The organism is Streptomyces sp. NPDC005566, from assembly GCF_040605575.1.
Lineage (GTDB): Bacteria > Actinomycetota > Actinomycetes > Streptomycetales > Streptomycetaceae > Streptomyces.
In genome coordinates this window covers 18,202-75,872 of the sequence record NZ_JBEXDB010000015.1, presented here as the reverse complement: position 1 = coordinate 75,872, position 57,671 = coordinate 18,202, and the positions used below count along the sequence as shown (strand labels likewise).

Sequence of the window (57,671 nt, the reverse complement as noted above, 5' to 3'; positions counted from 1 at the left end):
ACGAGAGGTCGGGCCTGCCGCGAGAGGCCACGTACTTCGGGACGCTGTTGAAGAGTGCGGCGATCTCGTTGTCCTCGCCGCCCTCCTGGTGAGGCCAGTAGGCGGCGAAGATCTCGTACGTCCGCCAGCCGAGCAGGAGGGCGTCCGTGCCCTCGTACGCGGCACCGACCTGTGCCCCGGCGACCTCGTCCAGCAGGGGCGCCTGCCAGCCACCGAACGGGAACCCCACCGGGTCCTCGTCGGGGCCGCCGGGCGCCTGCCCGACGAGGTCGAGGGTCGCGAACAATTCGATGTGGATGGAGCCCATGACTTACTCCCGATGAATCGATTGTCTCCCCCAAGAGATAGACCCGCGGATGCCCACAGACTCATCGCCGCGACGGAACCCGGCTCCATCCACGGGTCGTGGGCAGCGTTCGTCCGCTGGTTCGGGCAGCAGTCGCGGATCTTGAGGCCCGTGAATGTTCACGAGACATGGCAGCGTGAGCGATGAGCGGTGCGTCGCTTGTCGTGCCCGTGGGGCGTCACTGCCCGCGCTTGGCTGGGTGATTTCGGCTCCGACGTTGGTCAGCATCTGGCCGAGGAGGCAGAGGGCTCGTGGACGCGTCGGCGCTCCACGCGCGGTTCTTCTCCAGTAGGCGTCGGTGAGCGCGAAGGTCTGCAGGCGCGGTGTCAGGGCGGGCAGGGTGCGGTCCGTCGGGAAGACGACGGCGAGGCCGGTGAGGGCGAGGCGAACCGCAGGGCTTTCGGCCGACCAGCGGGTCAGTAGATCTGGAGCGCGGCTCTGGACCGTGCTACGGGCCCGGGCCTCGCTGCCGGGATCGGCGTATGGCGGGGTGGCCGGCCAGGTCCCGGCGCGGTGACGCTCGGCGACAGTGGTAGCTCTGAAAGCAGTCCGACTCCTACAACGAGATCCTTTACCAGGACACCTGCCAGCCCACCACCGCTGACGGCCTCGTCCTGCTCGCGGCCCTCGCCCTCGATGACCGGATTCCCGCCCACGGGTCACACGACGCTGAACTGCCCAACTCCACGTGGGAAGAGATCAACCTGCGCCGACAGGACCGTGCGCAGGGTCGCTGAGGCGCATGCCGGGCGTTGCTGGCCATTGCCGACCCTCGGGCCTTGGAGCAGAGGGGAGGGTAGCCGGGTGCTCGCCACTGAGCGGGAACTTGCGCTGCCCCGAGACGACGTGGAGTGAGAGTCCGGCCGGGACCTGGCGCAGGGCGACGCACGGCGGTTTCTGCCGGGCGACGAGGGACTTCGCTACGGTGGCCCAGCACGATGTGCTGCGCCCGGGGTGACGGCATGACGCCGGTGCTTACGCGCACTCGGGTGCCGGACCGAGAGTGAGCTGGAGCCCGGCGTAACACGCAACAGCGCTACCCCGTCGGGAGAGGTGATGCGCCCCGGGCCATCCAAGCTGCTTGTCTGTTCCCGCTGACTCATTCAACCCAGACCATGCGGGTCGTACGGGTGCCTGAACGCCGTAGTCGCCTCGGAACGGCAGTTTGGTGTCACCGACTATCGCGACGTCGACGTTCTGCGCCGATGGCGTGAACAGCATCTTGCCTGGGGTCAATTCGACGTGCAGCTACCCTCCCGTAGGGAGGCCGGGAGGGGCGGCAGGCCCCGCCTTTGCCGAAGCGCGCGCAGGCGGGGCCGTTGCGGGAGCCCGATTCTCGGGGGGATGACCGGGTTCCGCGCGATCAGCATTGCATTGGAATCAGCCAGACGACAGAGGCATGACCGGAAACAGTTGATCGGGTTGAAGGAGGGCACAAACGGAGGTCCCACCACCGCGGACGGCCCGGGTTCGTGAGCTTCGGCGTGTCTGTTGGAGCGCCGAAACGAAGCTCCGCCCATAGCTCTCGCATCCCCCTGCCCCGCCCCCACGCCGCTCCGGCCCTGACGCCATCCGCCAAGTCGGGCGGCGCCGGCAGTGACTTCGTCTCCGCGACTCCAGCCTTTGACACCGAACCAACGGCGCTCGGCCCCGATGCGACCGGACAGCCGCTTGCACTCAGGGGGCCGATGAGGCGGTGCCAGCCAAAACGAGTGGGCCGAGATCGCCGGGTACCACTGCGAGATCGACACCGAGTTCGGCCGCCGACCGTTCCAGCGCCGCGGCCGGGCTGCCCGCAACAACCGGATCAGGGCATGGGCCGGACTCCACCGACCTCCATGCTCTGGCGTCGGTTTTCGGCAGGTGCACCGCCCCGGTGCTGGGCGAGGGAGGGCAGACTACGCACATGCAGCTCCCCGCCGATGCCGTAGCCACCGCTGTGTTGCTGGAGGTCGTAAGGATCTCCGGCCTCCCGACAAACCGGGGCGCCCCGTATCCCGGCAGGGCGGGCGCCCACTGGATCGGGAGCGAGGCAGCCGACGCCCTGGCCTTGATCGAGAGCTTGCCCGTCAGCGAGCAGCACCGTTGCGGCTTCTCGCCGGGCTGGAGCGTCCGGGCGTACGCGGACACTCTCGACCTGGCGCTTTTCGAGGCGGCGTTCTGCTTCAGCTGCCATGAAGTCCGTATGCATGGAACTGCCGTGCCACCCGCACTGACCACGCAGTATTTCGACGCGGGCGCCCCACAGGCACACGCTCTCCTTGCCCTTTTGCGCGAGGCAGCCCCGTAGCCGGTCGGGCCTGGTCACAAGACCTGAACGGTAACCCGCGAAGTACGGGCCCATCCGTCGAGCAGCAGCAAGCCCTGGCGATCGTGGTGACGGCCGGGCGGCGCGGGGACTTGCCGCCCCGACCTGCCTTGCGTCACGAAAGCCTGGGCCGACACCGGCTACCGCACCAAAGTCATCGGCCATGGCGCCCCCTGAGCATCGACGTCGAAGTCACCCGGCGGCGACCCAGGCCAAAAGGGCTTCAAGGTCATACCCCGGCGCTGGGTCGTCGCGCGGACCCTCGCCCGGTTGAGGAACCACCGCCGTCTAACGACGTTGTGCGCGATTGGGGTCGGGCGTCCGTAGCGGAGGATGGGCCTTATGCATGCGTTCTTCGATCAACCCGAAGTCCGTCGGGTACCGCGGGGCGAGTACCCCTTGTGGGACGAGGCTCTCGCGGTCCTCAACCAGGACTTGGCCGTGACTCTTCCTGAGCAGGGCCCTCTGCAACTGCTGGCCCAGCCTTCCTACGAGGCGGGCGAGCCGGAGTATGTCTACGTTGCCCTGGCCAACGGCGAGTGGCACGGCAGTCATTTGTACCCGAAGACGGCAGAAGACTCTGCTCATGCCTTGGCGATCGTCGCCGAGGCCGCGCAGGAAACCGTCGCTGAGCGCCTGTGGCAGGCGTGGCCCCTGTGCGTCGAACACAACCTGGGCATGCATACGCGCGACATGGAGGGGGTGCTCTCCTGGTGGTGCGCCGGGAGACGATCGGGGGGCGGACCGGGTCACATCTGTGTGGCCGTGGGAGCGCTCGACACCTTCTGAGCGCCGTGACGTAAAGGGGGCTGTGCGGGTTGGATGTCGATGTGAGGCAATACCTTGGTCGCAGGGCCTTGTCCCATCCAGTCTTCACCGGCCTTCAGTACGAGCAATGCTCAAGACCTGTGGATCAGTGTCGGGGAGACGCGCGAAGGGCGTACCTTCCCGAATGATCCTCTTGACGGTCATCGAGTAGGCCGACGTTGGTGCGTCGGTCGGGAAGGCACGCCTGTGCTCACCGTAGTGAATGACGACGCCTCCACGCGAGACGGCTCCTTGCTCGATGAGATCGTCCGTGAGGGCGCTCGGCGGATGCTGGCCGCCGCGTTGGAAGCGGAAGTCAACGAATACATAGTCGAGTTGGCTGACCAGCGCGATGGTGACGGTCGCCGCCTGGCCGTGCGTAACGGCTACCACCAGCCGCGGAAGGTCACCACGGTCGCCGGGGCGGTCGAGGTCAGGGCTCCGCGAGTGAACGACAAGCGCGTCGACGACGCCACCGGGGAGCGCAAGCGGTTCTCCTCGGCGATTCTGCCGCCGTGGTGCCGGAAGTCCCCGAAGATCAGCGAAGTCCTGCCGTTGCTCTACCTCCACGGACTGTCATCGGGGGACTTCGTGCCCGCGCTGGAGCAGTTCCTCGGCTCGTCGGCCGGCCTGTCGCCCGCGACGGTGACCCGGCTGACCGTGCAGTGGCAGGCCGACCACACCGCGTTCCAGGACCGTGACCTGTCCGCCACGGACTACGTCTACGTCTGGGCGGACGGTGTCCACCTGCGCATCCGCCTGGAGGAGGCGAAAGCCGCGGTGCTGGTCCTGATGGGCGTGCGCGCCGATGGCACGAAGGAACTGATCGCCATGGCCGACGGATACCGCGAGTCGTCCGAGGTGTGGGCGGGGCTGTTGCGGGATTGTGCTCGCCGGGGCATCCGGGCTCCGGTCCTGGCCGTCGGCGACGGCGCGCTCGGCTTCTGGAACGCGCTGAACGAGGTGTTTCCCGAAACCCGTCATCAGAGGTGCTGGGTCCACAAAACCGCCAACGTGCTCGACGCTCTTCCGAAGTCCGCCCAGCCCGCTGCCAAGCGGGCCCTGCAGGAGATCTACAACGCCGAGGACAAGGACCACGCGGCCAAAGCCGTCCGCGGCTTCGAGCGGGCATACGGGGCTAAGTACCCCAAAGTTGTCAAACGGATCACGGACGATGAGGACGAGCTGCTGGCGTTCTTCGACTTCCCAGCTGAGCACTGGATCCATCTGCGCACCACCAACCCGATCGAGTCGACCTTCGCCACCGTCCGGCTCCGCACCAAGGTCACCAAGGGGGCTGGCTCCCGCGCCGCGAGACTGGCCATGGTCTTCAAGCTCATCGAGTCCGCGCAAGCCCGCTGGCGGGCCGTGAACGCACCACACCTGGTCGCCCTGGTCCGCGCCGGGGCCCGCTTCGAACGTGGCCAGCTCGCGGAGTGACCGGAAGGGCTCGCCGCATGACCGACCAGCCCTTCGACGAGGATCCCCCCGATTACCTCCGCTACCTCAGTTGCCTGCAGGATCTGGAAGATGTCTCCGAGGCGGACGAGGCCGCCCTCGTGGCCACCGTCCTGGATGATCCGGACGTGTCGATGGTGGAGGCCGCGGTCAACCGCCACCTTGAACGTCGGGCAGCCCACCTGCTGACCGACCCAGCGTTCATCGCTTGGGCCCAAACCTTGTCCCTGGCAATAGGGGACCGGCCCTTCCTCGCCCGCCGGCTGCGCGAGTGGACCCTGCTCAGAACAATTGCGCTGGATGAGCCATGGACCGCCGAGGAACTCACCACCGCATCCGACTGGTTCCAGCGCACGGCCTCGGTCGTACGTATTATCACCTCACCTGAGGCTCTCAGCCTCCTCGCCGAACAGGGCCGAACCCGCCGGGTTCGGAACGCAGCGAGCCGCCGACTGATCGAGTTGGATCAACACCGACCTGACTCGATCCACAAGTCTTGACGATTTCTCCGATACCCCGCGGTCAAGGCTAAAGTCGATGCCGGCTACCGGGGACTGGCCAAGCAGTTCCCTGAACAGGTCCAGGCCCCGCCCCTGCAGCCGAAGGAAGACGCCTCGCCCGAAACCTTCACGGCGTGGGATGCCGCCCGCCACCAGCAGTCATCAGAACGAATCTGGGTGGGCACTGGGCCGCAAGCAGCGGGTGAGGTCGGCGGACGACACGCGTCGGCCGTCCGCCGCTCTCGGTAACGGCACTGCGGCCAGAGCTCGCCGCAGGCCAGGTCACATCGACCCGGCCTGCGGACAGAGCATCGTAGAGGCCGCCATGCCCGTGTCTGAGTTCAACGACCAATGACAGTTCCACGATCGCTAGGGGGCCTACGTGTTCCACGGCCCCGTCACCACCGCCGCTGCCAGGCTTTGGCTCCGGGGCTGAACCGCCCTGCGGTCTCAGTCCCCGAGGAACCACAGGTACAGACCCTGTCCGTCGAGAACTACTTGACCAAGTTCGATCAACTCGCGCGCGAACTCATCAGTCAGCACGCCCGCAGGCAGCCGTGGTACCTCCTCCACCAGGGTGGACACCTGCCGGTGGTTGAAAACGGTGTCCGCGTACGGCAACAGGTGTCCCAGCATCGGAAACACTGACTGGTCAAGACAAGCCAGCTCAGAACCCCAGACCACACCATGCTTCGCACGGGCCTCGATCGTGCCGTTCTCGCCTCGGACCTGGAGGTTAATCATGGTCAGAACCTATGGCCTCGTGATCCGCCGGATACGGCCTGATGCTTGTCCCGTAAAGATCTCCAGGTCGGCAGTTCGCTCTGTCCGCGCTCGCGAGAGAGCGGGATGATCAGGCCGATGCCTCGGAAGCCGCCGTCGGCGATGACAGTGGTGCGGCCGGCGTCCTGGGCTCGGACAGTGCCCAGCTTTGCAGTCGTTGCGGTTGCCGGGCAACGATCGGCCGATCAGGACGACACGTCGGGTGACGGCGTCGATAACGACATGGTGGTCGGTGGAGTAGCGGTAGTTGTCGACCGCTCGGTCACGGTGTGGTCGCGGCTGGGGACCAGAGTTCCTTCCAAGATGAGCACGGTGTCCTCGCGGAACCGTCTGCGAGGGCTTGAGCGCGAGCCGGGGGCCGAGGTGGCTGATGATGCGGTTGGCCGCGGACTTCGAGACGCCGAGACGCCGAACAGTGGGGCGAGCTGCCGCAGCGTCACGTCGGTACGCCAGGACGCCGTAGCAGTACCCGGTTCTCCAGCGGCAGGCTCCACGGCCGGCCTCTGCGCCCGCGTCAGCTCCTACACGCCGCAGCGTGTCACCAACGTGCCAAAACAGCGTGGACTCCGCCAAGGCTCCGACCCCGTAGTCACACCGGACACTGCAAGATCCCCTCACTGCCCGCAGTGCCGGCCTGCCGGCAGTCAGGAAGGACATCGCTGCCGTTCCAGGGCCCTGAGCAGGCATTCGCGGTCGTCTGCGCTGATCAGTCCTGCCGGAAGGGTCCCGTCTTCCAGCAATGCACGCAGTCCGGAAGCGTGTGCGGCGAAGGCGGCCCTGCACCATTCGCGTTCCGGGTGATCGGAGTCCTTCCCGAGCAGCAGCACCCGGCGTTCGTCGTCGGCGTCGACGGATGAAGACAGCTCCGCGGCGACGACCAGGAGGCCTACCAGGTCTGGCCGCACGGCGATATCGGGGACAGCTGCCAGACGGATCAGGAAGGGCAGGGCGGCCGGCATCACGGCGCTCATGTGGAAGACGCTGTTCATCAGAAGGTTCTCCAGCACGGGCAGGGCCTCAGGGCCGACTGCCTCGTCCAGGAGCCCGCGGAGCAGGGCCGGGACCCCCGCAGGGCACCCGGGAATTTGTGACCAGTCGAGATCGGCGCAGCCCTGCAGCGCGGGGTGGTCGCATGCAGACTGCTCCATCTGCGGATGTTCGCGGAGGAATCGGGCGACGGCAGCCTCTTTGACCGCCGTATCCATCACACACATCCTCAACCGCCCCTGCTCCCAAGACATCGCCCCGAACGGCGTCCGTGAAACTCTTCCCGGAGCGGGCGTCGAACGCAAGCACCAGATCAGTAGCCGCCACCTCCTGTCCTGAGGCAGTTGCGCCCCGGCCTGGCACCGGATTCCGGGACGGCCCATGAGGCGGACTCCCAGTAGGTCCACAGCAGAGTCCGACCAACCCACCCACCCACAGACATCACACACTCAGTCAGCCTCACTCAATATGCGTCCGAGCCCGGGAAAATGACATCACTGCAAGGGCCGCCAGCCGTCGGTTGCAGTTCCTTCGAGCTCCTCAACGGCGGAGCCGGTAGTAAGAAACTCCACGAGGGTGGACACCCCCGCACCGCTGACGTCTGGGCAAACCTCACAGGGCGAGACGCTGGGTAGCCCAGGTTCTGTCCCGTTGCGGAATCAGCGATGAATTTTCCCGGCCCGGATAGTCTCGTTTTCGTCATCGCCCATCACCGGAGGAACGCGTGAATCAGTTACTGAGAGTCCAGAACTTCAGCGTCTCAAGTGATGGAGTCGCCGCGGGAGAGAACCAGACCCTCGAAAGGCCGTTTGGCAATGGCGTCGAGCCCGAGAGGCTATTCGCCTGGGCGGGTGCCACGGCGAGCTGGCCCATGCGTACGGACCCAGGAGGGAGCCGCGGTCTGGATGATTACCTCACGCGGGACTACGACCGCAACATCGGTGCCGAGATCATGGGCCGCAACAAGTTCGGCCCCCAGCGCGGGCCCTGGCAGGATCATGAGTGGCAGGGCTGGTGGGGTGACAAGCCGCCGTTCCGGACCCCGGTGTTCGTCCTGACCCACCACAAGCGTCCTTCGATCACGCTTTCCGACACCACGTTCCACTTCGTCAGCGGCGACCCGGCCACGGTCCTCGAACAGGCCCGGGAGGCGGCGCGGGGCAAGGACGTCCGGCTCGGCGGCGGGGTGACCACCATCCGGCAGTTCCTCGATGCAGACCTTGTCGACACCATGCATGTGGCGGTCTCGCCGGTGAAGCTCGGGTCCGGATTGCGGCTCTGGGAGTCACCCGACGAGTTGCTCGACCGGTTCCACCTGGAGGTCGTTCCCAGCTCGAGCGGGGTGACGCACCACTTGTTCTGGCGGAGGTGACCGGTCCTCGGGGCCGGCCCCGGTCGGCTGTTCTACCTGCCGAGGCCGCCCTGAGGCGGGCCGCCGAGCTCAACTGCGCATGCTCGGCCGGCCGGTCTTGGCGGATTCCTCAAGCCGGGCTCGTGCCAGGGTGGAGGTGAGCCGACAAGGCCGGTGCCGATCTCGATGATCACGCTGTCGAACGCCCAGCGGTCGACGCTTGCCCCGTCCTTTACGTAGGGGGGAGGGCGATCCGCAGACCGTGGCACAAGCGAGCTGCCGTCGAAGTGCCCAGGCAGGTACACGCGAATAGGCTCAGCGCCTGTCGCACCATGACGATTCAGGGCAGCGCCTTCTTGGCCGGCGAAGCCAGGCCGCCGCCGTCCCATGTCTCCGGCTGAATGGTCGGCGCGGGAAGGCCGACGACGCGGGCGAGGGCGCCTGTGACGGGAGCGCACCGGCCAGGCAGGTGCCTGGAGGCCCAATCGGCTGCCAGCACCAGGAAGTCGGCCAGGTCGCGCTCGGCATCGGCAAGCAGGTTGCGGAGGTCGGCGACGGACAGCTCGATCACCGGACCGTCGCTCTGCTCGGCGTTGACAGTGAGCCGGACGGTGTTACCGAACCGCTCCGCAACAGGTGACACGGGGGAGTGGCCGAAACCGAGCAGGCTGCCGTCGTCGATGAACTGGTGCCAGTCACGCCAGTCCTCCAGTCCGTCACAGCAGCCGGGCAGGAAGGTGACGCCTGTGACGTTGTCGGCGACCCGCAGACCGCCGGCAGCGAAGAGGTTGTCGAACGTCAGCAATCCGTGGAGGAACGAGCCAAGTGCGTCGGCCGGACGAGGCGGGCGACTGCCGTCGGGGTCGATGTCATTGCACCTGGCGATGCGCATCACGGCCGACCCGACCTCAGCGGGTGAGAGCTCACCACTCAGAGGCAGAAAGCCAGACGACTCGACCTCGGCGACGGGCCAGAGGTCGAAGCCATCAGGTGCGTACATCTCCAGGACGGGCTGCATCACGATCACCCGGCGAAGTGTTCCGCATCGCCCGTCCGTATGGCCCCCGATGACGCCGAGCACCCTCCTCTCGGTCATGAGGGCTGAGCACTCTCGGTTGTACCGTCCTGAGCAGTACGGGTGCATGCCGACAGGCGGGGCCGCGGCGGACGATGTGTACGTCGATGCCAGGGTGGCGACGCGCCCGACGAGGTGCTGGCGGTAGCCGCCGTCGGGCCAGGTCGCGTGATCCAGCGCCGCCCGCTCCGCGATGACGTCCCGCTGCGCCTCGTGATCGGGGACGGGCTCGAGGGCGACGATGTGCGGCCCGGTCCAAGTGAAGACGATCGGAAGGCTGCGAGGTTGCCTCCTTGGGGGACGTAGCCCACGGCCAAGAGCTCCTGGCTGAACGGCCGTTCCGAACCGCGATGAGCTCGTTCGGCTACATGGTTCGATTTCTCCTTCTCAGCGCAGTTGCTCGGCCAGTCCGACGATGATGCCCTCCGGGCCGCGGATGTAGCAGAGCAGATAGATGTCCTCGAACCGGGCGATCTCGCCTACGAGTTCGGCGCCGTGAGGGCGCAGGCGAGCAACGGTGTCCTCGATGTCGTCGACGGCGAACATGACGCGGTGCGTGCCCAGGATGTTGTGCGGCTGGTTGCGGGGCCCGACGCTGATCGCCGCGGGGCTGCGGTACTTCGCCAGCTCGAGTCGGCTGTGGCCGTCCGGGGTCCGGACCATCGCGATGTCACAGCGGACGCCGTCGAGTCCGGTGCACCGGTCGGCGACGAGGCCCTCGACCTCCGCCCTGCCCTCCAGCTCCATACCGAGTTCCACGAAGAACGCGATGGCGGCATCCATGTCCTCGACGACGATGCCGACGTTGTCCATCCGCTGAATCGCCATGCCGGAAACTCCTTCTTCCTCGTGCGGCCGGTGGTGGCCGCTGATATCCCTGGGACGGAGCCGGTGGCACGCTCTCGACATCCTCAGAACGCCGCTTTCAAAGCTTCCTCGACGTTGCGCAGCGTGTGCGCTTGAGCTTTGCGCCCCACCGTCTCGGGTCACCCTTGCCGGGTGGCGTTCCCCGGGCCCTCGCCCTCGCCGTACCCGTCCAGGCCCCGCCGCGCGGCGCCGGCCCCGAGCCGGGGGCGACACTGACCCCGGCTCGGGCCCGAGCATCCGCGGACGGGAATGCGGACCAGCGCTGGACGGGGCTCCAGGAACAGGCTCCAGCACGTCACTGTCCAGCCGAACCTCGTCGGCCGAGGCGCGCGCCGACACACCGGTAGACCGTGGTCGGCACCGGCAATCAGTGCGCAACCTGCGTATTCGGGATGAACTCACCCGCGGCCTGTACCCGCGCTGAGTGAGCCCCGCCATGTCTACGCCCTCTGGTCGAGCTCCCACTTGAAGGCCGTGGCTCCGGCGTGGGTGGTCTCACCATGACGGCCTCACCGGCGCACAGAGTCGGACGGGAGGGGGCGAGAGACCTCGTCGGTTGCGTCCCGAGGATGGCGGCCAGCCACGTACGCCCACGGACCGCTCCCGGCCCCGTGCGAACTGACCTGGCCGGATCAGGCCTCCGGCGGACCCTCGGGGATCGGGTGCACTTCGACCGGGTCGCTGCCGGGCTTCCCGCCCGGGCCGGGGCACGCGGACGCCCGTGCGGCGATTTCCAGGGCACGGTCCTCGCTCTTGACGTCGACCACCCAGTACCCGGCCAGGATGTTCTGCTCCGTCTGAGCCGGTCCATCGGTCACTTGCGGGCGTCCGTCGCTTCCGGCCCTCACCGTTTTGACCAGTGAGGGACCGCCGAGACCCTGGCCGTCGACCCATTCACCAGCGGAATTGATGTCCTCGTTGAGGGCGTTCATGTGGGCGAACATGGCCTGCATGTCGGCCTCGGAGTGGGACGACATGATGGTGTCCCACTGGGCCGCAGGCACGTTCATCTGGATCATGTACTTCATGTTTCTCACTTTCCCGGGCGGGCTGCGAATTTCTCGGGCTTACGTAGAGGTAGACGGCCGGACAGCGCGGAACTCATCGGTGCACCCATCCTCACTATGCTCCGCCGGTACGTGCCCGCCGGGTAGAAACCCCCGACAATGCGGGAGAGAGGTGAAGACCCGTCTGTGAGGTCCTGCGCCCTGGCGGGGCCTTCGTCATTGCCGGGTGAGCCAGAGGCCGCGGGCTCGCGACGTCACCGGGCCTCCCTGGAGCAAGAGGCCTTGATGGGTATCCGTTCTCAACGCAGTCGGCGGGGGCCGCGAGACGAGCAGAGGCCGGAGAGTCCCATGTCGGCCGGCAACAGTTGGCCGGGCCCGCTTCTTTCTTGGCGGCGAAACGGCGGAGACTTGGGCCCCATCGAAGCGGAATAGACCAGAAGTTCACTCCTGAAGACCTGGAGTGGCTCTTCCCGGAGTTCGCTGTCCTCGGAGATCGTGGCAAGACTCCCGGGCGGGGCAGGCCGATGTCCTGGGACTATTCCCTCACGCCCCCCTCACCCCCGCACCCCGTCCTTCATACTCTCCTCCATAGACGCCCGCCCTTGGGGGAACCATGCGCACCACCACAGCTGCCGCGCTCAGCGCGATCGCACTCCTGGCCACGCTTACCGCATGCGGCGGTAGCACCGACGACACAGCCGAGAAGCCCAGCCCTGAGAAACGTACCGCTTCGGAGATCACACCCGAGCAGCGAGCCGCAGCCCGCAAGGCGGCCGGCCTGCCCGACGACCCGAATCCGGCGCAACGTCAGGTGTACCTCGAGGGCCTCAACGCCATCGACAAGGACATCGTTCACGGTAAGGACGACAAGGCCGTCAGCCGCGGCATCAACCAGTGCGGCACTGTGAAGAGCAGCCCGGACGACTATGTCAAGCTCGTCGCGTCCACGAACTCTCGGTTCACCTCACCCGATCACCCCGACGGCCACGGCACCATCACTGCCGAACGCATCTTGAAGGTCGTGCGCGAGAACATCTGCCCCACCTTCTGACCGCGCCGCCGCTGACCACGCATCCTTCGGGGCGCCCGGCCTCAGCTCAGCTACTACGAAGCCCCCGACCGCCACGGTCGGGGGTTTCGCCTTGTCGGCCCCAACGCCTCAATCAGTGCCCGATGATGTCCCCATCATCACGCAACGTCCTTGGGGGATCATGCGCACCCGCGCCACAGCCGTCGTCTCAGTCGTCCTACTCCTCGCTCTCACCGGTTGCGAAAACAACGACGACGCCGCCAAGCCGAAGACGGAACCCACCACTGCTGCCCCGACTCCCGAGTACGACGCAGCGGATTGCCGGGAACTCCTCAAGCGCAACTACGCGGCTGACGCGGACCGTGATGCCTCCGCCGATCCTGAGTGCGCGCACCTCCCGGACGAGCAGTACGGGGACCTCGTCGAGTCCGTCCTCGGGGGCCCCACGGAAGACTCTCGCAAGCAGGCCGAGAACAAGATCGTGTGGGACGGGGCGTGGGAGCAAACCACTGTCGACCAACGGGAGGCCGTCTGCGACCGTGTCGCCAACGAAGGCGCCGAGGCTGCGAGCCAGGACATGGCAGACACATCGGAGTGGAAGGCAGCCGACGTGCTCCAGTATTTCCTCGACGAGAAGTGCTGACCCGGCACCCGGGCGACGGTCGCCCCCGCGCGATGGTTGACCCCGCGCCCGCGGGGATGCCTTGGTCAAGGAGGAGTTGGGCGCCTTGCAGGGCGACGCTGTGCTATCGGTTGGCTGTCCGACCCTGCACGCGGATTGTTGGACAGCGCAGGATCTGGCCTGCGGTGGTGCCGACGAGGATCGTGCCGTCGGGTGCCGCGTGCAGGGAGAGCGGTTGGTACGGGGGCAGCGGACACCGGCGGAGTTCCCTCCCGTCGGCCGCGTCGAGGGACATGAGGGTGTCGTCGGCGCACAGGACGTGCAGGACCCCGGCATGGGAGTCGAGGTCGATGACCTCGGATTCCAACGGCCTGCTCCAGATGACCTCGCCGGACGGGAAATCTCGGCGGACGAGCTCCGTGCGCCCGTGCAGCAGAGCAGCGCCGACGGCATCTGATGCGTACACCACCCGACCGAGTGGCGCGTCGACGGAGAAGAGCACGGTCTCGCTCGAGCCGTCGGGGGCGAGCGCGACCACATTCCGGCCGCTTCGCCCGTACAGCAGCTCGGGGCACCGGCGGGCCTGGAGCGGGACAAGATCGTATCGGTCCGGCACGTGGACCGAGCCGATCCGGTCGCTGCCGCCGACGGCGAAGATCTGTGTGTTGGGCGGGGTGGGCGGCTCCGACCCGAAACTGCGGTCGTACGTGTCCCGGACCGCCCAGACCCCGTCCGTTCGAGCGGACATCGCGGCCGAGAACGGCACGGAATGCCGGTCGAGAACGGTGCCGTCGGCCGTGTCCACCAGCAGGAAGTCGGTCCGAGCGCGGGCGTCAGGACCGGAGACGGCCACGCGTACGCTTCGCTCGTCGGCGGCCACTTCGATTCGGGTGCCGCCGCTCGCCGACGGCGCGGGCACGCTCCACAGCGCCGATCCATCCGCAGCCCAGCACTCCACCGCCACGTGCTGGCGAGTGGCGAGCACGCGGCCGTCGTCGAGCCCCGCCACGGCCCGGACCCCGCCCCGCGCGTCGTAACTGCGTCCGGCTCGCTCGGCGAGCGCGCGCAGCAGCGGTTGCGCGGGCGTCGTGTCGTCGTACACCCTCAGGTCCTCGAGGTCGAGCGGTGTTCGGTCGAGCGAGGTCAGGTCGAGGGCAGCGAAGGTGAGGCCGAGCCAGTTCTCGCGTACGACCGTCGCCCGGGCCGTCAGGTGGTCGACGCCGTTGTCCAACGCGAAGAAGACGAGCTCGAGGGTGTGCTCGTCCAGCCAGCGAACCGGCTCGATGCCCCACGCCGGGTCGGTGAAGTCGACGCGGTGGCCCGTGTCGCATTCGAGCAGGGTGAGGCCCCCTTCGCGGCCGTACTCGGCATTATTGTCGAGGCCGATGGCCAGGAGGGGCAGCGTGGGGTGGAAGGCGATCGACTCGGCCTCCATCGTGAAGGTCGCCAGGTGGACGCAGGACAGATCGGCGACGCGGTAGACGGCGACCCGGCTGTACTGGTGCATCACCGAACTGCCGGCGATCCACTGCCCATCGCTGCTGACCACTACCTCGCACGGGTATCCGAGCAGTTCGGGAAAGGGCTGGTCGTGGAGGGTGTTGGCGGGTGATTCCGGCTGGTCAGCCATGGTTCTCCGTAAAAGAATGGTCGGACGGTACCCGCGCCAGGATGACGGGGGTTTCCGGCGTCGCTGCCAGGACCAGGACCAGGACCAGGACCAGGACCAGGACCAGGACCAGGACCAGGACCAGGAACCACGTCGGGGAGGCGTCGCACCGCGCGCGGAGCGTCCTACCTCAGGCGCGCGGGTCACGCAGGGGAGCCGTGCGTGCGTACCCGTGAGGGGCCACCGCCGCAGCGGGCCCGAACCGGGCCATGAATCAGAACGGGGGCTCGTCGTGCCCGGAGCCGCCCCAGTACTCGGGCGGCCGTGGGGTGGGCTGTTGAAGGACGGCCAAGGCGTCCTCGACGCGGCCGAGGTCGATGAGGTAGCCGGCCAGGTCATGGCTGTTCGCGAGGGCGTGCTGCTCGAGGACAGCGACAGCGTCCTCGGTGCGTCCGGTGCCTGCGAGGAGCTCGGCGATGTGCGGCGCCGCGTACGAGGTGGCACCCTCTGGGTGGGCGCGGGCCTGGGCGATCGCTTCGTCGACGCCGCTGCAGGCGGCGATCAGCGGCAGTCGTATCCAGTACAGATCCCATTCCACCTCGCCCCCGCGGGCGGCGGCGAGGGTGTCGAGGAGCTCCAGCCCGTCGTGAGGGCGGCCCTGCTCGAGGTACATACGGGACAGAGTGTGGAGGATCCAGTCATCCGCGCTGTGGGCTTCGGCCTGGACGCGCATCACATCGATCGCTTCGTCGCCCCGGCCGTGCCGGGCCAAGAGCTGCCCGAGCTCGAAAGCCGAGTTGGATGTTCGATCCACAGATCCATCGGCCTGACGGTATGCCGCGACCGCGCCCTCCAGGTCGCCGCGCTCCTCCAGCAACCGCGCGAGCCGTTGCACGGCGAACCCGGATTCATCACTCGTCGCGGCCGCCCGCAGTGCGTCGAGCCGGCCGTGTCGTGCCAGCAGTGCAGCCATGTGCTCACGGAGTTTGACCAGCGTGATGTTCTCCGTGCACAGCAGGGAGATCGCCTCGTCGATGCGGCCTTGGCGCTCGCGGATGGTGGCGAGCAGCCCGATCGCCATGTCGCGATCGAAGCCTCTGCAACACCACGGAAAGTCCGAACACAGGTGCTCGGTTCGGGCCGTGAGCAGAGCGGCGGCTTCGATGTCGCGTCCGGCGGGACCTGCGACGTCTACCAACGCCTCGGCCAGGGACGGCTCGCCGAGGTGCGGTCGTAGCAGGGTGAACGCCTCCTCGGCGCGGCCGTGCCGGGCGAGCAGGCGCGTGTATGACTCCAGCGCCATCGGATGCCCGGCCTCCATACGGACCCGGGTGATCTCGATCGCCTCTTCGACGCGGCCCCAGCCCTCCAGCAGTTCGGCTGCGGCTTCCACGGCCGTCCACCAGCCGGTCGCCACATACGGAGCGAGCACCTCCAACGCGTCGGCCTGCCGGCCTTGCCCACTCAGCAACCGCGCCCGTGCGAGCGCGCAGAACCATTCCCCACGCGCGGACTGCACCTCCACCACGTCGGCGTGGCCGTGTTCGAGCAGCCTCGAGACCAGTTCCGGCGGTATGCAGCCGGACCGCGTCCGGGCCCGGTAGTCAAGATCAGTAGCGTCCACGAGCACGCACCCTAGCCTTCGCCCCTGACACTCTTGCCGACACCACCGGCTGCTTCGAACACGGCACCGGTGGAATGCTCCCTGCAAGTCGGGGCGTATGGCTGGACCCCTGATCGCCGCGAAGCGTTCGCCGACGACCTTGGGGCTGAGCGTTCGCTGGTCGCGGTGACCGCGACGACGAACCGCACGGCTTCGCCACGCCGGGTCGCCTCGCTTCCCCCAATGCCGTGTGACCCCAGCCGGGGGTCGGCTGGGGTCACACGAGCGGTTGAGTACAGGTCAGTTGACGGAGTTGCCCACGCCGCAGACCGCTCGTCCGCGCGCCGGCAGGCCGCAGCCTGTCGCGGTCACCGTGGGTCGGACAGGTCAGCGCTGCAGGGTGAGGACGCCGGGCCGGTACGGCAGTTGGTCGTAATCGCCACTCGCGGTCGGGGACTTGCCCTGGTAGAGGAACTGCAGGTTGCAGGGGTCGATGGTCATGGTCTGGTCGGGGTTGTTGCGCACCAGGTCGCCGTGGCTGATGTCGTTGGTCCAGGTGGCACCGCTGTTGGCCTTGCCCGCGAAGGGACTGCTCTCGCTGCCGGCCTGCGGGGTCCACGAACCGCTCAGGCCGGAGGCCGTGAACGAGCGGAAGTAGCGCCCGTTCGCACCCATCGCTTCCACGATCATGAGGTACTGGTTCTGGCCCTGAACCTTGTAGACCTGCACCCCCTCGAAGAGGTTGCTCGTCGAGTCGCTCATGATGGTCGTGTACGAGGAGCCGAAGCTGCCCGGGAAGTTCCCGATCGGCATGCTCGCCCGGTAGATCTTCCCGTTGTCACCGGCGAAGAACAGGTACATGTTCTGGCCGTCACCGATCAGGGTCTGGTCGATCGGGCCTGTGCTGGAGCCGGAGATGCTGCCGGTGAAGAGCGGCTGCGGCGAGGACCAGCCGTTGGGGTTGGTGGGGTCGCTGGACGTGCGGTAGACGAAGGCCGACGCACCCCACTGGTACGCCAGTACCCATATGTTCTTGGGCGCGAAGTAGAGCAGCGTGGGAGCCACCGCGGCCTGGCTCATCCCGGTCTGGCCGGCCGACGCCATGTCCGACCAGTTCGTGAAGGGACTGAACACCATCGAGCCGTACGACGATCCCGACGAGTTGGACGCGTAGACCAAGTGCTTGCCGTTGTGCATCACGCTGGTGAAGTCCTTCAGCGAGACCCATCCGTTCGCCGGCTGCGCCAGGGCACCTGTCGACGTCCACCGGTACGTCGACGGAAGGGAACACGTGCCGCCGGTGGACAGGCCGGTCCACCTCTGACTGCTGCCGCCGTTGCACGTCCGGATTTCCACTGCCGTGCCGTTTGCCGTACCGGAGCCCGTGACGTTCAGGCACAGCCCCGACTCCACGCCGACGATCGTGCCGTCGGTGTTCACCCGCCACTGCTGGTTGGCACCACCCGAACAGCTCCAGATCTGCACCCGGGTACCGGCCGCGGTGGCGTGGCCCGGAACGTCCAGGCACTTACTGCCGTACACGGTCAGCTGGTTGCTGTCCGTCAACGTCCACTGCTGATTGGTCCCGTTCCAGCAGTCGTAGATCTGCAGGTACGTGCCGTTGGTCTGGCTGGCGTCCGGCACGTCGAGGCACCGGCCTGAGCCGGCATCGCGCAAAGCTCCGCTGGTCGCTGCCTGAGCCGGGTTGGCGACGAGCATCGCTGCCAGCGTGACCAGGGCCGCGATTGCGGCGGCAAGCACCACAGACAGATGCCTGTGGCTCAATTTTCCACTACTCATGGGGACTTCCCAAACCTGGAGTCAGCGGTTCCGGTCGCCCCGGAGGAGGCTGTCCGGACTGTCGATGTGTGCGCTTCCTGAAGGAACCCGCGGGTTCGAGTGATATGGACATGACATATGCGCACGCGATGCGCGCCTTGCGGTCCCTCTTTTCGGTAGGCGTGCCTGTTGGCGGCCTACCGTGCGAGCGGAGCTACTCCGTACGTTCGTGATATCGAACAAAGTTCGGAGTGTCGAGCAGTAATGAATGATAGGGAAGCAGTGAGCGGCGTCAATACTTCTCGCATGAATCGCCAGTGGCTCCGAAAGGCTCGGAAGGTTTCGGCCCTTCGGTCGGGGTGACATGTGCGCAGATGGGCAGCGGTCTGTGGCGGGGGAATGGTGGGTTCCTCTAACGGTGTCGACATGACCGGCCACCCGTCATCCATCCGTGGCGCCCATGCGTTCGACATGCCGAGCGAAATGTTTCGAACCTACGCCGCGGCCTCGGTCTCTGCGATCCCGTCCTGTCGGCGTGGCACCGAAGGGCTTGCCGGAACAGGCGGGCGCTTCCCGGGTGTCACGGCTGCTGGAACGAGACCTCGGGGTTGCCGGGGGTCGGACCGTCGAGCAGGCGTTGCGGATCGGCCTTGAGGTGCAGATCGAAGAAGGCGGCGACGTAATCGCGGGTGATCCGGCTGGAGTGGCCGCCGGGAAGCGGTGCCGTGGGATCAGTGATGCCCAGTTCTCCCGCGAGCACCGGGAAGTCGGTGAAGCTGAAGTGGCCGGACCCGGCGACCGTCAGCCACCGCTTCCAGTCATCGAGACGTGGCCAGTCCCGATCCCATGTCGGGTCGGCGGTACCGCCCCGCGTTTGCAGCGGGTCCGATGGAGCTATTGAATGAAGAATCAGGCGGCACACGCACACGACTCGCATCGCCCCGTCGAGGGAGGCCGTGATGGCCACGCACGCTTCGCAGACCTTCGATCCCACCCGCGTACCCCACCTTTCCGGCCGGTTCGCCCCGGTCACGGAGGAAGTGGACGAGACCGGGCTCGAGGTGACCGGGGAGCTGCCGGCGGAGTTGGACGGGGTGTTCCTGCGCAACGGGCCCAACCCTCGGTTCAGTCCGATCGGTTCGTTCCTCTATCCGATCGACGGCGACGGCATGCTCCACGGGGTGTGGATCTCCGGCGGACGGGCCCGCTACCGCAACCGCTTCGTGCGCACCCCCGCGGTGGTCGCAGAAGAGCGGGCCGGACGCGCCCTGTGGGGCGGACTGGAATCGATGATCACCCCCCAGGTCCCGGACGTGGAACCGGCACTGGCCGGCACCTTCCGGGATCTGCCGGACATCAACGTGGTGCGTCACGCGGGGCGCCTGCTCGCGCTCGCCGAGTCCGGGTGTCCGTTCCTGATGACTCCTGAGCTGGAGACCGCGGGCAAGGAAACGTTCGGCGGCGCACTGCCCACCGGCATCACCGCCCACCCGAAGATCGATCCGCTCACCGGAGAGATGGCGGTCTTCTGCTACGACCTGGAGCCGCCTTTCCTCACCTGGTCCCTCATCGGACCCGCCGGCGACGTGGTCCGCGGCCCCACCACCGTCGAAGGGCTCGACGCCCCGATGATGATCCACGACATGGCCCTGACCTCGCGTTTCCTCGTGCTGGTGCTCGCGCCCGTCTTCTTCGACCTCGCCGCGGCGATGAGCGGTGGGTCCCTGATCGACTGGCGACCGGAACAGGGCACGCGCGTGGCTCTGATCCCTCGCGACGGAGGTCGGGTGCGCTGGGCGTCCGACGAGGCCTTTTGGCTGTGGCACACGGTCAACGCGTACGACACCGAGCCCGACGGCGGTGATGTCGTGCTCGAGTACGTGCAGTGGTCGCACCTCTCCATGGGCTCGCCGGACAAAGCGGCCGGCACCAATCCAGGAGGGCTGGTCCGCGCGGTCATCGACCCGGTCGCCGGCACGATGCGCCGCACCCTGCTGGACGACGCGCGCATGGAACTGCCGCGCACGGACGACCGGTTGATCGGCCAGCGGCATCAACAGCTGGCGGTGGCCTCGGAGACAGGAGGGCTGGACCTACTGCCGGGCGAGTACAACGCTCTGCGCTGGTACGACGGGAGGGACTCCAGCGGCACCAGCGTGAGGTGGGAAGCCGGGGACCTGTCCGTCGGCGAGCCGGTGTTCGCCCCGTCACCCGGCTTCCCGGGCGGCGAGGGTGGCTACTGGATGACGTACGCCACCGACCGTACCGACGCGAGCAGTTGGCTGCTGGTGATCCCGGCAGACGATCCCGGCTCCGGCCCGGTCGCACGGGTGCAGATACCGGTGCGGGTCCCGCTGGGCCTACACGGGAACTGGCTGCCCACCGAGGAGTGACCCCGCCCGTGCCCGGGGCGGCCCACCCGGGGTGGGTGTGGGCCGTCGCCTCCCCCGCCGACAGATCCGGAACTGCCATGGCCGTCCCACGGCAGTTCCATGGAGGCCTGCGGCGCGGCCGCCAGCAGCGGCTCCAGTCCGTCGGGTACGCGTCCGGCACGGCGATGATGCCGCTCGGCCCAGACAGTTCCGGTGACCTCAGGCCGTTGCTCCCTGGGGGCAAGGGTCGTGATGGCGAATAGCAGCTGCCGCGCGACGTCGTCAGCGAGAGACGCGGAGGCTTCGTGCAGGGGGCAGGACGCCTCTCCGTCCTGGTGGGGCGTCGGCCTGCTCAGCTCGACCTCCTGCTGCGGTGAGGAGCTTTGCGAGGAGCGGCAGGAGCCCACCGGCTGGATCCGTGTCCTCGATGAGCTCGCTCAGAACCGTGGCGAGGACCACCTGGTCGATGTCCTTGGCCTGAGGTCGATCTGCACATGCTGCAGGTCAAGGCGGCGATACCCAACGAGGCGCGGGCACGTTCAAGTCGCGCCCGGAGCCAGCCCGTCACCGGCTTGTCGAGCTCGCGGGTGGGAGTGCCGAAGGGGAGGTTACCTAGAGTGCTTGGACTCGCCGCGAAGGCCCCGTTCGCGCGCATGCCCAACTGCGCACCCGCCAGCTCCAGGCACTGTTCCCGGTCGGCGGCAGACTTGTCGCCCAGACTGATCAACATTGCGCGGCGGCGTCGAACGGTCACATGGGTGGGGCGGATCAGACGTGGCAGTGCACGTTGACGAGCAGAATGTCGGCGGGCAGCGCGATGAGATAGGACTGAACCCCCGGGTGTTCCATGCCGAAGTCCGGCTCGTGGATGCACTCGAGGGGACCGTGGCATAAGCCGTGTAGGGGAGCATCGTCAAGTTCGTACCACCATCCACTGAGCGTCAGCACGCTGCGCAGTGGCAGAAGACTGAACTCGTAGATCGCGACGTACTCCTCGCGGCTGCGTTGTCCGATTCCGACCGGATCGCAATCGAAGGAGAAGTGGTCCGCGATGTCGGGGCGGGCCAGCACCGGCGCTACATCCACCCAGGCACGGACGGCTGGCTGTGCCCTGTAGTCGGCGGCTTCCCGAGATGTCTCGTACGAGTCCCTGGTCCCTCCGGCGGCCAGATGGCGGTGGAAGAACACTGATTCGTCGTCCGGGGCCAGGTGGCGGGAAACCACCTCCTGCCAGCGATCCCACACCCGACCCGCGTGATCAGCAGCTTCCGCCCGGGGGGCGTCGCGGAAGTTGATCAGCCCTCGCGGCCCTCCCGCGTACTCCCCGGAGAACGCGGGCTCCAGCGAACCGTCCCGGCGGGGGCGATCAGCGATCAACCGCGGATCGCCCTCATGACCCGCCAGCACCGGCACACCCACGGAACCGCAGATTCGATAGCTGTCCCATACATCCCGCTCCACGGCACCCACACCGTCACTGGCAAACGGCGCCATCGCCTCCGCGACCGCCTCGTCCACCCTCGTCGCAGCCGAACCGGGCAGGCATACGGTGATCGACATTCCAGCCATCCCGGGATCGTATGTACCAGGTTCACCACACGCCACCTCGTTGTCCGATCACGGGTCAGCGCAACGGGCGTGCTCAAGGGCGTTCACAAGCTGGACGATGTGCGGCTCGTACTACCTTCGCCGAAGCGACTACCGCACAACTGGGATGACGCTCCCCGCCAGCTGGCGCCTACGACTGGACCGCCGGGCGCCGTGTGGCCTATGCCAACGACCTCGGCGCCGTGCGCTCACTGGTAGCGGTCACCGCGAATACCAACCGCTCCAAAGCCGACACGGACCCGCCACATGGCTGCCGCCGGCCGACGCCGCCCACTGCACCTATGGCACGGAGTCGCGAGGTGGGATGGTGCCTGCTGCTTCCGGTATTTCCACACAGGGGAGGTTCCGGAGGCGGCTCTGTTGAAGCTCCTATAGATCGTCAAGCCGGGCTGCGAGGTCCGTAGGATGTGTTCGTGGCTTGGTTCGATGAGGTTAAGGCGACGTTCTGGGGTGGGGGGTTGTACGGGGTTCAGCCACCGCTGACCGACGCGGCCGTCCAGGATGCTGAGCGGCAGCTCGGTGTCCGTCTGCCGGCCTCGTTGCTGGAGATCCTGCGGGTCCAGAACGGTGGCCTGGTGGCGGAGCTGTGGAACGCGTTCCCGACCGATGTGCCGACGTCGTGGAGCGAGAACCATGTTCCGCTCGACGACATGAGGGGCATCGGCCGTCACGACGGCCGGCCGTCGTTGCTGGACTCGGGTTACCTGGTTGAGGAATGGGGTCTTCCGTCTCCCCTGGTTCTGCTCTCCGGTGATGGTCACTGCTGGATCGCTCTGGACTACCGGGTATGCGGAGAGCGCGCGGAGCCGTCCGTGACGTGGTTCGACGTGGACGGGAACTCGGAGCTCCGGCTGGCTGCGGACTTCCAGACGTTCGTCGAGCGGCTGACTGCGGCCGCGTCCTTCGACCCTGATGACGCGGACGGCAGCCGGTCGGCGTCATGATCTGGCTCCGCCCGTGCCCGCCGTGTTCAAGATGCCTGCCTCCTGAGGTGCTTGTAGACCTCGCGGGCGAGGAACCTCTTTCCTGCCGTTACGTCTTCGAGCGCCTCGCGGGAACTCACCGCGGCCGCCCCGCCACCGAGATCTTGCCGCTGTTGCGCCGGGCGGCCGTCGAGGTTGTGCGCGGTGGGGGGCCGCTGCTGTTGAGGTGCGGTTCTCGTCGGCGAGCCGCGCCATGGCTTTATCGAGCAGTAGTGGGTTCTGGCACAGATCTTGGGGAGCCGTCGCGGAGGGTATCGGTGTCGTTCGATTACAGGGAAGGGACGCGAAGCCGGGTCCGTCAGCGTTCACGCATCCTGGCCCACCACCAGCCGTCCATTGCCCACTCGATGTAGTTGGGCTCCGGCAAGGTGCGGCGCTCGAATTCCTCATCGAGGTGTGTGATCAGTCGACCCAAGTCCCGTTTGGCTCCGGGAGGAAGGCGTAGCATCGCCCGCTCCAGATCGTCACGAGCGTCTTCCACCTCTATCCCAGGCGAACACGCCTCGGAGGCGTTCAGGTAGCGGCCATGTTGCTTGAAGGCCCACTCGAAGCGAGAGAGCGCATTCGCGATCGCGTTGGGCCACATCTCCTGGTCTTCGACCCGGCGGATCGCTGCACGAGTCCGCGCGGAGACACCGCGGACCCTCAGGACCGGATACTGCCATCGTGGCCGCCACCGCTCTGCACGGACAGCCTTGGGGCGCCTACGCGGCATCGCCCTTTCGGATCAACATGAGGCCATACTGCCACGGCTGGGCACCTTCTTGGAGGGCGTCTCGGAGCGTTACTGGAGCAGGATCATCTTGCGGAGTAGTTCGAATCCGGCTCGGCCGTAGAGCTGTCGCTTGATCTTCTTGATGCGGTTGACGGCGCCCTCGATGCTGCCCGAGCTCCAGTCCAGGGTGAGGCCGGCGGTCACGGCGTCGAGGTCTCGGAGCAGGTGAAGTGCGAAACCGGTGAGCCCGGGCAGCCGGCTGGCTTCGACGGCGTCGATCCAGGTAGGCAGAGTGCTGCCGAGGCGGCCGCTGAGTATCTCGCCGAAATCGCGGACGTGTCCGGCGGCCGTGTCTAGTTCGGGGCAGCGAGTCAGGACCTCCTTGAGGCCGGTCCGGTCTTCCTCGGTCAGAGCGGTGGGGTGGCGGGTGAGCCAGCCGGTCACCTGTCGTACCGTCGGCGGCCGTGGCGGTGCTGCGGAAGGAGCTCCGCGCAAGGTAGCGATTTCGGCACGGACCATGCCGTAGGTGACGGGAGCCTGCTCGGCGACCAACTCGCCATGCAGCCGGGTGACGCTGGTGCATCCTTCCGTAAACCGTCGTTCCAGGTAGGGCTTGTAAGGGTCCAGCCTGCTGGACCGGGGCCTGTTCTCGCGGATGGTGTCCTGCCAGCGTAGGGCGTTCGCGTACCGGAGCACGGTGTTGAGGCCCCAGCCCAGGTGCCGGGCGATCGCCCGGCGTGAGTGCCCTTGGGCGAGCATCTCGTGGACCAGTGCGTGTGCCGCCTTCTTGCGTTCGGCTCGCCGGCCGACGGGCTCCGCGTTGTTCTGTGGCCGATCGGAAGTCGGTCGGGTGTCCTGCGGCAGCGTGCCGCTGGGCGTCGGCTTGCGCAGGCAGTCTCGGTGGGCGGCGACGCAGGTCTCCACGGCCCGGCCGAGGCCCTGCCACAGATGGAACCGGTCAGCGACCTGCAGAGCATCGGGGGCGCCGCGGCGGGCACCTTCGGCGTAGGCGCCCGCCCGGTCCCGGCAGATGATCTCCACGCCAGGGTGGCGGAGCAGCCACGCGGCCAGCGGTCCAGCTTCACGCGTCGGGAGCACGTCGACCACGCGATGGTCTTCGACGCTGGTCAAGACGGTGGCGTAGGTCTGGCCGCGGCGGATCGCGAAGTCGTCCACGCCCAGCACCCGTGGAGTGCTGAACTGCGGATCGGGCAGCGCCATGACCCTGCGTAGTAAGGTCATCCGTCCCGCGCCGAAGCCCAACTGGGCGGCCAGCCGGGCGCCGGCCCGTCCGGCTAGTGCGAGCCCCACTTGCTCCAGGGCGTGGTTGAGCCGAGTGGTGAACCGTGCGTACGGCGCGGCCAACCGGGAGGACGGCTCGGCGAACGTCCGGCGCTTGCAGTCTGCCGACCCGCAGATGAAGCGCCGGACCGTCAGCCGGATCACAAAGCCCTGCTCAGCGAGCGGAAGATCCTTCAGCCTGCGCTGGTACCGGCCGTGGACCCGGGCCGAGAAGCACCCGCAGCCAGGACACACCGCCCCGGCCGTGCGGCCTCTCGCCACCACCTCGACCGTGCCGAAAGCGGCCGTAGCCGCCTCGACATCCACATCGTCGATCCCCTCGAACACCAGGGAGTCCCAGAACGGTGCATCGGTCTGCATGACCAGCACCATCACCGTCTACAACCGACCGCAGCAGCGGTCGGCAGACACCTGAGGGAGCGTCAAGTCCGATCGTCAGATGACGAGGCGTACGCGGTCTCACGCGGACCGTCTCCTCGCAATCGAACACCGGGGTAACGCTCCGCGACGGCTCCCCAAGATCTGTGCCAGAACCCAGTAGTGACGTCACTTGTCGATGGGTTTGGGAGGCGGCCTGAACCACGGTCGGGTGATGTTGACGAGTTCGGGAGGCACTTGGGTTCTTGCCAGGGCAGCATCGGGATGCTCCTGGCGAAAGGTCCTGGTCATGCCGCAGATGTCGAAGGTCGAGTTGTACGCGGCGATTCGGCGTGACCATCGCGGCGGCATGTCGATGCGGGAGCTTGAGCGCAAGCACGGCGTGACCTGGCGGACGGTACGGAAGGCATCGGACTCGTCTGGCCGGAGCCGCGTAAAAAGCTGCCTCCCCGGGCCACCACGCTGGATCCTACAAGCCGGTCATCGACGAGATCCTGCGGGCGGACCTGGACGCGCCGCGCAAGCAGCGGCACACGGTCACCCGGATCTTCCACCGGCTGATCGAGGAGCACGGGGCGGACGTTTCCTACGGGGTGGTGCGCTACTACGTCGCCGGCCGGAAGCCCGAGATCCTGGTCGAGTCCGGCAAAGCGCCGCTGGAGGCATTCGTGCGGCAGACCCACCTGCCTGGCCACGAGGCGGAGGTCGACTTCGGCGACGTGACGGTGCGGCTGGGCGGCGAACTGGTGACCTGCTACCTGTTCTCCTTCCGCCTGTCATACTCGGGCAAGGCCGTCCACCTGGTTTTTGCCTCCTGCGGGCAGGAAGCCTTCTTCGAAGGCCACGTCCACGCGCTGCGGACGCTGGGCGGGGTCCCGCGGTCCAAAGTTCGCTACGACAACCTGAAGGCCGCCGTTTCCCGGGTGCTGGGGCAGAGCCGCGGACGCGTGGAGGCAGACCGGTGGATCGCCTTCCGCTTGCACTTTGTCCATGTTCCCGTGGTTTCCCCCCCGCATCACGGCTGCGTCAGCGACCTCGATGGCTGCGTGATCTGGGGCTTCGGGTCTCGTGGACACGATCGGGTGATTGCTGCTCGTTTCTCAGAAATCCTGAAGTCTTCTCAGCTGTCATGGCGGAGTCGTTGGATAGCTGAAGGGGAGGGACGGGATGGCACTGGCCGTCGTGCGCGATCTGCGGCCTGAGCTCCGACTGGAGACTTCCGAAAATTGCTAACGGGCGTCGACCGGCTGAGGCAGGACCGCATCCTCGACGAAGCCCTCGCCAACGGCGCGGACCCCCTCCATCTCGCGCACGTCTTCTCCCTCGGCGCCAAGGCCGGCCTCCGCTACACCAGCGCAGTGACCGAATCGAAAGCGGAGCAGGCACCGAACACCCGCTGATCTTGATCTTTACCTCACAGGGAGCCGCCGCCGGCCCTCCGGGGTGAAGGTGAAGGTCTGGCGGAAGGGCCCCGTTCCGAAGCGCGCTGCAAGCAGGAGGGGTTCTTCGTGCTCGGGTGGCCATGATTGCTCGGCTCCCGGAACACTGCCGTTCCAGAGATGGAAGGACACCATCGGTTCCTCCGGGTTCTCAGTCAGGTAGCCGAGAGTCTTGCCGTAGTAGGGGTTGTTGCTGCCGAACAACATGGACGGGGTACCGAACTCGTCGACGACGTCCTTCCACACGCGGTCCTCGCCCGCCCACTGGCGGACCGCATCCTGCAGGACTTCGTATTCGTCACGGTCCAGTACGCGGTCCGGCTTGAGCCAGCCGCGGCAGTGCGCGAACTCGGCATACACCGAGGCAATGCCGTACTCGTAATAGCGCTCCGGGATCAGATCGCGGAACACGCCCGCGACGCCGGTGCTGGACCAGGCGCCACGCTCTTCCCAGGCGCGCTGCTGCTCGGCCAAAGCCTCGGGCTGGCACTCCGCGAACAGCAAGTGGTCCATCAGCATGCGCAAGGCCAGCTCCGACTCCTTCCCAAACATTCCGGGACGCCGCAGGGCGAGATTCAACTGATCGACGAGATACACACGTATCTCGGCGGAGGCTGCAAGCGATCTGGAAGTAGACACCCCACAGTCTCCCGCAGATGCCGCTGGATCGCGGTCATGGGCCGGCGCCCAGCCATTCTCCACCTGAGCCGGATCCAGATCTGTCGCCCACCAGCGCTTCTCCGCTGTGGCAACCGGCTGCTTTCACGCAGCAGAGTGCCCTTCGAGCCCCTGAGTTCGTGCTACGGAGCCTTCAGGTTTCCTGAACCCACGGAAGATCGGCATCGAGAGCTTCTACTGTCGGCCCGGCATCGAAGGTGCCCACGAGAAGGGCGGGGTCGAAGGGATGATCGGCTACTTCCGCCGCAATCACTTCGTTCCCGTCCCGAGGTCTCCTCGCTCGCTGAGCTGAACGAGATGGTCGAACAGTGGGACCGGCAGGACGATGCCCGCCGCATCGGCTCCAGGCCCAACGGCGATCCTCGCGGCTTCTCGCGGCTCCGCTCGGCTGCTTCCCGCGCGGCCGATTTCTTCGTTTCCAGGAGTCCCGGCACTGACGTCATCGGCGACCTTCTATCGATCGAGGAGCTGGACATGCTGACGCTTTCGTACCGACGCAGGATCCGTTCCTGGCCGGCAGAGTCTCAACGGCCTTGACCGGAAAGGACAACGGCTTTTTAGGTGGTGAGGTTTTTGGTGGTGCGGATGGTGCTGAGGGTGAGGGTGAGGGGTGCGAGGAGGGCGAGGATGCAGCCGGTGAGGAGGGCGTTGCGGGTTCCGAGGGTGTCGGCGGTGGTGCCGCCGAGGAGTGCGCCGATGGGGAGGGCTCCCCAGGTGAAGAAGCGGACGGATGCGATGACGCGGGGGAGGAGGTGGGGTGGGGTGACGGTTTGGCGGTGGGTGCGGGTGAGGATGCTGAGGATGGTGATGCCGGCGGCGAATCCGGCTTGGCCGAGGGCGAAGACGGGGGCTGTCCAGGTGGTGTGGGCGAGGGGCATGCACAGGGCGGTGACGGCTCCTGCGGTGGTTGCTGCCAGGACGGTGCGTGCGGTGCCGGCTCTGGCGGCGAGGCGGGTGGTGATCGCGGCTCCCGCGAGGGCTCCTACGCCGTCGCTGGCGAGGACGAGTCCGACGGTTCCTGCGGAGAGTCCGGAGGTTCGGAGCAGGAAGACGGGTGCGATGGCCAGGATCACGCCGGAGGAGAGGTTGAGGGCGGTGGATGCCATGACGCAGGGGCGTATCACTGGGTGGTGGAGGACGAATCTTATGCCTTCTTTGATCTGTTTCGTGTAGGGCTCGTGGTGGTGTGCGGGGGGGCGGGGTGTTTCTGCGGGGACTCGGCCCAGGAGGGTCGCGGACAGCAGGTAGCTGACTGCGTCGGTGAGGAGGCTGGTGGCTGCGCCGAGTGTCTGTACCAGGAGGCCGCCCAGTGACGGGCCGGCGAGTTGGGTTGTTGCCATGGTTCCGGAGATGAGGCTGTTGCGGGCGGTCAGTTCTTCTTTGCTGACGATGGAGGGGAGGTAGGCGGTGTTGGCGACGTCGAAGAGGATGTTGGCCAGGCTGATGAGGAGTCCGACCAGGACGAGTTGGGTGAGTGTCAGCATGTGCAGCCATGCTGCGAGGGGGACCGAGGCGATCAGTGCGGCTCGGGCCAGGTCCATGGTGACTTGGAGGCGCCGCATCGGGAAGTGCTGGACGATGACGCCGGCGGGCAGTCCGATGAGGACTGCGCCTGCGTAACTGGCGGCGGTGATGAGGCCGACGCCGAAGGCTGACGCGTCCAGGACGACGAGGGCGGTCAGCGGGAGGGCGACGGCAGTGATTCCGGATCCCAGGCTGCTGGTGCCCGAGGCGGCCCAGAAGTACCAGAATCCTGAGCGCGACGAGGAGCCGCTGTGCACCGTGGTGGTCTCGGGGCCGGTCGTCATGGCAGGATTCCAATCCTTTTGTTCTCTGGCCTGGGATGGTTTGGCGTGGGCCGGCGTCTTTGCCGCCGGCTACGTGGTGTGCCGGGCGAACACCGTGCCGTTGTGGGGGAGTTCGCAAAAGAGGTTCCGGCGGCTGGGGCGGCCGGGCAGTGAGTTGCTGCTGTACGGCTCTTCCCCCTGCCCGTGGGATGGTCGGTCCCGGCTGTGAAGGGTGTCCGGGACGAGTGGCCCGTCCTGGTTCCCGGGTGTCCTGGCCCTCCTGCACGCCCCCCGCCCTCTGCACGCCCACCCCCTGTCGGCCCCTCCTGTGCACCTGCCGCCCTGTTCGTGCACTTGTCCTCCTGTGCGCCCCTGCGGTGCACCTGCGGCTCTGCCCGCCCGCCCCGGCGCACCCACCTGTCGGCCTCTCCCGTGTACTTGCCGCCGTGTTCGTGCGCTTGTCCTGCTGTGCGCCCCTGCGGTGCACCTGCGGCTCTGCACGCCCGCCCCGGCGCACCCACCTGTCGGCTCCTCGTGTGTACTTGCCGCGCTATTGGTGCGCTTGCCCTGCTGCAGGCGCGCACCTGTGCACTTGCTGCCCTGTACGTGCGCTTGCCCTCCTGCGACGCTCTCCCGCCTGCCGCCCTGCACGCGCACCTGTCCTCCTGCACGCCCTGCCGTCTGCGCGTCTGTCCTCTTGCACGCCCACCGCATGTACATCTGCGCATCTCCATGTCGATCGGCCGGTTCGGGGTGGAGGAGGCCGTGGTGGTGGGGTGGGTGGCGGATTGCGGCTCGTGCAGAGGCCGAGGTGTCGTCGGTGTGGCCGTGGGCGTGGGCGTGGGCGTGGTTGTGGGTGTGTGGCGGGGTCTGCGGTGGGGTGGGTGTGGTGCGGATGTTGCGGTGGGGTGGGTGAAGGGGCCGTGGCGGCATCTCAGGTCGCCTGGTCGGTTCCGCCGCGTGCGTCCACCCTGTCCCTGTCCCTGTCCCTGTGTCGTGGCGGTGGGCTGCGTTTCGCTGGGTGTGATGAGGGGCGGGCGGTGCGGGTCAGGGGGAGGTGCGGATTGGTGCAGGCCGGGGAGTTCGTGCCTGGGGGCTGTGTGCCGTTGTGTGTTGTTGTTGGGTGGTGGTGTGCGGGGTGCGGGTGTCTGGTTTTTGTGGGCGGGGTTCAGACTGTTCGGGTGCCCTGTGGGCGTGCTCTGAGTTGGAATTCCAGGTGGGAGATGGCTTTCCTTGCGGCTGTCAGTGCGGTGTCGGGGGTGTCTCCCAGTGCTCGGGCGGATGCCAGCCGGGAGTCGGAGTCGGCAGTTGCGCTGATTGTTGTGCCGGGCTGGGCGAGGACCGATACTTCGGTGACGCCTGGCACGGTGGTTGCTTTGTCCGTTCCGATGACTGCTTCGAGGACGCCGGCTGTATCGATCGAGGCGAACCAGATGGAGGAGGCCCGGGTCGGGCGGTCGGGGGCGCCGAGGGCGGCCCGGATTTTGGGTAGGACCTGTTCGCCCAGCGCCTGGCGGACCGTGCAGTCGTCGATGTCGACACCGGTGGCGTCCAGAGTCAGGTCCGGGATTTTGTCGCCGCCCACGCGTACGTGCGTCTCGATCAGGCGCGGGCCTCGGCCGGTGAGGACGATCTCGGTGTGTGTGGGTCCGTTGCACACTCCGATGGATGCGAGGATCCGCTTCACGTACGTTTCGATGTCCCTGCGGTGTTCGCCGGGGAGGTCGGCGGGTGATACGTGGCCGAGCTCGACGAATTTCACCGGGTCGGAGTATTTGCGGGTGACGCCCACTACCTCGTGTTCGCCGTATTCGGAGAACGCTTCGACGCTGAACTGCGGACCGTCGAGGAATTCCTCGACCAGCACGCCCGTGCCGGCCGGGCCGGGGTTGTTTCCGCCGGCCCACTCGAAGGCGTGTTCCAGATCGCTTTCGGAGGTGACTTTGCTGACTCCCACGCTGCCCGCGTTGCATACCGGTTTCACGATGCAGGGCAGGCCGTGCTGCCGTACGAAGGCGCGTAGTTCGTCGAGGTTTTCGACTTGTGCCGAGGGTGTGCTGTCGATGCCTTTGTCGCGGAGCCAGGCGCGCATCGCGGCTTTGTCGTGGGCCAGGTTCACGGTGTGCGGGCTGTGTGCGGCCAGTCCCAGGGCCTGGGCTATCGCCGCGTAGGGGAACTGGTCCGACTCGCCGAACGAGGCGATGTGGGTGAACGGGTCGACCTTGTGCACGGCCATGGCCAGGTCGATCCATTCCTGCTCGGGGGCCTTTTTGTGCAGGCAGATGACCCGGGCGTTCTCACCGGGCTCGCGGACCCGGCCGATGTAGGTGATGTCGCAGATGATCGTGGTCCGGGCTGCGGGCTCGGCGCGGCGGATGCGGGAGGGGAAGTCGCGTCCTGGGCCGACGATCAGAACGTGCTCGGACATGGTCTGTCTCCTTTGTGACTGGTTCGCATGGGTGGCCGGGCCCGTGTGGGAGCCGCGTGGGGTTGAGGAACGAGGGCGCCGAGCGCGTTTTCGAGGCCGGCCCCGGCCCCACTCGACCGGCCCCGGCCCCACTCGACCGGCCCCGGCCCCACTCGACCGGCCCCGGCCCCGGCGCCTGGCCCCGACGTCTGGCCCCGGCCCCGGTCCCGGTCCCGGTCCCGGTCCCGGTCCCGGTCCCGGTCCCGGGACCGGGCCCGGCCCCGGGCTTGGGCTTGGGCTTGGGCTTGGGCTTGGGCTTGGGCTTGGGCCGGGCATGTCCTGTTCGGCTCAATGAGCTGCAGAGTCCTGCGGTACGTGCCGGTTCACGGGCGCGGGCACCTCTGGGGCGCTGTTGCTTCTTTGCCCGGCAACGGCGAGGGAGCAGTCGGCGGTTGGGTGTCAGCCGGTCTTGTGGCGTGCGCCGCCCTCGATGTGGATCGTCTCGCCGGACACGAAGCCCGCACGCAGGAGCCACATCACCGTCTCGACGACGTCGTCGCTCTCGCCGTGGCGTCCCACGAAGGTCCCGCCCGCGCTCTTGCTCAGCAGGGCGCTCTTCTTGTCACCGAGGCGGTCCCATGCGCCCGAGTCCACGACACCGGGGGAGACGGCATTGACCCGTACCGGCGCCAGGTCCGCCGCCAGGTGGCGCGCGGCGTACTCGACCGCACCGTTGGTGACCCCCTTGACGAGTGATCCCGGCCCGGGGCGCCAGCCGACCACACCGGAGAACAGCACCATCGACCCGGTCGGCCGCAGGACCGGCGCGAAGTGTTTGGCCACCAGCATCGGGCCGACCACCTTCGCCGTGAACGCAGCCAGCAGCCTGTCGCGATCCAGCTCGGTGGCGCGCACATCGTGCGGCGCCGAACCGGTCGTCACGATGTGGTCGACTCCGTCGTTCAGCTGTTGTGCCGCGGCCGCGAGCGTCGACTCGTCCTGCAGATCGACCCGCACCGCTGTGGCGCCGATCTCGTTCGCCAGCGCCTGGGCCGCACCCAGATCGCGGGCACCGACGACCACGTCGTACCCGTCCTTGACCGCACGCCTCGCCACGGCCGCGCCCAGCGCCCGTGCACCGCCGATGACCAGGATCCGCTCCATGCGGCTCACTCCCTCTCGTAGGATCAGGTACAACGGTATGGATTTGATACCGGTATCTTCAACGAAACTGGGAGCGGCGATGGGTACGGCGTACAACGTGATGGCAGCGACCTGCCCGAGCCGCACGGTGCTGCACCGTATCGGCGCCCGCTGGACCGTGTTCGTCGTCAACGCCCTGGACGGCGGACCTCGCCGCTTCAGCGAACTGAAGGGGCACATCCGGGGCATCACCCCCAAGGCCCTCACCGAGACTCTGCGCTCCCTGGAAGCCGACGGACTGATCAGCCGCCGCGAGTACGAGGAGAACCCGCCCCGTGTCGAGTACGCCCTGACACCGCTGGGCCGCTCCCTGCTCATCCCCCTGCGCGCCGTACGGCTCTGGGCCGAGAAGCATGTCCCGGACATCGAGGTGGCCCGGGCCCGACAGCCGCTTGTCTGACCCGTGGGCGGGCTGGCGGGATGAACCGGGCGGCAGGGCCACCACCCGCGACGAGGCGGGCGCAGGCGGGTCACACCGCCCACCACCCATGGCGAGGCGGGCGCAGGCGGGTCACAACAGCCCACCACCCGTGGCGAGGCGGGTCACACCGCCCTCCACCCGCGACGAGGCGGGCGCAGGCGTCACACTGCCGCCGCCACCCGCGAGGAGGCGGTTCACGCCGCCTACCGGAGCGCCGGCCTGCCCGGCCGGGGCTCTCTTTGTCTTCGCGCGGGGCTTTCGGGCCTGGCCGTGAACGCACGCGTGCACCCGGCCGGCACCAGCGGTGTCCGACGTGCTGCGGACAGCGTTCGTGAACACACTGGAGCACAAGGCCCGTTGCAGCCGCGCCCTGAAGAAGAACCGGCCCTTTCGTGCCGGCCCTTTCGGACCTGTCCCTCCCGCCGGCCGCGGGCCGAGCAGGCCGCAAAGGGCAGGCCTGCTCGGCCTGCTGCCGGCGGGACGTGCCGGGGCCCCTGCACGCCCTGTCTGGGCCTGAGTTGCCCGTGGCGCCGCCCACGACCAGGACATCAACACAACGCCGCGGACACGGCGAGAACCGCTGCCGAGCAGGTGGTCACAACCTGGAGCGCAGATACCACCTCGAAAGAGATCCCGGCCCGGCGCGTGAAATCAGGAAGCCCAAGGATTCTCACCCGCCCCGTCCCGCCCCGTCCCGCCCCGTCCCGCCCCGTCCCGCCCCGTCCCGCCCCGTCCCGCCCCGTCCCGCCCCGTCCCGTCCCGCCCCGTCCCGCCCCGTCCTGCTCCGCTCGCCCCGTGCCGCGTAGCGGCACAGCAACGAACCGGAAGGCCCACGGTCTTCGGGGCAATCCCGCGGAGCATGTCAACGTCCAGACACTCATGACACCACGCGCCGCCGTCTGCGTGCCCGTTCGAAGGATGTCGATGACCCAGCACCATCAGCCGGCCCCGGCCCCGGCCCCGGCTTTCGCCCATGCCCAGGACGGCACCGCACTGGCCTACCAGCACCGTGGGCAGGGTCCGCCGTTGGTGCTGCTCGCCGGGCAGGCGAACGACCACCACTGGTGGGACGGCGTCCGTGAGGACTTCCACACCGTGCGCTCCACGATCACCCTGGACCTGCGCGGCACGGGCGACAGCGACAAGCCCGAAGGCCCTTATTCCATCGACCAGTTCGCGGACGACGTCGTCGCGGTCCTGAACGCGCTCGGTATCGAGCGGGCCGACGTGTACGGCACCTCGATGGGCGGCCGGGTCGCGCAGTCGCTCGCGATCCGCCATCCGGAGCGGATCCGCCGGCTGGTCCTGGGCTGCACCTCCCCGGGCGGCCCGCACGCCGTGGAACGCGACGCATCGGTACGGCGTTCCCTTGCACAGCCGGACCCGCAGGCCGTACGCCGGGCGCTGGCCGACCTGATGTACTCACCCCATTGGCAGGCCGCTCACCCCGGCCCCTACCGCACCCTCGGCGACCCGCGGATGCCTGCCCACGCCCGCCGCGCCCACCTCATCGCCAGCAACGGGCACGACGCCTGGAGCGAACTGCCGCGCGTTGCGGCACCCACCCTGATCCTCCACGGCGACCAGGACCGGCTGACCCCGCCGGACAACCTCCCGCTGCTCGCCTCCCGTATCCCCGGTGCCCGCACCCACCTCTTCCCGGGCGCCCGGCACGCCTACTTCGAGGAGTGCCGGGAGGAGGCGGGGACACTGGTGCGCGAATTCCTCCTCGAGGAGGGGTGAGGGTGGCCGCCAGTACCCTCCCGCCGTCCGTATACGCCGGGGCTCGGGCCGTGGTCCGGTGCGGGCCGCGCGGAGAACGCCTCGCGCGCAGGCAATCTGCCGCCGGTCGCCCTCGGGGAGCTGCGGGACGACGATTGGGCGCGCGGGCAGTGTGTCGAGCCGGCCGAGCACACGCTCGGCATTCGACGGTGACCGGTGACGGCGCAGAACGCGGAGCCTGACAAGCAACGCCAGGGGCCCGGCCACGTCCGGCGCGCTCCGCACCGGGCGATCCGACTGCACAGGCCCCACCGCACAGGCCCACCGTAGAGGTCCCACACAAGGAAAGGGGACGCGCAGCCTGTCCCTCCCCTCGCAGCGCGAAGTCCGTGAACGCTGTGAACGCTGGCGGCGTCGGGGGTCATGGGTCCGGGCAACGGACCTGTACGCCTGGGGTATTACGCGTCTCGTGAGGGTGCCGCACGCATCGTGACCGGGGCTCCGGAGAAAGGGGGGGCCTGTTCCGGCTGCTCAGGAAGCGAGGCCGACGTACTGGGCGTAGAGGGCGGCCTGGGTGCGGTGGGTGGCGCCGATCTTGAAGTAGATGCTGCTGAGATGGTTCTTCACGGTCTTCTCGGATATGTCGAGCCGTCGGGAGATGAGCCGGTTGCTCAACCCCTGGGCCAGCAGGCCGAGTACGCCCCGCTCCCGGGCGGTCAGGGCGGGGCTGTCGGACGGAGCGGCTTCCCCGGGGTCGGTCAGGCCGACGTACTGGGCGTAGAGGGCGGCCTGGGTGCGGTGGGTGGCGCCGATCTTGAAGTAGATGCTGCTGAGATGGTTCTTCACGGTCTTCTCGGATATGTCGAGCCGTCGGGAGATCAGCCGGTTACTCAGTCCCTTGGCCAGCAGGCCGAGGACGTCCAACTCCCGGTAGGTGAGGTTTACGGGCGGTCCCTCTTCCACGTTTCGCCTCCTCCTTGCTTCTCTGAAAGGGCATGAGAAAAAACGTCCAAGGACTTCATTCCGCGGAACACGAGGTTTCAGGAGCCCGGGGGCGGCGGCTCCGGGCGGCAGCAGGGCGGCGGCCTCCCTACCGGCCTCCTCCGGTCAAGCTATGCCTTGTGATCGCACAGGCATGCAGCTCATGAGCCGGGCTTGAGCGGTTCCGGGCTGCGCCTCGAGCGAGCGTCAAGGGGACGCCGTCACCGGCCGGATTTGTGCCGCTCTGCCGTCACGCCACCGATTCTTCGCGGCGTTTCCATGTTTACCCGCGAATAATGTGGTGCGCGTACACGGGGGAGACTGCACGGACGACATGCCCACGGGAGATTTACTGCGATCTGCCGGGACCCGGAATTCATGGCGAGATTTACCGAAGAGTGGATACAGGGTCGCGCGCCGACCTCGCATGCGGCTCACAAAGACAGGCCGGCCGGCCCGGTGTTCGTCCGGGCGAGGGGAGAGCGGTGCGCCGGCGGCTTCGCCCGGAGCCGGTCGACAGCCCGAAGAGGTGTCCTCGATGAGCGCGACGCGTACCCGCCGGTCCTACCGGGGCCCTGCGATGCGAACGCCAGGGCTGGCTGCTCGCGCCGGCGGAAGCAACGGCGTGCGCATCGATCCAGCACGGCGGATCGAACTCCGGTTCAGCCGCTGCAGCAATGACCGAGCGCCGGGCGGGCGGGCCGGTGCGGCGCGGGGGACAGGGACGGATTGCCGGGGTCCGCCCCGGGCCGGTGCGGCGCCGACGAGACCGTCGCCGCCTGGCGCACGATCCCCGAACACGCCGACCTGCCCGCCGGGCTGCGCCTGACGCGGCAGAACCTGCCCTCCTGGACCGCTGCCGGATCCAGGGCCATGGCATCCGCCGACGGGGCGTCCGGCGACGGGGCGTCCGCCGACGGGGCGTCCGGCGTCGGCTACGTTCTGGCCGATGCGTCCGGAGGCCGGCCGCGGGTGGCCCTCGTCGCCACCGGCGGTGACGTACCGTCCGCTCTGGATGCCCGCGCCGTCCTGGAGGGCGAAGGCACTGCGCCCTGTGGCCTGTCGAAACTCCGCCCCGAGCGGCACCAGGACCAGGACCAGGGCCAGGGCGAGGGCCAGGGCGAGGGCCAGGGCGAGGGCCATGGCGAGGGCGAGGACCAGGCCCAAGACCAAGACGAGGGCGAGGACCAGGATCAGGGCGAGGACCCGGCCCAGGACCAGGGCGAGGATCAGGGCGGGGGACAACCGCGACACCGTCCTGCCGGCCGCTGTCCACGCCCGTGTCTACGCCGCGGCGGGCAGCGTGCTCGGCCGGTACGCCTGGTGGGCCGCCGCGGGGAGGCGGTGAGCCTCAAGGGCTTCGGCGCGCCGGCCCGCTTGTGGACCCTGTACGGGCGGCTGGGCCTGCCCGCGCGGCGGGTCGCGGTCGCTGCCCGCTCCGGCCTCGACCGCAAATGGACTCGGTCCGACCCGCCACCTACCGCCCCGCTTCTGCGAAGCGGGGCGGTAGGTGGCGGGTCTGCGACGTGGGGAGCTACGAGGCGGGGTCTGCGACGCTGGGGTCTGTGATGGGGGCCTCACACCCGCCAGTCACCGGCGATCTTCAGCAGGTGGTCGTTCTCCTCGGGGGTGCCGATGGTGATCCGCACTCCCTCGTCGCCGAAGGGGCGCACCATGACTCCCGCCGCCTCGCACGCGGCGGCGAACGCCGGTGTGTGCGGACCGAGGCGCAGCCAGACGAAGTTGGCCTGGCTCACAGGAACGCTCCAGCCCGCGGCCCGTAGCGCACGGGTGACCCGGGCGCGCTCGGCCACCAGGATCTGCACCCGTTCCATCAGCTCGGGTTCCGCTTTCAGCGAGGCCCGTGCGGCGGCCTGGGCGAGTCCGCTGACACCGAAGGGCACGGTGCAGGCCCGCAGTGCGGCCGCGACCGGCGGATGCGCGACCGCGTAGCCGACACGCAGCCGTGCCAGCCCGTACGCCTTGGAGAAGGTGCGCAGAACGGCGACGTTGGGACTGTCGCGGTAGAGCGCGATGCCGTCGGGTACATCGGTGTCGTCGACGAACTCGCGGTACGCCTCGTCGAGCACCACCAGCACGTCGTCGGGCACCCGGTCGAGGAAGCGCTTGAGTTCACCGCGGTGCACGGCTGTGCCGGTCGGGTTGTTGGGGTTGCACACGAGGATCAGGCGGGTGCGGTCCGTCACCGCATCGGCCATGGCCTCCAGATCGTGCCGCTCCTCACGCAGCGGAATCTGTACGGGAGTCGCCCCGGTGGCCCAGACGAGCAGCGGGTAGGCCTCGAACGAGCGCCAGGCGAAGAGTACTTCGTCGCCGTCGCCGGCCGCGGCGCGCAGCAGGTCCCTGGTGACCCCGAGGGATCCGGTGCCGGGCACGAGGTGCTCCGGGGGCACTGCGAGGCCTGCGGACAGGTCCGCGACCAGTTCACTGCTTCTCGCATCGGGGTAGCGGTTGACGCGCCCCAGCTCCTCGCGCATCGCGGCGAGGACCGACGGCAGCGGGGGGTAGGGGTTCTCGTTCGATGACAGCTTGTCCACCAGGTCGCTGGGAGCGGTCCGGCCGGGGACGTAGCGAGGCAACCCGGAGACATCGGCGCGCAGCCGGGGGACAGGCGGAGGGGGCATCGACGGGACTTCCTGGACGGGGGGACGCGGGCGGTGGTGCGGGGGCGCCGTTCAACCGGGGGCACCCGGGCTCCCGGGCACCCGGGCTCCCGGGGTTCCGGGGTTCCGGAACCCCGGGCCCTGGGGTGCGACGGGGCGCGCGGGCGTGAGGATCCCGCCCGCGCGCCGACATCGCTGCCAGGGTCAGCTGACGGCCTCGGCGGGTGTCTTTACCTCCTCGACGGCCGCGGTCCGTACGCCTGCCTTGGCGAACTCCTCCATGAAGGTGGGGAAGGACAGCTTGACGTCTTCGAAGCCCGAGAACCGGTTCGCGGACTGCATCCGCAGGCCTGCCACGAACAGCGACATGAAGATGCGGTGGTCGCCCCAGCTGGACAGGGTCACTCCGCCGGGGTACGACCGTGCGCCGCGGACCACGAAGCCGTCGCAGACCCCGTCGTCGTACAGGACCTCGATGTCCACGCCCGCGCGGGTCAGTTCGGCGGCCATGGCCTCGATGCGGGACGCCTTGTGGAAGCGGGTGAGACGTCCGCCGGTCACCCGCAGGCTGCCCTGCACGTACGCCCCGAGGGCGGCGAGGGTGGGCACGATGTTGGGGCAGTCCCGCACATCCACCTCGAAGTCACCGCACATGCTGCCGGGCGGGTTGTCGACGGTCAGTGACGAGGTGGCCCGGTCGAAGGTGACGCTCACCCCGAGCTGCTCCAGGATCGGGACGATCGCGAACTCGCCCTGCATGCTGTCGCCGTAGATGTTGCTCAGGACGGTTTGGCCCGGGAAGAGCGCGGCGGCGGCCAGCAGGTAGGAGGCCGAGGTGTAGTCCTCGCGTACGGTGACGTCCAGCGCCTGGTAGACGGAGGGCTCCACCTGGTAGTGGCGCATGTCCTCCGACGCGGAGACCTTGATTCCCGCCTCGGTCAGGCTCGCGAGAGTCTGCCGGATGTAGGACTGGGAGAAGACCTCGCCCGTCACCTCGATCTCCACCGGGCCTTCGGCCAGCGGCGCGGCGAACAGGATGGCGGTGATGAACTGCGAACTGATGTCGCCCGGCAGCTGGCAGGTGCCGCCCTTCAGGCCGCGTCCCCAGTTGATGACCGGGGCCTTGTTCTCGCTGACGATCGACTCGATGTCCGCGCCGAGTTCGCGCAGCGCCTGCAGCAGAGGCTCCATCACGCGGTTGCGCAGGGTCGCGTCGCCCGTCACCACGACCGGCGACGGCATGACGGAAGCCAGCGCCGTCACGATGCGGAACACCAGGCCCGAGCCGCGGGACTGGATGACGCGCCCGATGGGCGGGAACGTCTGTCCGATGCCCTGGATCTCCAGGTATCCGTCGTGCTCGGTTATCTTGGCACCGAAGGCACGGCAGGCGTTCTTCATGGTCTCCGTCTCATCGCAACGGAGATCGTTGAAAACCCGTGAAGTGCCCTCGGCCAACGTGCCGGTCAGAATTGCCCGTTGCGTCTCCGGTTTCGAAGAAGGGACGCGGAACGTTCCGGAAAAAGAATCAACCGGATCAACCCTCAGCAGCATCCTCGTATCTCCTGTTTCCCATCATTCGCCGTCTGATGCTTTTGCAAGCGATGTCGCTTTGACGTCCGGGCCGGCGGTAGCCACGGAGCGAGAACATGTCATCCCACCGCTTGGCGCTTCGATGCCGGGCGGCAGTTCGGGGAAAGCCTTCTGGCGTACACGACAGCCCTCATCCGACGGTGGGGGCGCGATATGAATTCTGTGTCCCGGTGCGGCGTGCGGGCAATAGGTCCATCTGCCCATGGCATTTCAGGCATAAAGGGGTCCGGGCCCTCTTGCGCCGCGAGCGTGCTGCCCCGCCGGCGGACATGGGATGCCCCCGGCCGGAGCCGGAGCCGGAGCCGGAGCCGGAGCCGGAGCCGGAGCCGGAGCCGGAGCCGGAGCCGGAGCCAAGGCCGGGGCAAGGGCCAGTGCCAGGGCCGGGACGAAGGCCAGGACGAAGGCAGGGACCAGTGCCGGGGCAAGGGCAGGGGCAGGGGCCAGGGCAGGGATCAGAGCCGGGGCAAGGACCATGGCCGGGGCCAGGACCGCAGTCGGCGGTGGGGGAGGGACCCGGGGCGAGGGTGGAGGCGGTGGCAGTGGGTGTGCCGTGGTGGCTCGCGCGCCAGGGGATGCGGCTCCCCCGATCCGCCCGGGCCGTCGGGGGAACTGGTCCGGAAGGCCGGCCGCGCGGGTTGAGCCGGCGCGAAAGCGGGCGGACGGGTCATCGCGCCGTGTGCAGACCCTCGCTGCCGCGGGGGAGGACTGCCTCCGGCAGGTGCGCTCGTAGCCGTGCGCGCCCGGAGGCTGTAGAGCTCTCGTCGACGCGGGCCGCAGGGCACTGGCCCGACGTGCCGGCCGCGGTCGTGGCGGGGCTGCTCGTGCTGGTTGCCGGCATCGTGCGGAGCGGTCCGTACGGGTCGGGGCCGCCCGGGCCTGATACCGCTGGGCGTCCCGGTCCTTACTCAGGCCAGGAACCGGAAGGACTGCTCGTAATAGACCATGGGGGCCCCCGCGTCCCCGCCCAGGCGCACGCCCGACACCCGGCCGATCAGGATCGTGTGGTCCCCGGCCGGGTACTGGGCGTGCACCTCGCAGTCCAGCTCGGCGAGCGCGCCCGCGACTGCCGGCAGTCCGCCGGGCGTGGGGGACAGGCCGTCCGATGCGAACTTGTCGGCTCCCTTGGTCGCGAACTGCACTGCCAGCGGCTTGTGTTCGGTCCCCAGCACGCTCACCGCGAAGTGCCCGCAGGAGGTGAACGCCTCGAAGGAGTCGGCCGAGTTCGCCAGACAGACCAGGATCAGCGGCGGGCGCAGCGACACCGAGCAGAACGACGTCGCCGTGAAGCCGCGCGGCACACCGCCGTCGCCCAGAGTCGTCACGACCACGACACCGGCTGCGAACCGGGCCATCGCCGCCCGGAAGTCCTCGGAGCTCGCCCGTCGTACCGTCTGCGTCGCTTCCGTCATGGCAGCACCACCACCTGTCCTGCGAAATTCAGTCCGGTTTCGAAGCCCAGCTGCAGGGCCGTGTCCCCGCCGCGCGCGGCACTGGCGATATCCGCGGAGCGAGCACATGTCATCCCACCGCTCGGCGCCTTGATGTCGGGGCGGCAGTTCGGAAAAGGCCTTCTGGCACGCACGACAGCCCTCCTTCGGCGGTGGGGGCGCGATAGGGATTCTGTGTCCCGTGCGGCGTGCGGGCAATAGGTCCATCTGCCCATGGCATTTACGGCATAAGGGTCCGGGCCGCTCTGTGCCGCCGAGGCGGTCAGTTACCTCACCGGGGCCGGTGGCCGGGCCGTCATCAACGCAACGGCCGACGGCGGATGCCCCGGGGGAGGGGACCTTTCGGGGATGGTGTCGTGCTCCTTGTGCCCGGCCGGGAGTTCGCCCCGGCCGGGAGTTCACTCCGGCCGGGTTCGCGGCGGTGTGGAATGGCCGGTGCCTGGGCGCCCGCCTCGCCCGCGATCACGGTGGTCCGGCCGGCGGTGCGGCTCTGGCGCCGGGGTGTTCCGTGCAGTGCGGTCGTTGCGGTTGCCGGGCCCGGGACGGCGGGCCCGGGCCCCGGACGGCGGCAGCGGCGAGCCGGGTGCCGGCGTCGCCGGCGCCTGGTGGTTGGCCCAGTACCTGTGGATGCCTTGACCGCTCGGGCGACCGCATGTCAGGAGTGGGAACCGGTGTGCCTCCACCATCGGCATGGTGTGCCGGAAACCTCTGCACGGTGTGTGCCTCCCCCTCTGCACGGCGTCCGTGCGGAACTGCTTGCGAGGCTGCAAGGGCGAGTGGCGGGCCGAGGAGGTCGGTGATGCGCCTGGCGGCCGGCGTCGAGATCCCGGAGCGCGAAGCAAGCCGACGGGGCGTCACATCTGTTCGCCGCCGGTGCGCAACAAGCAGCAGCACCGCGTCCTTGACGGCAGGCTCGTGGCCGGCCCTCTTGCGCAAACCGGAGTGCCGGCCCCGCGGCACGTGCCCGCGGCCCCGGGTGCTCGCAGCGCGGTCCCGGGTGCTCGCAGCGCGGGGCGCTGGGACGTAGGTCCTATTCTGACCAGGCCGGTCCCATGCGAGGCTGAGGCAGCGCGAACAACACGTCGGGGGCCGTTCCCGGGATTCAGGTTCGGGTTCATTCCTCAATTCCCGAAGGCCCGCCGCCGGCCGTCAACCGGCCGCTCCGGCCGATCGCGTCCATGCATCCTGTGAACCGTGAGGACGATATCCATGTCCGGCGCAATTCTGTTCCTGAACCGCTGGCCCTTGTATGAGGACGAGCGGCGCTGGGAGAACCGCCTCGCCGCTCCCGAGATCGTCTTCTGCCCGGAGACCGACCGCGTCACCTACATCTGCGACGAGGGCGGCCTCAGCGCAGTGCCCGCCGACGCCGAACAGGTCCACGTCGTAGCGGACTTCGGTGATCTGGAGGGTGTGCTGGGGGTCGTCGACGCCGTTGTCCGCGACGAAGGCCCCTTCGACCACGTCATAGGCTTCTCCGAAATGCTCCTCGACCTCGCGGCGACCCTGCGCGAGCGGTACGGCATCCCGGGCTCCGGCACCGAGGAGACCTCCCGGTTCCGCGACAAGACCGTCATGAAGGAGACCCTGTCGCGGGCAGGCCTTCGAGTGCCGCGCTGGGCGTCCTGCCGCACCGAGGACCAGATCCTCGGCGCCGCCGAGGAGTTCGGCTACCCCGTGATCGTCAAACCGGTGCGGGGAGCGTCCAGCCAGGGTGTGCGCGAGATCGCCTCGGCCGAGGAACTGCGGGCTTTGTGCGCAGAGCAGAGCCTGCACGACCTCGAGATCGAGGAGTTCGTACAGGGCGAGATCCTGCACGTCGACGGTGTCCTGGACGCCGCGGGCAAACCGCTGTTCCTGTGTACCTCGCGCTACATCTCCACCTGCCTGGACTTCGAGGTCCTGGGCGAACCGCTCGGCTCCGTCTTCCAGACGGACCCCGCGGTGCGCGGCCGCTGCGAGGACTTCGCCGTGCGCTGCCTGAGCGCGCTCGGCCTGCGCAGCTCCGCCTTCCACCTCGAACTCTTCGACACCGGCGACGAGCTGGTGTTCCTGGAGGTCGGTGCCCGGGTACCGGGCGCTGATGTCCCCTACGTCATCGACGACGTCCACGGCGTGAATCTCTTCCGGCTGTGGGTCGACGTGCTGCTCGGCCGCCCGGTGGACCCGCCGCTGCCCGACCCGGAACTGAGCGGCGGCTGGCTGATCATCCCAGGCCCCAGGCCGCTGCCCCAGAAAATCACCTCAGCCACCTCGCTGCTGGGTGAAGTGCCCTACGTGTACCGGGAACTGGTGCCCAGGGCCGGTGAGGTCCTGGTCTCCCGGCCCGGCTCGTACGCCACGCTCCAAGGCGGCCGTTTCCTTTTCCGGGGCGGTACCCAGGAGCAGATCGAAGAGGCCGTGCGCCAGGCGCGGGCGCAGTACCGCCTGACGACCGAGCCTGCCCCGTAGGGCGCCCGAACCATCTCATGCCATCGGCAACCGAACCGTCGAGTCCGTGGAGGAAGACGTGGATCAGAGTCATGCGAAGCTGGCCGACAAGAACTTCGTGCTGTTCGCCGAGGGGTGCTTCGGACTCTTCACGAGCAAGATCGCTGCCTCGCTGATCCGCTACCGCGGGGACCGCTGCGTCGCCGTGATCGACAGCCGCAAGGCCGGCCAGACCGTCCAGGACGTCCTCGGCTACGGCGGTGCGATCCCGATCGTCGGCCGCGTCGAGCAGGCGCTGCACCTGCACCCCGAAGTCATGATCATCGGTAAGGGCCTGCATTCCGTCGAGCTGCCCTCCGGCTGGAAGCCGCACATCCTCGCGGCCGTCGACAACGGCCTCCACCTGATCAACTCGATCCACTACCGCCTCACCGACGACGCGGACATCGCCCGTGCCGTCCGCGACAAGGGCATCACCGTCTGGGAGACCAAGGACGCCCCGACCGTGCCGCTCAACCGGGCCCGCGTCCTGGACCTGGACACCTGGGTCATCCACACGTGCGGCAGCGACTCCAACATCGGTAAGAAGACCGCCGCCCTGGAGATCTGGAACCAGGCCAACCGCAGCGGCATCTCCACCGGCTTCGCCGCCACCGGCCAGAGCGGCATGCTGATATCCGGCCATGGCATCGCCGTCGACGGCGTGGCGGGCGACTTCATGGGCGGGGCCGTCGAACAGGTCGTCCTGGAGGCCGCCGCCGGCAACGAATGGGTCGTCGTCGAGGGCCAGGGTTCCCTCAACCACATCGGGTTCAGCGGCGTCGCCCTCGCCATCCTCCACGGTGCCCTGCCGCACGCCCTGGTCTTCTGCCACCGCCTGGGCGCCGAGCGCACCAAGGTCTGGGAGACGCCCATCATCCCCATCCCCGAGCTCATCCGCATGAACGAAGAGCTCACCGTCTTCGAACGGCCCGCCAAGGTCGCCGCCGTCAGCGTCAACAGCGTCGGCTTCACCGAGGAGGAGTACCGCCGCGAGGCCGAGAAGCTGGAGGCGGAGACCGGACTGCCGGTCGTCGACCCGGTCCGCGAGGGCGGCGCCGGCCGGCTCGTGGACATCCTGCGCGCCCACCAGCGCGAGACCGCGGACCGCCAGCCCGCCCGCCAGCGCTGAGGGCAGCCCCGCAACTGCGAGGAGATGCACAGATGAAGAGAGCAATCCTGCTCCTCATGCACCAAGGCAAGTCGTACACCGAGGAGATCGCCGCGGCCACCGCCGGGCTCGGCCTGCACCTGGTCGCCCTCAGCTCCCGGCCGCGCACGCCCTCGGCCCTTGAGGACAGCCGCCGCCACGTGGCGCACTGCGTGGTCGCCGAGGAATCCGAACTGAGCTCCGGCGACGTCGACAAGGCCGTCTCCGAACTCGCCGACCGGGGCTACCGGGTCGAGGCCGCCCTCGCCAGCTTCGAGGGCTACCGGCTGCTGATGGCCGAGCTCAACGAGCGGCTCGGCGCGCGCGACTGCGCCGAACCCGCGCTGCGCCTGTGCCTGGACAAGTACGAACTGCGCCGCTACCTCCTCGCCGAGGAACTGAGCGAGGTCGGTGTCCACCGGATCACCCCCGGTGTGACCCCCGAACTCGACCCGTCGGCACGCTGGTTCGTCAAGCCGGTGCGCGGCGCCTCGTCCTTCGCGACCTTCGTCCTGGACGACATCGACGACCTGGCCGACCTGCCCGCGATCCAGGAGCAGATGCGTGCCGACCGGTCCATGAAGGCGATCTTCATGGACCGCTACGACTTCCTCGTCGAGGAGTACGTCGAGGGCCCGGAGTTCAGCTTCGAGACGTTCGTCCTCGACGGCCGGATCCACCACCTGTGCGTCCACGAGAAGGCCCGCGTGGAACGCCTGGAGCGGACCACCCTGGAGGGGATGTCGGTCAGCCCGCCCGTCAGCCTGGACCGTGAACTGGTCCTGGAGGGAGCCGACCACGTCACCCGCTGCCTCACCGCGCTGGCGGAGCACGGGCTGACCGCCGGCGCCTTCCACATCGAGGTCAAGTACTGGGAGTCGAAGAAGCGCTGGGAGATCATCGAGATCAACCCCCGGATGGGCGGCAGCCTCATCAACGCCAGCGTCCAGACCGTCACCGGGCACTCCCTGCTGGACCTGTGGACCGAGTCCCTGCTGCTGCCCGACGGCGAGCGCGACGCCTTCCACGACAAGCTCACCCGCGCCTCCCAGCTGGAGGCCCTGCGCACCGGCGCGGCGACCCGGGCGACCGTGTTCCTCAGCAAGTACGGGGACAAGGGGCGCACCGTCGACGCGATCGGCTTCGACCCGCCCACCCGCCCGCCCCGGATCCTGCGCATCCACGTGGCGCAGGGAAGCGAACTCGAAGCGTCCGACCGGGGGATCTGCCTGATGGACGCCCTGTGGGACGTGGCGGTGGACGACCTCGACGCCGAGACCGCCTTCCTCGACCGGCACGCGACGGACCACTTCCACGTCCGCTACCGCTGAGCGCGCCCACCCGGTCCCCGAACCTCCCCACCCGTTTCGCCCCCGCGAAGAACCCCTGAAGAACGTCTTCTTGCGAACCCTCTTGTGAAGGAGAACGCGATGAACCGCGTGCAGAACACCGGCATCAACCACCCGAAGCCGTTTTACAACGAAGAGCAGAGCCGTCTGAAGAAGGCCGAGCTCGACCGCTACATGGACAAGAAGATGGCGGAGTGGAAGGACACCGTCCCCTTCGCGTCCCACCTGACCGAGCCCGAGCTCCACCAGGCGTACTACCGCCGCACCCTCATCGAGCACGTGTGGCGGATCCGCCTCTCCCGGGTCAGCCAGACCAAGGCCATCTACAAGATCGCCCAGGTCGCGCCCAGGGCCGCCCGCGACTACGCCCAGTACCAGGCCGACGAGATGCTCCACGACAAGCTGTACATCAGCGACGCCGCGGCCGCCGGCGTCACCGAGGAAGAGATCCTCGCCACCGAGCCCTACCTCTCCACCCGCCTCCTGGAGGGCTTCTTCTACTACACCCTGGAGCACGAGTCGGCCCTCGCCCCGGTCGTCTCCAACTACCTGGTGGAGTACACCCAGGTCAAGCTCCAGCCGGCCATCGTGGAGAACCTCCAGAAGCGGCTCGGCAAGGAGAGCGTCAAGGGGCAGGCCGCCCACCTCCACGTCGACACCACCGAGGACCACTCCCAGGAGATGTGGGACATCCTCCACCAGCTGATCTTCAGCGAGGAGGACTTCCAGAAGGTGTTCAAGTACATCGACGACGTCCAGGAGATCCTCGCGCTGTTCTTCCGGGAGATCTACGCGGACACCTTCGCCAAGCACGCGGAGGCCACCGTGTGACCCGCCGGGCCTCCCGCACCGCCATGACCGGCGAACCATCCACAGCAGGCGGCTGACATCCGGCCGCGGGGGATGCGAGGGCATCGACGTACGCGGCAGGCCCGCCTGCCCCGGCCACATCGCCTTCTCCTTCCCCGCGCCCTCGGCAGGGTTCACGTCGCGATGCCGGTCGGGCGCCTTCGAGCCGCCGCGGGCCGCCGGGCAGCCATCGCCCGGCGGCCCCCGCACGGCCCCCACCCCACCCGACCGCACCCCCGCCGCCCAGCAGAGAGGAACCCCGCGCATGTCCGCACCCGACACAGCCGCGTTCGTCAAGGAGTACCAGGAGAACGGCTTCGCGGTCGCCGAGCGACTCTTCGACCCGAGCGAGGTCGACGAGCTCAACACCGCCATCACGCAGATCCTGAACGTCCCCGACATCGGCTCCGTCGCCGAAGTGGAGCCGGGCGACAACGGCATGGCCCGCCGGATCTGGTCGCCCACCAAACAGCACACCGCGTTCGAGCAGGCCGCCGCCCACCCCGCACTGCTCGACCACGTCGAGGCACTCATCGGCCCCGACATCCTGTTCCACTACAGCAAGCTCCACCTCAAGGCCCCGCAGGTGGGCAGCGTCGTGGACTGGCACCAGGACTTCTCCTACTACCCCCACACCAACACCGACCTGGTGACGGCCCTGGTCTACCTCGACGACACCACCACCGAGAACTCCGCCCTCCAGGTCATCCCCGGCTCCCACAAGCGCGGCCTCGCCGACCACTACGTCGACGGCTACTTCCGCGGCAAGGTAGCGGGCGCCGACGCCCCCGACCCCGCACTCGCCGTGCCCCTGGAGGCACCCGCAGGCAGCGTGGTCTTCATCCACTGCCTGCTCCTGCACTACTCCTCCACCAACAACTCCGACCGCTACCGCCGCGCCTTCCTGCCGGCCTACCGGGCAGCCGACGCCTACCCGATCCACTTCGGCGCGCACGCCGGCCACAACGAGCCCGGAGTACGGCTGCTGCGCGGCAGCGTGTCCGACACGGCACGCGTGGAACCCGGCACCTGGCGCCTCCCGCTCGCGGAGCGCCCCTTCGGCTCGCTCTTCCAGCTCCAGGAGGGCATCGACAAGGCCGAGACCGCCGCGACCACCGGGTACGCCACGCTGGAGGAGGCGAAGTGACAGCCCCATGAGCACGCCGGACGTGACGGTCGTCCGCGCCTGCCTGCGGGGCGGCGCGGGCGGCAGCCCCACGGCCGTCGTCCTGGAGGACAACAGCGTGCCGGGCGACCAGGAGCGCCGCCGGATCCCCGCCGCACGGGGCACCTCGCACGCCGTGTACATATCTCACGCCGGCGACACGGCCGAGCTGCGCTTCTTCACCGCGGAAGGGGAACTGCCCGCCTGCGGTCACGGCACGGTCGCCGCCCTCGCCTTCCTCACCGCGCTGCACGGCGGTGACGGGCCCTACCGGGCCACCCTGCGTGCCGGGGGGCGGCTTTTCGCCGGGCGGGCCGAGCGGGACGGCGAGCTGATCACCACCGCCTTCGACCCCGGACCCGTGGACCTGCGCGAACCCGCCGCAGAAGAACGCGCCCTGGTTCTCGCGGCCCTCGGTCTCACACCGGACGAGACCGCACCGGACGGGGCCGCACGGGACGGGGCCGCGCCGGGCGGGGCCGCACCGGACGTGCGGATCGCCGGCGTGGGCCGCGAACGCATCCTGGTGCCCGTCCCCACCCGGGCCGCGCTCGCCGGGCTGCGCCCGGACCTCGACCGGCTCAGGGCGGCCTGTGACCGGTTCGGCCTGCTCGGCGCGTACGTCCACTCGCAACCTTCACCCCAGGGCGTCCTCGCGGCCCGGATGTTCGCCCCTTCGATCGGCGTCGCGGAAGACATCGCCAACGCCAACAGCACGGCCGCTCTCGCCGCGCACCTGGCCGGCCGGGGCGTCCACCGGATCGCCGTCGACATGGGCGACGCCCTGGGCAGCCACGCCACCGTCACCGCCACCGCGGGAGCGGACCTGCGCGTCGAAGTCGGCGGCACCGCACGCGTCCTGACGGTGTAAAACCAGCAGATTCAGAGCGATCGGAAGGTGAGAACGTGGTCGTCAGTGGGTTGCCAAGCCAACCGCAGTCCGACTCCAACGAGCTGAGAGTGCACTGGAACTCGCCGCTCAGCGGGCAGCAGAAGGCGTCAGGGAAATACCAGATCGGCCAGCTCGACTTCGACGGCATCGTCGACTTCGCGCAGGAGGCGGACAGCCTCGGTGTCGACTCGCTCCTCATGGGGATCGGCAACCACATGCCCGATCCGCTCCCGATGCTCGGCGCCCTGGTCCGCGAGACCAAACGCGTCAAGTTCCTCCTCGCCTACCGTCCCGGACTGCTCCCGCCCACGCTCTTCGCCCAGGTCGTCAACACCGTCTCGTGGATGTCGGACGGGCGGATATCCCTCAACCTGGTCGCCGGTACCTCCCCGACCGAGCAGGCGTACTACGGAGACTTCCTCGCCCACGACGAGCGCTACGCACGCTCCAACGAATTCCTCGACATCCTCCACCGGCTCTGGCGCGGTGAGACCCCGCTGTCCTACGAGGGCGACCACTATCGCGTCAAGGACGCCCAGGTCGGCCTGGGATACAAGGGCGGAGGCCGCCCCGAGATATACATCAGCGGGGCATCGGAGGTGGCCCAGCAGACCGCCGTGGACCACGGCGACTGCTGGCTGCGCTACGGCGACACCCCCGAGGGAATGGCAGCGGCAGCGAAGTCCGTCCTGACGCAGGGCGGCCGTGTGGGAACGCGCATGCACGTGCTGGCGAGGGAAAGCCGTGCCGAAGCGCTGTCGGCTCTCGCCGAGCTGATGCGCGACCCCGACGAGGAACACCGCAAGTGGATCGCGAAGGCCGTGGCCGCCTCCGACTCCGTGGCAGTGGACACCTCCTTCCGGCTGGCCGAGTCCGCGGACTCCGACTGGCTCTCTCCCATGCTGTACTCCGGTGCCGTGGCCTACCGCGGTGGGCCGGCCCTGTGCGTGGTGGGCAGCTACGAGGAAGTCGCGGCGTACCTCTACGAATACAAGGCGGCCGGGATCAGCGAGTTCATCTTCTCCGGCTGGCCGACCCGGGAGGAGATGCGGATCTTCTACACCCGTGTGCTGCCGCTGCTGCGCGAACACGAACGCGCCGGGGCGCAACGCCTGAAGGCCAATCAGCTCCTCGGCTCTGAAGGACCGAGCTCGTAGGCGGGGGCCGGCACGCCGGTTCGCACCTTCCCGCTGCCCCTGCGGCAGAGCAGTCACCGGTCGCACCGGCCAGGCTTGGGGAGGAACCAAATCCGTTGTGGCACGGGCCCGCTGGCGAGCATCCACGCCGGGCGGGCCAGACGGCGCACGCGGACGAGGACCCCGGCGACGTGGGAGGCCGGCCCGGCGAGAGCGCACCGACAACAAAAGAAACGTATTTCCCGGTCCGTACGGTTGCTCCTCGCCGTGTCCCCGCACCTGGGGCACACGTGCGAGGGGCACAGTGCGCGTTCACCCCGGCGCACCGGCCCGGCGAACCGTGTACCGGGTGCGCCCTTCCAGCCGTTGCACCAACCAGGAGGAGTGCGTGCCCCGCTTCTTGACGACAGGGCCGTACCCGGTCACGGACACCACTGGGCTCCACGAGGAGACCGGGCACCCGGTGCGTGGTGCGACGGCCACGATCTCCTTGCCGCAAAGGTGGCTGACGTGTCCGGCGTGCCGGGTCTCCTTCTCCGCATGGCACCCGAACCATGCACACGCATAGGGGGAGTTCAGTGGAGCAGGCCCTGCGAGGCGAACCGGCCCCGATCGGATGGCGCGTCCGGGCCCTGGTGGCCGGCTACTCCGTGTCCGCCTACGGAAACTTCCTCAACCTGATCGCCCTGAGCCTGTTCACGTACCAGGTCGTGGGCACCGCCTTCGGCATCGGCGCGGTGATGGCGCTGCGGCTGTTCTCCGGCGTGCTGGCCGGCCTGGGCGCGGGCGCGATCACCACGGCCCTCGGCCCCCGCACGGTGATGCTCGGCGCCGATGCGGCGCAGGCTGCCGCGATGACGGTGCTCGCCTTCAGCGCCCGCGACCCCTCGCTCGCCCCGCTCCTGGGCGCGGTCGTGGTACTCGGCGCGGGCAACACCTTGTTCACGGTGGCGCTGCGGAGCGCCGTGCCGGTGATCGTGGGCCAGGACGAGCGGACACGGACCAACGGGCTGCTGGTGACCACGCGCTCATTCGCCACCGTCCTGGGCTTCGCCTCGGCCGCGGGCATCATCGCGTTCGGCGGGTACGGCCTCGCGTTCGCGGTGAACGCGGCCACCTTCGTCGTGTCGGCCGCGGCGGTGCTGGCACTACGGCCGCCCACCACCGCCGATGCCGATCCCCGCACCGGTGCAGCTGCTGAACCGGCACCCCCGCAGCCGGTCCTGCAGCACCCGCCGGGCGCCGGGGCCAGGCGGGCGCCGGCAGGGCTTCCGGGACTGCTGCTCGGGATGCTGATCCTGCGGGGCACCGACGCATTCGCCTCCTCCTCCCACAACGTGGCCCTGCCGATCGTGGCCGGCCTCACATCCCCGGACGACCCGGCACTGTTCATGACCGGGTTCTGGGTCGCCTGGGCCGTGGGCACCGCCCTCTCCCCTCAGCTGCTCAGACGTCTCGGCGGGGGAAAGGCCTACGGCCCGCGGGCGTTCGCACTCGCCACCGGCGTCATGTCGATCTCGTTCGTCCTCGCCTTCACCGGCCTCCCGGTACCCGCTTTGATCGGGGCGGCCCTCGTGGCGGGCCTCGCCGACGGTTGCACCGAGATCGTGTACGTCTCGCGCCTGCAGGCCGCACCGGAGCGGGAACGCAGCCGGCTGTTCGGCCTGTCGGCTTCCGCGGAGACGGCCGGATTCAGCCTCGGAATGCTCGGCGCCGCGGCTGCACTGGAGGGCTTTCCCGCACTCACCGTCGTCGCCGCATTCCACGGCACGGCCCTGTGCGGGGCGCTGGCCCTTTCGCTGTACGCCTTCGCGCCCCGCCACGGCGCGCTGCGCCCGCACCACCATCCGGACCTGATTCCAAGGCACCACCGACAGCTGAAGAAGGGACACACATGGCACGCGTAGGGGGGCAGGCCCTTTGCCGCGGACCTGAGCCGGAGCTCACCGCCAAGGACCCTCGCGACGCGGTGGACGCTCTGCTGCGGGCCGCAGCCGCCGCGGACGGGGCGGGAGTGGTCACTGTGGGGCCGCAGGACTCGGCTGCCACGCTCGCCTACCCCCAACTCCTTGATCTGGCACGACGGTACGTGACCGGGCTGCACGCACACGGGGTGCGCCCGGGGGACACCGTGGTCCTGTGCGGGCTTCCCCTTGCCGAGTTCTTCCCGGCCTTCTGGGCCTGTGTCCTGGCCGGGGCCGTACCCGTGGCCGTCTCCGACCCGCCCACCGCCGGCCCGGCCGCCCTGCAACGGCTCCAGCACACCTGCGCGCTGCTGAAGCGCCCCCTCGTCGTCACCGACACCCTGGGTGCGGCCGGCCTCACGGCCGCCGAACCGGACGGGCGGGTGGCGGTCGCAGCCCACTGGGCCGGGCACCCGCCGACCTACGAACACCATGAGCCCCAGGCCTCGGACACCGCCCTGCTCATGCTCTCCTCCGGCAGCACCGGCGCGCCCAAGGCGGCGCGGCTCACCCACGCCGGGCTCGCGGACTTCGCCGCCAGCACCCGCCGGATCCTGCCGGTACGTGCGGGCGACACCTTCGTCAACTGGCTGCCGGTGGACCACAGCGGGGCATTCCTGCTCTACCACGTGCTCCCGGTCTTCGCGGGCTGTACGAATGTGCAGGCACCGGCCCACAGGGTGCTGACCGACCCGCTGCGCTGGCTCGACCTGCTCCACGAGTACCGCGCCCAGCACGGCTGGGCGCCCACGTTCGCGTACCGGATGGTCGCGGACGCACTGGCCGAACGGCCGGATAAACAGTGGGACTTGAGCGCCCTGACCTCACTGGTGTGCGGCGGTGAGCAGATCGTACTGCCTGCCCTTCGAGCCTTCCTCGACGCCACCTCGGGCTTCGGTGTCCGCGAGGACCACCTCGTCCCCGCCTGGGGCATGGCCGAGACGGTCACCGCGATCACCTACGGCCGCCTGGACCGGCCGGGAACCGTGCACCGCCTCGTCAAGTCCAGCCTCGGCGGCGAACTGCTGAGCGCCGGCGAGGACACCTCGGACGACAGTTGCGTCACCTTCGTCGCTGCCGGATCGCCCGCCCACGGCACGACCCTGCGCATCGTCGACAGCCACGGGCAGCCGCAGAGCGGCAACCGCATCGGACGGCTGCAGGTGCACTCGCCGGCGCGTCTGACACCGGGGTACGTCGACAACCCGGGCGCCGATGCCGCCGCCTACCCGCAGGGCCACGACTGGCTGGACACCGGCGACCTGGCGTTTCTCGCCGGGGGCCAGGTCGTCATCACCGGCCGCCTGAAAGACGTGATCATCCTCAACGGGCACAACGTGTACGCCCACGAGGTCGAGACCGTCGCGACGGCGGTGGCCGGGGTGCACGCCGGTGAGGTGGCCGCCTGCGGGATACCCGACGCCGACCGGGGGACCGAGCAGCTCGCCGTGTTCTTCGTCGGCCGCGGAACCGAGGACGACGCCCGCATCGCACGCCAGGTGCAGGCGGAGCTCTTCACCCGCCTGGGCCTGACCGCCACCCATGTCCTGCCCCTCGCGCGGGCCGAATTCCCGCGGACGCCCGCCGGCAAAGTGCGGCGCAGCGAGCTGCGCGACCGGTTCGTCGAGAAGGGCCTGAGCCCGGGCCCCGGTGACGGCGGCTCTCCCAAGGGCGACGACGCACCGGGCCACGCCGTCGGGCGGGCGGTGCGCGAGGAGCTGGCCACCGTCCTCGGCCGCCCCGCCGGGGCGAACGTGCCCTTCTACGAACTCGGTCTGACATCCGTCCAGTTGGTGCGGCTGCGGGGGCGACTCGAAGAGCGCCTGGGGTGGGGGATCGCCCAGACCGTACTGTTCGAACACCCCACGGCAGCCGCGCTCACCACCCACCTCTCGGCAGCCCGGGAGGTTCCGGCCCAGGCGGCCCAGGCGGCCCAGGCGGCCCAGGTGGCCCAGGTGGCCCGGGTGGCCCGGGACCTCCCGGCCCAGGAGACGCAGCCGGCTCAGGAGGCTCAGCCGACGCAGGCGGCCCGGAGCGGCGGCCAGGACACGGACCGGCGCATCGCGGTCATCGGCATGGCACTGCGTTTTCCCGGAGCCGACTCACCGGAGAGCTTCTGGCAGAACCTGCACGACGGCATCGACTGCCTCACCGTCCTCGACGAGGACCAGCTGACAGCCGCGGGCCTCACCCCCGAACAGGCCAAGGCACCCGACCGCGTCCCGGTCGCCGGAATCCTCGACACCGCCCTGGACTTCGACGCCGACTTCTTCGCACTCAGCCCCAAAGAGGCCCGGCTCACACACCCGGCACACCGCCTCTTCCTGGAATGCTGCCATCGGGCACTGGAGGACGGCGGCTACACGGGCGCCCGGCAGAACACCAGGACCGGCGTGTTCGCCGGTACCGGCATGCACCTCTACGACCACCAGCAGGACGGACACCCCTGCGGCGAAGGACCCCAGCAGCCCGACGGCGGCGACCCCGTCACCGCCATGCAGCGCACGATCGGTCAGCAGCCGGACTTCGTCGCCTCCCGGGTCGCCTACCGGCTCGGCCTCACGGGACCCGCCATCGGCGTACAGACAGCCTGCTCCACCTCCCTGGTCGCCGTACACCTGGCCGGGCAGGCACTGCTGAGCGGTGACGCCGACATGGCGCTCGCCGGTGCCGCCGCCGTGCACCTGCCCCAGGAGACCGGCTACCGCAGCCATCCCGGCTCGATCCTGTCCCCCTCCGGACGCTGCCGCGCCTTCGACGCGGACGCCGACGGCACCGTCGGCGGCAACGGGGTGGCGGCCGTGCTGCTCAAGCGCCTGGACCGGGCACTGGCCGACGGGGACACCGTGCACGCGGTGATCCTCGGCTCGGCGGTCAACAACGACGGCGCTCAGAGGGCCGGCTTCACCGCACCCGGCGTGGCCGGCCAGGTGGCCGTCGTCCGTGAGGCACTGTCCCGGGCCGCGGTCCCCGCCGACACCCTCACCTACGTGGAGGCACACGGCACCGGGACGCCGCTGGGAGATCCCATCGAGTTCGAGGCGCTGGGCCGAGCACTCGCACAGGACACCGGGCGCACCGGGTTCTGCACGGTGGGCTCGGTGAAGCCGGCCCTCGGACACCTCGACAGCTGCGCGGGCATGGCAGGCCTGATCAAAACGGTTCTGATGCTGCGGCACCGCACGCTGGTACCGACCCTGCACCTGAACCGGCCCAACCCCCAACTGGCCCTGAACGGCGGACCCCTGCGCCTTGGCACCGAGCTGCAGCCCTGGACCGTGCCCGCCGGGACACCCCGCCGGGCGGGAGTCAGCGCGCTCGGTGTGGGCGGCACCAACGCCCACGTCATCCTCGAGGAAGCCCCCGCACCCCGCCCCCCGGCCGCACCCGGCCGGCCCGTGCTCGTCCCCCTCTCGGCGCGCGACACCGAAGCCCTGCAGGAGCTGACGGACAACATACGCACCCACCTGCGGACCTCACCGGACACAGCCGCCCCCGACGTGGCGGCCACACTGGGGCGCGGCCGTCCGCACCACACCGCGCGCCTCGCCGTGGTCGGCGCCGACGCCGGGGAACTCGCAACCGCCCTGGAACAACGGTCCGCCGCCCCCTTTCCGTCCGGGTCCTTGGCCTTCGCCTTCCCCGGCCAGGGCAGCGCTCGCCGCGGCATGGCCCGGGGAATCCACGCCGGGTTCACCGAGGCCCGCTCGGTGGTGGAGCGCTGCGAACGCATCTACGCCGAAGAGTTCGGCGGCACCCTGCTGCCGATGCTGCTCGGCGACGCCGCCGGCGCGGACAGAACCGCAGAAGGTGTGTGGCCCACCGAGGTGGCCCAACCCGCCCTGTTCGCCCACCAGGCGGCGCTGCTCGCACTCTGGCAGGCCTGCGGTGTGCGGCCCGCCGTCCTGCTCGGACACAGTGTGGGCGAGTACGCCGCGCTGTATGCGGCCGGAGCGTTCACCCTCGAGGCCGGGCTGCGCCTCACCGCCCGGCGCGGCCGTCTGATGTACCGCGTGTGCCCGCCCGGCGGGATGCTCGCGGTCCGGACCGACCGGGCGAGGGCCGAACACGTCGCCGCGGCAGCGGGCGTCGAGGTGGCGGCGGTCAACGGGCCCCGCTCGCACGTCCTGTCGGGGACGTCCGAAGCCCTCGCCGAGGCCGCGCTCCTGCTCGAGGGCGACGGCATCCGCCACCACACCCTCCCGGTCGACCGGGCCTTCCACTCGGCCGCCCTGGACACCGCACTGCTCGACTTCCGCACCTGTGCCGAGGAGGTCGCATACACACCTGTGCGCGTGCCCTTCGTCAGCGGTCTGGACGGCGAGGTGCGCCCCGCGGGCTGGAGCGTCGATGCCCGGTACCTGTGCGCCCAGGCACGCCACCCGGTCCGCTTCGACCTGGCCGTGGCCACGGCGGCGGACCGCGCCCAGGGCGGCTTCGTCGAGATCGGCGCCGGGGACACGCTCAGCGGCCTGGGCCGGCACTGCATCCCCGAAAGCCGCTGGCTGGCCGGTCAAGGCGGCGGCGACGACGCCACCGGCCAACAGCGCGGCACCCTGCACTCGCTCGGCGAGCTGTACCGCGCCGGGACGGACCTGGACTGGGAGGTCCTCGCACGCGGCGGAGGCCGGATACCGCTGCCGGGGCACCCGCTGCGACGCCGTACGATCGCGCCTCCCGCACCTGTGACGCAAAGGCTGCGGCACGCCACCGGCCCGGCCGGCGGCCCCCAGGAACCACCTGCGACCCACACCGCCGCCGTCGCACCCGTCGCACCCGCTGCACCCGTCGTACCCGCCGGGCACGCTGCACCCGCTGCACCCGTCGTACCCGCCGGGCACGCTGCACCCGCTGCACCCGTCGTACCCGCCGGGCACGCTGCACCCGCTGCACCCGTCGTACCC

The 57,671-nt window shown here is 69.1% G+C and carries 43 protein-coding genes and 5 pseudogenes (1 of these 48 running past the window's edge); 24 read left to right on the top strand and 24 right to left on the bottom strand.

What is annotated here, in order from left to right; translation table 11 throughout:
* Positions 1 to 307, bottom strand: partial view of a dihydrofolate reductase family protein gene (locus ABZS61_RS23465; RefSeq protein ID WP_356424490.1) — the beginning only. Its footprint begins 338 nt before the window's first position; only the first 307 of its 645 coding nucleotides appear in the window; its start codon is at positions 305 to 307; its stop codon lies beyond the left edge, outside the window.
* A 1,945-nt stretch (positions 308 to 2,252) separates the two neighbouring features.
* Here ABZS61_RS23465 and ABZS61_RS23460 point away from each other — a divergent pair.
* From ABZS61_RS23460 to ABZS61_RS23445, 4 genes are all read left to right on the top strand, one after another.
* A complete protein-coding gene (locus ABZS61_RS23460; RefSeq protein ID WP_356424487.1) occupies positions 2,253 to 2,636 on the top strand; it encodes a hypothetical protein in 384 nt (127 codons plus the stop codon).
* Positions 2,637 to 2,996: 360 nt separating this feature from the next.
* The gene (locus tag ABZS61_RS23455) at positions 2,997 to 3,443 is read left to right on the top strand and encodes a hypothetical protein (RefSeq protein ID WP_356424484.1); all 447 of its coding nucleotides are present in this window, start codon (positions 2,997 to 2,999) and stop codon (positions 3,441 to 3,443) included.
* A 225-nt stretch (positions 3,444 to 3,668) separates the two neighbouring features.
* Positions 3,669 to 4,901 (top strand): IS256 family transposase, encoded by a 1,233-nt coding sequence (locus ABZS61_RS23450; RefSeq protein WP_356424481.1) that lies wholly within the window; start codon positions 3,669 to 3,671, stop codon positions 4,899 to 4,901.
* A gap of 17 nt (positions 4,902 to 4,918) precedes the next feature.
* Positions 4,919 to 5,419 carry a hypothetical protein gene (locus ABZS61_RS23445; protein WP_356424478.1) on the top strand — a complete coding sequence of 167 codons (501 nt, stop codon included), beginning with the start codon at positions 4,919 to 4,921 and terminating at the stop codon, positions 5,417 to 5,419.
* 177 nt (positions 5,420 to 5,596) lie between these two features.
* On the opposite strand, the pseudogene ABZS61_RS23440 reads toward ABZS61_RS23445, so the two are convergent.
* From ABZS61_RS23440 to ABZS61_RS23425, 4 genes and pseudogenes are all read right to left on the bottom strand, one after another.
* A pseudogene (locus ABZS61_RS23440) lies at positions 5,597 to 5,789 on the bottom strand (transposase); the annotation flags it as partial.
* Between the two features lie 80 nt (positions 5,790 to 5,869).
* Entirely contained in the window at positions 5,870 to 6,163 is a 294-nt protein-coding gene (locus ABZS61_RS23435) for a hypothetical protein (RefSeq protein ID WP_356424475.1), read from the bottom strand.
* Positions 6,164 to 6,195: 32 nt separating this feature from the next.
* Positions 6,196 to 6,795: pseudogene (locus ABZS61_RS23430) on the bottom strand (transposase family protein); the annotation flags it as partial.
* A gap of 51 nt (positions 6,796 to 6,846) precedes the next feature.
* Positions 6,847 to 7,350, bottom strand: a complete 504-nt coding sequence (locus ABZS61_RS23425; protein ID WP_356424472.1) for a hypothetical protein — start codon at positions 7,348 to 7,350, stop codon at positions 6,847 to 6,849.
* A gap of 563 nt (positions 7,351 to 7,913) precedes the next feature.
* On the opposite strand from ABZS61_RS23425, the gene ABZS61_RS23420 reads away from it, so the two are divergent.
* Positions 7,914 to 8,561, top strand: coding sequence for a dihydrofolate reductase family protein (locus ABZS61_RS23420; RefSeq protein ID WP_356424469.1), 648 nt, complete (start codon positions 7,914 to 7,916; stop codon positions 8,559 to 8,561).
* A 319-nt stretch (positions 8,562 to 8,880) separates the two neighbouring features.
* Here ABZS61_RS23420 and ABZS61_RS23415 read toward each other — a convergent pair whose 3' ends face one another.
* The 3 genes from ABZS61_RS23415 to ABZS61_RS23405 form a co-directional block, all read right to left on the bottom strand.
* Positions 8,881 to 9,558 (bottom strand): hypothetical protein, encoded by a 678-nt coding sequence (locus tag ABZS61_RS23415; protein ID WP_356424901.1) that lies wholly within the window; start codon positions 9,556 to 9,558, stop codon positions 8,881 to 8,883.
* 444 nt (positions 9,559 to 10,002) lie between these two features.
* Complete coding sequence (locus ABZS61_RS23410; RefSeq protein WP_356424466.1) at positions 10,003 to 10,443, bottom strand: VOC family protein; 441 nt, start codon at positions 10,441 to 10,443, stop codon at positions 10,003 to 10,005.
* A 671-nt stretch (positions 10,444 to 11,114) separates the two neighbouring features.
* A complete protein-coding gene (locus ABZS61_RS23405) occupies positions 11,115 to 11,510 on the bottom strand; it encodes a YciI family protein (protein WP_356424463.1) in 396 nt (131 codons plus the stop codon).
* A 592-nt stretch (positions 11,511 to 12,102) separates the two neighbouring features.
* Between ABZS61_RS23405 and ABZS61_RS23400 the strand changes: the two genes are divergently transcribed.
* Positions 12,103 to 12,540 (top strand): hypothetical protein, encoded by a 438-nt coding sequence (locus ABZS61_RS23400; protein ID WP_356424460.1) that lies wholly within the window; start codon positions 12,103 to 12,105, stop codon positions 12,538 to 12,540.
* 160 nt (positions 12,541 to 12,700) lie between these two features.
* Complete coding sequence (locus tag ABZS61_RS23395) at positions 12,701 to 13,162, top strand: hypothetical protein (protein WP_356424457.1); 462 nt, start codon at positions 12,701 to 12,703, stop codon at positions 13,160 to 13,162.
* Between the two features lie 103 nt (positions 13,163 to 13,265).
* On the opposite strand, the gene ABZS61_RS23390 is transcribed toward ABZS61_RS23395, so the two are convergent.
* The 4 genes and pseudogenes from ABZS61_RS23390 to ABZS61_RS23375 all read right to left on the bottom strand — a co-directional run.
* Positions 13,266 to 14,771 carry a PQQ-binding-like beta-propeller repeat protein gene (locus tag ABZS61_RS23390; protein WP_356424454.1) on the bottom strand — a complete coding sequence of 502 codons (1,506 nt, stop codon included), beginning with the start codon at positions 14,769 to 14,771 and terminating at the stop codon, positions 13,266 to 13,268.
* 253 nt (positions 14,772 to 15,024) lie between these two features.
* On the bottom strand, positions 15,025 to 16,374 hold the full coding sequence (locus ABZS61_RS23385; protein ID WP_356424451.1) for a tetratricopeptide repeat protein: 1,350 nt from the start codon (positions 16,372 to 16,374) through the stop codon (positions 15,025 to 15,027).
* Between the two features lie 366 nt (positions 16,375 to 16,740).
* Complete coding sequence (locus ABZS61_RS23380) at positions 16,741 to 18,153, bottom strand: non-reducing end alpha-L-arabinofuranosidase family hydrolase (protein ID WP_356424448.1); 1,413 nt, start codon at positions 18,151 to 18,153, stop codon at positions 16,741 to 16,743.
* A 559-nt stretch (positions 18,154 to 18,712) separates the two neighbouring features.
* Positions 18,713 to 18,997: pseudogene (locus tag ABZS61_RS23375) on the bottom strand (alpha/beta hydrolase); the annotation flags it as partial.
* 94 nt (positions 18,998 to 19,091) lie between these two features.
* On the opposite strand from ABZS61_RS23375, the gene ABZS61_RS23370 reads away from it, so the two are divergent.
* Complete coding sequence (locus tag ABZS61_RS23370) at positions 19,092 to 20,525, top strand: carotenoid oxygenase family protein (protein WP_356424445.1); 1,434 nt, start codon at positions 19,092 to 19,094, stop codon at positions 20,523 to 20,525.
* A gap of 747 nt (positions 20,526 to 21,272) precedes the next feature.
* Here the strand turns inward: ABZS61_RS23370 and ABZS61_RS23365 are convergent.
* The gene (locus ABZS61_RS23365) at positions 21,273 to 22,073 is read right to left on the bottom strand and encodes a hypothetical protein (RefSeq protein ID WP_356424442.1); all 801 of its coding nucleotides are present in this window, start codon (positions 22,071 to 22,073) and stop codon (positions 21,273 to 21,275) included.
* Between the two features lie 161 nt (positions 22,074 to 22,234).
* Between ABZS61_RS23365 and ABZS61_RS23360 the strand changes: the two are divergent.
* Positions 22,235 to 22,395, top strand: a pseudogene (locus ABZS61_RS23360) (HNH endonuclease); the annotation flags it as partial.
* A 130-nt stretch (positions 22,396 to 22,525) separates the two neighbouring features.
* Complete coding sequence (locus ABZS61_RS23355; RefSeq protein ID WP_356424439.1) at positions 22,526 to 23,056, top strand: SMI1/KNR4 family protein; 531 nt, start codon at positions 22,526 to 22,528, stop codon at positions 23,054 to 23,056.
* Positions 23,057 to 23,393: 337 nt separating this feature from the next.
* Here the strand turns inward: ABZS61_RS23355 and ABZS61_RS23350 are convergent, their stop codons facing one another.
* Positions 23,394 to 23,681 (bottom strand): hypothetical protein, encoded by a 288-nt coding sequence (locus tag ABZS61_RS23350; RefSeq protein WP_356424436.1) that lies wholly within the window; start codon positions 23,679 to 23,681, stop codon positions 23,394 to 23,396.
* 198 nt (positions 23,682 to 23,879) lie between these two features.
* A complete protein-coding gene (locus ABZS61_RS23345; RefSeq protein ID WP_356424433.1) occupies positions 23,880 to 25,472 on the bottom strand; it encodes an ISL3 family transposase in 1,593 nt (530 codons plus the stop codon).
* A gap of 614 nt (positions 25,473 to 26,086) precedes the next feature.
* On the opposite strand from ABZS61_RS23345, the gene ABZS61_RS23340 reads away from it, so the two are divergent.
* Both ABZS61_RS23340 and ABZS61_RS23335 read left to right on the top strand, forming a co-directional pair.
* Complete coding sequence (locus ABZS61_RS23340; RefSeq protein WP_356424430.1) at positions 26,087 to 26,692, top strand: hypothetical protein; 606 nt, start codon at positions 26,087 to 26,089, stop codon at positions 26,690 to 26,692.
* Between the two features lie 24 nt (positions 26,693 to 26,716).
* Positions 26,717 to 26,890, top strand: a complete 174-nt coding sequence (locus ABZS61_RS23335) for a hypothetical protein (RefSeq protein WP_356424427.1) — start codon at positions 26,717 to 26,719, stop codon at positions 26,888 to 26,890.
* A gap of 9 nt (positions 26,891 to 26,899) precedes the next feature.
* Here the strand turns inward: ABZS61_RS23335 and ABZS61_RS23330 are convergent, their stop codons facing one another.
* A complete protein-coding gene (locus ABZS61_RS23330) occupies positions 26,900 to 27,526 on the bottom strand; it encodes a hypothetical protein (RefSeq protein WP_356424424.1) in 627 nt (208 codons plus the stop codon).
* Positions 27,527 to 27,767: 241 nt separating this feature from the next.
* Between ABZS61_RS23330 and ABZS61_RS23325 the strand changes: the two are divergent.
* A pseudogene (locus tag ABZS61_RS23325) lies at positions 27,768 to 27,946 on the top strand (IS21 family transposase); the annotation flags it as partial.
* 218 nt (positions 27,947 to 28,164) lie between these two features.
* On the opposite strand, the gene ABZS61_RS23320 reads toward ABZS61_RS23325, so the two are convergent.
* From ABZS61_RS23320 to ABZS61_RS23310, 3 genes are all read right to left on the bottom strand, one after another.
* Positions 28,165 to 29,415, bottom strand: coding sequence for an MFS transporter (locus ABZS61_RS23320; protein WP_356424421.1), 1,251 nt, complete (start codon positions 29,413 to 29,415; stop codon positions 28,165 to 28,167).
* A gap of 1,147 nt (positions 29,416 to 30,562) precedes the next feature.
* Positions 30,563 to 31,822, bottom strand: coding sequence for an ATP-grasp domain-containing protein (locus ABZS61_RS23315; RefSeq protein WP_356424418.1), 1,260 nt, complete (start codon positions 31,820 to 31,822; stop codon positions 30,563 to 30,565).
* Positions 31,823 to 32,260: 438 nt separating this feature from the next.
* The gene (locus ABZS61_RS23310; RefSeq protein WP_356424416.1) at positions 32,261 to 32,965 is read right to left on the bottom strand and encodes an SDR family oxidoreductase; all 705 of its coding nucleotides are present in this window, start codon (positions 32,963 to 32,965) and stop codon (positions 32,261 to 32,263) included.
* 79 nt (positions 32,966 to 33,044) lie between these two features.
* Here ABZS61_RS23310 and ABZS61_RS23305 point away from each other — a divergent pair, with 79 nt between their 5' ends.
* Together ABZS61_RS23305 and ABZS61_RS23300 are read left to right on the top strand one after the other, a co-directional pair.
* Entirely contained in the window at positions 33,045 to 33,404 is a 360-nt protein-coding gene (locus ABZS61_RS23305; RefSeq protein WP_356424413.1) for a helix-turn-helix domain-containing protein, read from the top strand.
* A gap of 945 nt (positions 33,405 to 34,349) precedes the next feature.
* Positions 34,350 to 35,168, top strand: coding sequence for an alpha/beta fold hydrolase (locus tag ABZS61_RS23300; protein ID WP_356424410.1), 819 nt, complete (start codon positions 34,350 to 34,352; stop codon positions 35,166 to 35,168).
* A gap of 510 nt (positions 35,169 to 35,678) precedes the next feature.
* On the opposite strand, the gene ABZS61_RS23295 is transcribed toward ABZS61_RS23300, so the two are convergent.
* The 5 genes from ABZS61_RS23295 to ABZS61_RS23275 form a co-directional block, all read right to left on the bottom strand.
* Positions 35,679 to 36,110, bottom strand: coding sequence for a helix-turn-helix transcriptional regulator (locus ABZS61_RS23295; RefSeq protein ID WP_356424407.1), 432 nt, complete (start codon positions 36,108 to 36,110; stop codon positions 35,679 to 35,681).
* A gap of 582 nt (positions 36,111 to 36,692) precedes the next feature.
* Positions 36,693 to 37,373 carry a hypothetical protein gene (locus tag ABZS61_RS23290; protein ID WP_356424404.1) on the bottom strand — a complete coding sequence of 227 codons (681 nt, stop codon included), beginning with the start codon at positions 37,371 to 37,373 and terminating at the stop codon, positions 36,693 to 36,695.
* 332 nt (positions 37,374 to 37,705) lie between these two features.
* The gene (gene hisC, locus ABZS61_RS23285) at positions 37,706 to 38,773 is read right to left on the bottom strand and encodes a histidinol-phosphate transaminase (RefSeq protein ID WP_356424401.1); all 1,068 of its coding nucleotides are present in this window, start codon (positions 38,771 to 38,773) and stop codon (positions 37,706 to 37,708) included.
* Between the two features lie 183 nt (positions 38,774 to 38,956).
* Positions 38,957 to 40,306, bottom strand: a complete 1,350-nt coding sequence (gene aroA, locus ABZS61_RS23280; protein ID WP_356424398.1) for a 3-phosphoshikimate 1-carboxyvinyltransferase — start codon at positions 40,304 to 40,306, stop codon at positions 38,957 to 38,959.
* A 944-nt stretch (positions 40,307 to 41,250) separates the two neighbouring features.
* On the bottom strand, positions 41,251 to 41,754 hold the full coding sequence (locus ABZS61_RS23275; RefSeq protein WP_356424396.1) for a flavin reductase family protein: 504 nt from the start codon (positions 41,752 to 41,754) through the stop codon (positions 41,251 to 41,253).
* Positions 41,755 to 43,002: 1,248 nt separating this feature from the next.
* Here ABZS61_RS23275 and ABZS61_RS23270 point away from each other — a divergent pair.
* From ABZS61_RS23270 to ABZS61_RS23230, 9 genes are all read left to right on the top strand, one after another.
* The gene (locus tag ABZS61_RS23270; protein WP_356424393.1) at positions 43,003 to 44,244 is read left to right on the top strand and encodes an ATP-grasp domain-containing protein; all 1,242 of its coding nucleotides are present in this window, start codon (positions 43,003 to 43,005) and stop codon (positions 44,242 to 44,244) included.
* Between the two features lie 58 nt (positions 44,245 to 44,302).
* On the top strand, positions 44,303 to 45,394 hold the full coding sequence (locus ABZS61_RS23265) for a DUF1611 domain-containing protein (RefSeq protein WP_356424391.1): 1,092 nt from the start codon (positions 44,303 to 44,305) through the stop codon (positions 45,392 to 45,394).
* A gap of 32 nt (positions 45,395 to 45,426) precedes the next feature.
* Positions 45,427 to 46,743: an ATP-grasp domain-containing protein gene (locus ABZS61_RS23260; RefSeq protein WP_356424389.1), complete on the top strand. Its 1,317-nt coding sequence runs from the start codon at positions 45,427 to 45,429 to the stop codon at positions 46,741 to 46,743.
* A gap of 99 nt (positions 46,744 to 46,842) precedes the next feature.
* The gene (locus ABZS61_RS23255; RefSeq protein ID WP_356424386.1) at positions 46,843 to 47,592 is read left to right on the top strand and encodes an iron-containing redox enzyme family protein; all 750 of its coding nucleotides are present in this window, start codon (positions 46,843 to 46,845) and stop codon (positions 47,590 to 47,592) included.
* 283 nt (positions 47,593 to 47,875) lie between these two features.
* Positions 47,876 to 48,757: a phytanoyl-CoA dioxygenase family protein gene (locus ABZS61_RS23250; protein ID WP_356424383.1), complete on the top strand. Its 882-nt coding sequence runs from the start codon at positions 47,876 to 47,878 to the stop codon at positions 48,755 to 48,757.
* 7 nt (positions 48,758 to 48,764) lie between these two features.
* Positions 48,765 to 49,646 (top strand): PhzF family phenazine biosynthesis protein, encoded by an 882-nt coding sequence (locus ABZS61_RS23245; RefSeq protein ID WP_356424380.1) that lies wholly within the window; start codon positions 48,765 to 48,767, stop codon positions 49,644 to 49,646.
* A gap of 89 nt (positions 49,647 to 49,735) precedes the next feature.
* Entirely contained in the window at positions 49,736 to 50,824 is a 1,089-nt protein-coding gene (locus ABZS61_RS23240; protein ID WP_356424377.1) for an LLM class flavin-dependent oxidoreductase, read from the top strand.
* A gap of 557 nt (positions 50,825 to 51,381) precedes the next feature.
* Complete coding sequence (locus tag ABZS61_RS23235; protein WP_356424374.1) at positions 51,382 to 52,710, top strand: MFS transporter; 1,329 nt, start codon at positions 51,382 to 51,384, stop codon at positions 52,708 to 52,710.
* A partial coding sequence (locus tag ABZS61_RS23230; RefSeq protein WP_356424371.1) for a beta-ketoacyl synthase N-terminal-like domain-containing protein occupies positions 52,698 to 57,671 on the top strand: 4,974 nt, incomplete at its 3' end. The genes ABZS61_RS23235 and ABZS61_RS23230, both read left to right, overlap by 13 nt.

Coding starts and splice junctions, on each gene's coding strand:
- aroA (WP_356424398.1), bottom strand. CDS start 40,306: ATGCTGCTGAGGGTTGATCCGGTTGATTCTTTTTCCGGAACGTTCCGC.
- ABZS61_RS23345 (WP_356424433.1), bottom strand. CDS start 25,472: ATGCAGACCGATGCACCGTTCTGGGACTCCCTGGTGTTCGAGGGGATC.
- ABZS61_RS23415 (WP_356424901.1), bottom strand. CDS start 9,558: ATGCAGCCCGTCCTGGAGATGTACGCACCTGATGGCTTCGACCTCTGG.
- ABZS61_RS23310 (WP_356424416.1), bottom strand. CDS start 32,965: ATGGAGCGGATCCTGGTCATCGGCGGTGCACGGGCGCTGGGCGCGGCC.
- ABZS61_RS23445 (WP_356424478.1), top strand. CDS start 4,919: ATGACCGACCAGCCCTTCGACGAGGATCCCCCCGATTACCTCCGCTAC.
- ABZS61_RS23435 (WP_356424475.1), bottom strand. CDS start 6,163: ATGATTAACCTCCAGGTCCGAGGCGAGAACGGCACGATCGAGGCCCGT.
- ABZS61_RS23405 (WP_356424463.1), bottom strand. CDS start 11,510: ATGAAGTACATGATCCAGATGAACGTGCCTGCGGCCCAGTGGGACACC.
- ABZS61_RS23255 (WP_356424386.1), top strand. CDS start 46,843: ATGAACCGCGTGCAGAACACCGGCATCAACCACCCGAAGCCGTTTTAC.
- ABZS61_RS23305 (WP_356424413.1), top strand. CDS start 33,045: ATGGGTACGGCGTACAACGTGATGGCAGCGACCTGCCCGAGCCGCACG.
- ABZS61_RS23275 (WP_356424396.1), bottom strand. CDS start 41,754: ATGACGGAAGCGACGCAGACGGTACGACGGGCGAGCTCCGAGGACTTC.
- ABZS61_RS23380 (WP_356424448.1), bottom strand. CDS start 18,153: ATGAGTAGTGGAAAATTGAGCCACAGGCATCTGTCTGTGGTGCTTGCC.
- ABZS61_RS23390 (WP_356424454.1), bottom strand. CDS start 14,771: ATGGCTGACCAGCCGGAATCACCCGCCAACACCCTCCACGACCAGCCC.
- ABZS61_RS23250 (WP_356424383.1), top strand. CDS start 47,876: ATGTCCGCACCCGACACAGCCGCGTTCGTCAAGGAGTACCAGGAGAAC.
- ABZS61_RS23460 (WP_356424487.1), top strand. CDS start 2,253: ATGCAGCTCCCCGCCGATGCCGTAGCCACCGCTGTGTTGCTGGAGGTC.
- ABZS61_RS23410 (WP_356424466.1), bottom strand. CDS start 10,443: ATGGCGATTCAGCGGATGGACAACGTCGGCATCGTCGTCGAGGACATG.
- ABZS61_RS23260 (WP_356424389.1), top strand. CDS start 45,427: ATGAAGAGAGCAATCCTGCTCCTCATGCACCAAGGCAAGTCGTACACC.
- ABZS61_RS23365 (WP_356424442.1), bottom strand. CDS start 22,073: ATGGCTGGAATGTCGATCACCGTATGCCTGCCCGGTTCGGCTGCGACG.
- ABZS61_RS23300 (WP_356424410.1), top strand. CDS start 34,350: ATGACCCAGCACCATCAGCCGGCCCCGGCCCCGGCCCCGGCTTTCGCC.
- ABZS61_RS23245 (WP_356424380.1), top strand. CDS start 48,765: ATGAGCACGCCGGACGTGACGGTCGTCCGCGCCTGCCTGCGGGGCGGC.
- ABZS61_RS23350 (WP_356424436.1), bottom strand. CDS start 23,681: ATGTGGCCCAACGCGATCGCGAATGCGCTCTCTCGCTTCGAGTGGGCC.
- ABZS61_RS23270 (WP_356424393.1), top strand. CDS start 43,003: ATGTCCGGCGCAATTCTGTTCCTGAACCGCTGGCCCTTGTATGAGGAC.
- ABZS61_RS23315 (WP_356424418.1), bottom strand. CDS start 31,822: ATGTCCGAGCACGTTCTGATCGTCGGCCCAGGACGCGACTTCCCCTCC.
- ABZS61_RS23425 (WP_356424472.1), bottom strand. CDS start 7,350: ATGGAGCAGTCTGCATGCGACCACCCCGCGCTGCAGGGCTGCGCCGAT.
- hisC (WP_356424401.1), bottom strand. CDS start 38,773: ATGCCCCCTCCGCCTGTCCCCCGGCTGCGCGCCGATGTCTCCGGGTTG.
- ABZS61_RS23370 (WP_356424445.1), top strand. CDS start 19,092: ATGGCCACGCACGCTTCGCAGACCTTCGATCCCACCCGCGTACCCCAC.
- ABZS61_RS23320 (WP_356424421.1), bottom strand. CDS start 29,415: ATGACGACCGGCCCCGAGACCACCACGGTGCACAGCGGCTCCTCGTCG.
- ABZS61_RS23395 (WP_356424457.1), top strand. CDS start 12,701: ATGCGCACCCGCGCCACAGCCGTCGTCTCAGTCGTCCTACTCCTCGCT.
- ABZS61_RS23455 (WP_356424484.1), top strand. CDS start 2,997: ATGCATGCGTTCTTCGATCAACCCGAAGTCCGTCGGGTACCGCGGGGC.
- ABZS61_RS23400 (WP_356424460.1), top strand. CDS start 12,103: ATGCGCACCACCACAGCTGCCGCGCTCAGCGCGATCGCACTCCTGGCC.